At 42.0% G+C, this 57,671-nt stretch carries 37 protein-coding genes (2 of these 37 running past the window's edge); 26 read left to right on the top strand and 11 right to left on the bottom strand.

Going from position 1 to position 57,671, the window contains the following annotated elements:
- The 13 genes from DEO27_RS11950 to DEO27_RS11890 all read left to right on the top strand — a co-directional run.
- On the top strand, window positions 1–170 hold the end of the coding sequence (locus tag DEO27_RS11950) for an amidohydrolase (RefSeq protein WP_112565932.1). 1,174 nt of this gene lie to the left of the window's left edge; only the last 170 of its 1,344 coding nucleotides appear in the window; its start codon lies beyond the left edge, outside the window; it ends in the stop codon at window positions 168–170.
- Between the two features lie 49 nt (window positions 171–219).
- Window positions 220–1,479: an amidohydrolase gene (locus tag DEO27_RS11945; protein WP_112566917.1), complete on the top strand. Its 1,260-nt coding sequence runs from the start codon at window positions 220–222 to the stop codon at window positions 1,477–1,479.
- 298 nt (window positions 1,480–1,777) lie between these two features.
- On the top strand, window positions 1,778–3,793 hold the full coding sequence (locus tag DEO27_RS11940; RefSeq protein WP_112565935.1) for an enterotoxin: 2,016 nt from the start codon (window positions 1,778–1,780) through the stop codon (window positions 3,791–3,793).
- Window positions 3,794–3,897: 104 nt separating this feature from the next.
- Window positions 3,898–4,983 carry a substrate-binding domain-containing protein gene (locus DEO27_RS11935; protein WP_112565938.1) on the top strand — a complete coding sequence of 362 codons (1,086 nt, stop codon included), beginning with the start codon at window positions 3,898–3,900 and terminating at the stop codon, window positions 4,981–4,983.
- Between the two features lie 334 nt (window positions 4,984–5,317).
- Window positions 5,318–6,424 carry a phosphotransferase enzyme family protein gene (locus tag DEO27_RS11930; RefSeq protein WP_112565941.1) on the top strand — a complete coding sequence of 369 codons (1,107 nt, stop codon included), beginning with the start codon at window positions 5,318–5,320 and terminating at the stop codon, window positions 6,422–6,424.
- Between the two features lie 17 nt (window positions 6,425–6,441).
- Entirely contained in the window at window positions 6,442–7,092 is a 651-nt protein-coding gene (locus DEO27_RS11925) for a carbohydrate-binding family 9-like protein (protein WP_112565944.1), read from the top strand.
- Between the two features lie 367 nt (window positions 7,093–7,459).
- A complete protein-coding gene (locus DEO27_RS11920) occupies window positions 7,460–8,050 on the top strand; it encodes an RNA polymerase sigma-70 factor (protein WP_112565947.1) in 591 nt (196 codons plus the stop codon).
- A gap of 157 nt (window positions 8,051–8,207) precedes the next feature.
- Window positions 8,208–9,377 (top strand): FecR family protein, encoded by a 1,170-nt coding sequence (locus tag DEO27_RS11915; RefSeq protein ID WP_112565950.1) that lies wholly within the window; start codon window positions 8,208–8,210, stop codon window positions 9,375–9,377.
- 197 nt (window positions 9,378–9,574) lie between these two features.
- A complete protein-coding gene (locus DEO27_RS11910; RefSeq protein ID WP_223818229.1) occupies window positions 9,575–12,925 on the top strand; it encodes a TonB-dependent receptor in 3,351 nt (1,116 codons plus the stop codon).
- 46 nt (window positions 12,926–12,971) lie between these two features.
- Window positions 12,972–14,807, top strand: a complete 1,836-nt coding sequence (locus DEO27_RS11905) for a RagB/SusD family nutrient uptake outer membrane protein (RefSeq protein WP_112566920.1) — start codon at window positions 12,972–12,974, stop codon at window positions 14,805–14,807.
- Between the two features lie 64 nt (window positions 14,808–14,871).
- Window positions 14,872–16,206 carry an IPT/TIG domain-containing protein gene (locus tag DEO27_RS11900; protein ID WP_223818228.1) on the top strand — a complete coding sequence of 445 codons (1,335 nt, stop codon included), beginning with the start codon at window positions 14,872–14,874 and terminating at the stop codon, window positions 16,204–16,206.
- Window positions 16,207–16,417: 211 nt separating this feature from the next.
- Complete coding sequence (locus tag DEO27_RS11895) at window positions 16,418–17,971, top strand: DUF1565 domain-containing protein (RefSeq protein ID WP_112565956.1); 1,554 nt, start codon at window positions 16,418–16,420, stop codon at window positions 17,969–17,971.
- Between the two features lie 54 nt (window positions 17,972–18,025).
- Window positions 18,026–19,060, top strand: a complete 1,035-nt coding sequence (locus tag DEO27_RS11890) for a LacI family DNA-binding transcriptional regulator (protein ID WP_112565959.1) — start codon at window positions 18,026–18,028, stop codon at window positions 19,058–19,060.
- A 10-nt stretch (window positions 19,061–19,070) separates the two neighbouring features.
- Here DEO27_RS11890 and DEO27_RS11885 read toward each other — a convergent pair whose 3' ends face one another.
- Together DEO27_RS11885 and DEO27_RS11880 are read right to left on the bottom strand one after the other, a co-directional pair.
- Window positions 19,071–20,483: an alpha-L-fucosidase gene (locus DEO27_RS11885; protein WP_112566926.1), complete on the bottom strand. Its 1,413-nt coding sequence runs from the start codon at window positions 20,481–20,483 to the stop codon at window positions 19,071–19,073.
- Window positions 20,484–20,626: 143 nt separating this feature from the next.
- A complete protein-coding gene (locus tag DEO27_RS11880) occupies window positions 20,627–22,759 on the bottom strand; it encodes an alpha-N-acetylglucosaminidase (protein ID WP_112565962.1) in 2,133 nt (710 codons plus the stop codon).
- A gap of 282 nt (window positions 22,760–23,041) precedes the next feature.
- On the opposite strand from DEO27_RS11880, the gene DEO27_RS11875 reads away from it, so the two are divergent.
- The gene (locus tag DEO27_RS11875) at window positions 23,042–25,381 is read left to right on the top strand and encodes a beta-galactosidase (RefSeq protein WP_112565965.1); all 2,340 of its coding nucleotides are present in this window, start codon (window positions 23,042–23,044) and stop codon (window positions 25,379–25,381) included.
- 40 nt (window positions 25,382–25,421) lie between these two features.
- Here the strand turns inward: DEO27_RS11875 and DEO27_RS11870 are convergent, their stop codons facing one another.
- Entirely contained in the window at window positions 25,422–27,857 is a 2,436-nt protein-coding gene (locus tag DEO27_RS11870) for a TonB-dependent receptor (RefSeq protein WP_146749946.1), read from the bottom strand.
- Between the two features lie 199 nt (window positions 27,858–28,056).
- On the opposite strand from DEO27_RS11870, the gene DEO27_RS11865 reads away from it, so the two are divergent.
- The 3 genes from DEO27_RS11865 (at window position 28,057) to DEO27_RS11855 (ending at window position 31,028) form a co-directional block, all read left to right on the top strand.
- Window positions 28,057–29,175, top strand: a complete 1,119-nt coding sequence (locus DEO27_RS11865) for a sensor histidine kinase (protein ID WP_112565971.1) — start codon at window positions 28,057–28,059, stop codon at window positions 29,173–29,175.
- Window positions 29,147–29,851 (top strand): LytR/AlgR family response regulator transcription factor, encoded by a 705-nt coding sequence (locus DEO27_RS11860; protein WP_112565974.1) that lies wholly within the window; start codon window positions 29,147–29,149, stop codon window positions 29,849–29,851. The genes DEO27_RS11865 and DEO27_RS11860 overlap by 29 nt, the downstream gene beginning before the upstream one ends.
- A 241-nt stretch (window positions 29,852–30,092) precedes the next feature.
- Window positions 30,093–31,028, top strand: a complete 936-nt coding sequence (locus DEO27_RS11855; protein WP_112565977.1) for a DedA family protein/thiosulfate sulfurtransferase GlpE — start codon at window positions 30,093–30,095, stop codon at window positions 31,026–31,028.
- Between the two features lies 1 nt (window position 31,029).
- Here DEO27_RS11855 and DEO27_RS11850 read toward each other — a convergent pair whose 3' ends face one another.
- Together DEO27_RS11850 and DEO27_RS11845 are read right to left on the bottom strand one after the other, a co-directional pair.
- Window positions 31,030–31,773 carry a LytR/AlgR family response regulator transcription factor gene (locus DEO27_RS11850; RefSeq protein WP_112565980.1) on the bottom strand — a complete coding sequence of 248 codons (744 nt, stop codon included), beginning with the start codon at window positions 31,771–31,773 and terminating at the stop codon, window positions 31,030–31,032.
- Window positions 31,763–32,812, bottom strand: a complete 1,050-nt coding sequence (locus DEO27_RS11845) for a sensor histidine kinase (protein ID WP_112565982.1) — start codon at window positions 32,810–32,812, stop codon at window positions 31,763–31,765. Before DEO27_RS11845 ends, DEO27_RS11850 begins: the two co-directional genes overlap by 11 nt.
- Before the next feature lie 561 nt (window positions 32,813–33,373).
- Here DEO27_RS11845 and DEO27_RS31405 point away from each other — a divergent pair.
- From DEO27_RS31405 to DEO27_RS11835, 3 genes are all read left to right on the top strand, one after another.
- Window positions 33,374–33,535, top strand: a complete 162-nt coding sequence (locus DEO27_RS31405; RefSeq protein ID WP_190295389.1) for a hypothetical protein — start codon at window positions 33,374–33,376, stop codon at window positions 33,533–33,535.
- A 553-nt stretch (window positions 33,536–34,088) separates the two neighbouring features.
- Window positions 34,089–37,226 carry a SusC/RagA family TonB-linked outer membrane protein gene (locus tag DEO27_RS11840; protein ID WP_112565988.1) on the top strand — a complete coding sequence of 1,046 codons (3,138 nt, stop codon included), beginning with the start codon at window positions 34,089–34,091 and terminating at the stop codon, window positions 37,224–37,226.
- 11 nt (window positions 37,227–37,237) lie between these two features.
- Window positions 37,238–38,791, top strand: a complete 1,554-nt coding sequence (locus DEO27_RS11835; protein WP_112565991.1) for a RagB/SusD family nutrient uptake outer membrane protein — start codon at window positions 37,238–37,240, stop codon at window positions 38,789–38,791.
- Window positions 38,792–39,235: 444 nt separating this feature from the next.
- On the opposite strand, the gene DEO27_RS11830 is transcribed toward DEO27_RS11835, so the two are convergent.
- A complete protein-coding gene (locus DEO27_RS11830; protein ID WP_112565994.1) occupies window positions 39,236–40,717 on the bottom strand; it encodes an RICIN domain-containing protein in 1,482 nt (493 codons plus the stop codon).
- A 747-nt stretch (window positions 40,718–41,464) separates the two neighbouring features.
- On the opposite strand from DEO27_RS11830, the gene DEO27_RS11825 reads away from it, so the two are divergent.
- Window positions 41,465–45,577 carry a two-component regulator propeller domain-containing protein gene (locus tag DEO27_RS11825; protein WP_190295388.1) on the top strand — a complete coding sequence of 1,371 codons (4,113 nt, stop codon included), beginning with the start codon at window positions 41,465–41,467 and terminating at the stop codon, window positions 45,575–45,577.
- Between the two features lie 134 nt (window positions 45,578–45,711).
- On the opposite strand, the gene DEO27_RS11820 is transcribed toward DEO27_RS11825, so the two are convergent.
- Genes DEO27_RS11820 through DEO27_RS11800 form a run of 5 tightly spaced genes read right to left on the bottom strand, consistent with a single transcriptional unit; the run spans window position 45,712 to window position 49,962 of the window.
- The gene (locus DEO27_RS11820; protein WP_112566000.1) at window positions 45,712–46,722 is read right to left on the bottom strand and encodes a hemin-degrading factor; all 1,011 of its coding nucleotides are present in this window, start codon (window positions 46,720–46,722) and stop codon (window positions 45,712–45,714) included.
- 2 nt (window positions 46,723–46,724) lie between these two features.
- Window positions 46,725–47,543, bottom strand: a complete 819-nt coding sequence (locus tag DEO27_RS11815; protein WP_112566003.1) for a heme ABC transporter ATP-binding protein — start codon at window positions 47,541–47,543, stop codon at window positions 46,725–46,727.
- 4 nt (window positions 47,544–47,547) lie between these two features.
- Window positions 47,548–48,588, bottom strand: coding sequence for a FecCD family ABC transporter permease (locus DEO27_RS11810; protein WP_112566006.1), 1,041 nt, complete (start codon window positions 48,586–48,588; stop codon window positions 47,548–47,550).
- Window positions 48,585–49,433 (bottom strand): hemin ABC transporter substrate-binding protein, encoded by an 849-nt coding sequence (locus DEO27_RS11805; protein WP_112566009.1) that lies wholly within the window; start codon window positions 49,431–49,433, stop codon window positions 48,585–48,587. Before DEO27_RS11805 ends, DEO27_RS11810 begins: the two co-directional genes overlap by 4 nt.
- 22 nt (window positions 49,434–49,455) lie before the next feature.
- On the bottom strand, window positions 49,456–49,962 hold the full coding sequence (locus DEO27_RS11800; protein WP_112566012.1) for an HmuY family protein: 507 nt from the start codon (window positions 49,960–49,962) through the stop codon (window positions 49,456–49,458).
- Between the two features lie 407 nt (window positions 49,963–50,369).
- On the opposite strand from DEO27_RS11800, the gene DEO27_RS11795 reads away from it, so the two are divergent.
- The 5 genes from DEO27_RS11795 to DEO27_RS11775 all read left to right on the top strand — a co-directional run.
- A complete protein-coding gene (locus tag DEO27_RS11795) occupies window positions 50,370–50,951 on the top strand; it encodes an RNA polymerase sigma-70 factor (protein WP_112566015.1) in 582 nt (193 codons plus the stop codon).
- A 184-nt stretch (window positions 50,952–51,135) separates the two neighbouring features.
- Window positions 51,136–52,182, top strand: a complete 1,047-nt coding sequence (locus DEO27_RS11790) for a FecR family protein (RefSeq protein WP_112566018.1) — start codon at window positions 51,136–51,138, stop codon at window positions 52,180–52,182.
- 253 nt (window positions 52,183–52,435) lie between these two features.
- Window positions 52,436–55,723, top strand: a complete 3,288-nt coding sequence (locus DEO27_RS11785; protein WP_112566929.1) for a SusC/RagA family TonB-linked outer membrane protein — start codon at window positions 52,436–52,438, stop codon at window positions 55,721–55,723.
- Window positions 55,724–55,735: 12 nt separating this feature from the next.
- Window positions 55,736–57,373, top strand: a complete 1,638-nt coding sequence (locus DEO27_RS11780) for a RagB/SusD family nutrient uptake outer membrane protein (RefSeq protein ID WP_112566021.1) — start codon at window positions 55,736–55,738, stop codon at window positions 57,371–57,373.
- Window positions 57,374–57,441: 68 nt separating this feature from the next.
- Window positions 57,442–57,671, top strand: the 5' end (the start) of a protein-coding gene (locus tag DEO27_RS11775) for a glycoside hydrolase family 127 protein (RefSeq protein ID WP_112566024.1). It continues 1,747 nt past the right edge of the window; the window shows 230 of its 1,977 coding nt (coding positions 1–230); the start codon lies at window positions 57,442–57,444; the stop codon falls past the right edge of the window.

Below are 57,671 nucleotides of genomic sequence, written 5' to 3'. Positions count from 1 at the left end.
GCCTTGCAACAACCGGCCCATTGCCATTGGATGATAAAGGGCAGCAACAATGGCCTAAAGCAGGTAATGCTGCCGATTTTGTACTCGTTGATGCCAGTTGCTCAGCAGAGGCCGTCTCAAGGCTTTCCCCTGTAAAGTCCCTGGTTTACCAGGGAAACATTGTTTTCTAAAACAGGGATTGTCAACGGAATAAGTGTTAATATCAAAATTGTATTAAAAATGGTAAAAGCAAAATATGCCCTGCCTGTAACCGGCAGCTATATTTTAAAAAATATTCGCCTGGAAACCGGGTTTATTACAGACGAAAACGGCGCGAAAGAAACACGTACAGAACTATTCTGCATTGAAGTTAGCGAAGGGAAGATCACAAAGATATTTACCAATAACGCATCACTCCCGGGTGCTATAGATGCAAAAGGCTATCTGATGTTGCCTGCATTTAGTGATATGCATGTCCATTTGGACAAAACCCTATATGGCCTCCCATGGCAGGCCCACTCTCCAAAGAAAAGAAGTATTTTGGACATGATTGCCTACGAACAGGAGATTATTCCCGAGCTTCTTAAAACATCGACCGAGCGGGCCGGGCTTTTAATCGATCTGATGCAGGGCTATGGCACAACCTTTGCCCGCACACATTTCAATGTAGATACAACCTCCGGGCTCCGCTCTTTGGAAAATCTGCAAAAGGCATTGGATAACAAAAAAGGAAGCTTTAGCGCCGAACTGGTGGCCTTTCCGCAGCATGGATGTTTTTATACAGATTCGGCCCCTTTGCTAAAAGAGGCCGCACAATTGGATAGCGTCGCTTTTATCGGCGGAGTTGATCCGTTTGGAATAGACCGGAACATTGAAAAAGTATTGGACTTAACAGTACAGTTGGCGCTGGACAACAATAAAGGGATCGACATTCACCTGCACGATGGGGGCAAGGAAGGTCTTCGCACAATAGAGTACCTTGCCGAACAGGCGCTTAAAAACCAATCATTACAGGGGCGTACCTATGTTAGTCATGCTTTTGTGCTTGCCTCACTTCCGTTAAATGAGTTAGAACGTGTTGCGGAAAAATTAGCGGCGGCTAAGGTTGGTATCGTATCCTCTATTCCGTTTGGCAGACTGGTGATGCCTGTTCCCGCGCTGATGAAACATGGTGTAAACGTATTGGCGGGCAGCGACAATATACAGGATCACTGGAGTACATTCGGGACGGGTAATATGCTTCAAAAAGCCAACCTGATTGCTGATCTATATGGCTGGCGAACTGAATCCGACCTCTCAAGGACGTTGCGTTTTGCCACGCACAATGTTTTGCCCCTGGACAATGATGGAAATATGCAATGGTCAAAAGTAAATAACAGTGCCGAATTTGTGCTGGTTGATGCAAGCTGCTCGGCTGAAGCTGTATCACGGGTATCGCCTACCATGGCTTTTGCGCATGAGGCCAGATTGTATTGGAAAGAAACCGAAAAGGACGTTTAATAAACGGCTTAAGAGGACCCAGGTAGTAGCTTTTATAGATATAACCTGGTTTAATAATCTACCCCTGGCTGTTTTCTTCTGTTTCTTATCTATTAGCCGGTAAATCGATATGGTCAAAATTAAAACTTAAAAATGGTGCAAACGATTGTTTTAGCCAGCAAATCCATATTCACCTCAAATTTGACATCTATGAACAAACAATAGTTGCCAGGCAGTTTTTAATTACAAGCTATCCATTATTTTTGTGTGCGCACACACATTGATTGTTCAACTGCTTTTCCTTGTAATTTTATTAATAATGCTAAAAAAACTATTGTTTTTAATTTGCCTTAGTGTAGCAGGTACTGCTAAGGCTCAAGATATTTTTCTTGCAGGTGTAAAACCGGGTAAAGCCATCGCAATTGCAAATAATGGGTCTGTTATTTTAAAAAACAACTGCCTGTTTGTAAGGTGGCATACCGGCAAAAAGGCAGTTGCAATTGATGCATTTGTGGCAGGCCTTAAGCGGGTAGACTTAAAGGGCGCACCTATGTTCGAAATGGATTTAAAGGATGGTGTTGTGATTAATTCTGCTGATTTTGAATTGAGTAGCGCTTTGAAAGTTATTAATATAAAAGGAAATAACGAAAAGGTAAAACTTGTTCAAAGGGAAGACGGAAAAGAAATTTCCGCGGCCTTTTTGAACGTGAAATATGGTATCCGGGTAAAATGGTCTGCTATACTAAAAGATAACTCTAATTATATTAGACAGGTTTTTACATTCAGTAGTGTTGCCGATTCTTTGAGGATCACGAAACTAAAACTCGTAAAGCTCCCTGAAAAAACAGGAGTTACTACCTCGGGGATTGTTGATGGATCGCCAATAATATCAAAAGACTTCTTTTTTGCGCTTGAAAGTCCCATAAGTAAATACGAAGTAAAGAATGGTTGGGCCGATAGTTATATTGAATCGCAAGAGCCGGCGCGGGAGTTGATTTCATCAACTGTATGGGGTGTGGCCCCCGAAGGACAACTGCGAAGGGGATTTCTCTATTACCTGGAACGTGAACGGGCGGTGCCATACAGACAAATGCTTCATTATAACTCATGGTATGATTTATCATGGAATGATCGTAAGCTTAATGACACGGGCTGCCTTGATCGCATTCAAACTTTTGCAGATAGCCTTACCATAAAACGGCATATAGCTTTAAACTCATTTTTGTTTGATGATGGCTGGGATGATAATCAAACACTGTGGCAAATAAATAAAACGAATTTCCCTGTAGGTTTTAACAATATCAAAACTCTGGCTAAAAAGTATAACGCGTCGCTGGGCGTGTGGATGTCGCCCTGGGGCGGGTATGAGCAGCCTAAAGAACAGAGACTTCAATATGGGCGGAAGCAAAACCCTCCATTTGAAACAAATTCGCATGGGTTTTCTCTTTCGGGTGCTGTTTATTCAAAGCGTTTTAAAGATGCCGCGGCTAACTTTGTTAACAAATACGGTGTGTCGATGTTTAAATTCGATGGCGTTGGTGCCGGGGATAAGTTGACGGGGGCTACGGCTGATTACCAAACGGATATGGAATCGCTGCTCAAGATGGTGTCAAGCTTAAGGGAGGTAAAACCCGATCTTTATTTTAGCCTGACCATGGGTACCTGGCCGTCGCCTTTCTGGCTTCAATACGGTGACGCATTATGGAGAAACGGCTGGGATACAAATACTACGGGCGAAGGAAATAATAGGCAGCAATGGCTTAATTACCGTGATGGCGAAGTGTATGATAACATTGTACAGCGAGCGCCCCTTTATCCTTTAAGCTCCTTGATGTATCATGGGATTTGTATAGCCGATAATGGCGCACCAGCCAAATTTGAAATGAATGATAAAGATATCTCTGACGAGATCTGGTCGTTTTTTGGGTCTGGAACGAGTTTGCAGGAGTTATACATCAATCCCCATAAATTAAAGGCGGCTAACTGGAACTGCCTGGCCGCAGCTATAAAATGGGCTCGGGAAAATGCTGATATCATGCCCGATACACATTGGGTAGGTGGAGCGCCATCAAAAGGTGATGTTTATGGTTTCGCTTCATGGTCGCCTAAAAAGGCTATCCTCACCTTAAGAAATCCATCAAATACGGCTAAGAAATTTGTTATTGATATGCGTAAAGTTTTTGAATTGCCGCCAAATAGCAAAGCTGGTTACACGTTTTATAACGCTAAATCTGAAACTAAGCAATTGACTAACCCTTTATTTACGGGGGATGTTTATACCGTTACGCTTGAGCCTTTTGAAGTGTTGGTGTTTAATGCAAAACCAGCCCTTTGATTCTCTTCGTTTGATTTTGCCGGATAGGGCAAATTCAGGGTTGCGGCTGACGTAATGAAGTAAACTATTTTAATTTTGCTATCTTTTCCGGAAGAAGGGCCAATATGAAGAACAAAATTGTACGTATTAAGGATATCGCTGAGAAGGCAAAGGTTTCAACAGGCACAGTTGACAGGGTGCTGCATAAACGTGGACGGGTATCAAAAAAAGTAGAAGAGAGGATATTGAAGATCCTGGACGAGATGGATTACGAGCCCAACCTTATGGCAAGAGCCTTAGGTTCAAATAAAACCTATCAGATTGCCGCCTTGATACCTGATCACAAAAGTGATTCGTACTGGTACGCCCCCAAAGCAGGAATTGAAAAAGCTGAAAGAGATTTAAAGCAGTACGGCATTATAATTCAGCAATATGTATTTAATCCCTATGATGTTGAGTCATTTAAAACCTGTGCCACGCAATTAACAGACGATAGTCCGGACGGTATAATTTTATCTCCTATATTTTATAGAGAAACGCTGCCATTTTTTGAGAAATGGAAAAAGGCCAAAATTCCCTTTGTGTTATTTAATACGCAAATCGCAGAATGTGATCCGTTGTGCTATATAGGCCAGGACTCTTATCAGAGTGGTTTTTTGGCAGGTAAGCTTATTCATTATGGTCAGCCAGAGGCTTGCTCAGTTTTAATTGCCCATATTGATGAAGAGATTAGTAATGCAGCGCATCTCCTGAAAAAAGAACAGGGTTTTCGTAATTATTTTTCACAAAATAACCTGGAACATCAATATAAAATCCTGCGGATAGAGTTGAACAGGGCAAATGCGGCGTTATTTATACAGCAGTTGGATAACATCATTGATAGCACGCCAGACATAGCCAGCGTTTTTGTAACAACATCCAAAGCTCATGAAATTGCTAAATATTTCGAGCAGCGACGTATAAAGCATATCAAGATAATAGGGTATGACCTGCTTCCTCCAAATTTATATTTTCTTAATAAAGACAGCATTAATTTTTTGATCAACCAAAACCCGAAAGGGCAGGGATACTGGGGGATATATCAATTGACAGATCATCTTGTATTCAAAAAAGAAGTTCCTATCATCAAGTATCTGCCATTGGATATAATTACCAAAGAAAACGTAAACTACTACCTTGACGATGAAGACACAGTTTATTTAGATATTTAAATAACGGACCAGTTGTCAACCGGTTAAAATAGGTTCATCTATAAATACTAAATCGTATTCTTTTAAAATGATTATCAGGGAAGTTTAGGTGTCGATTGAGATAGTACCATTGACAATAAAAAATAATAAGCGCATTAAAAATGTGTGCGGACACACTTTTAATTTTATATTTGTGATAATTGGATTTTAAATTCATATGTGTTCGCATACATAATAGTAAATACATCAGCTTCCTGTTGATGAAAATGGATAGGTAATGTGTGATCAAACCAATATAACAGGCCAACTAAGTGATAAAGAATTTTACGAAGTAAAAGCGAACTAAAAACTTTATATGTCATATAACATATCCAAAATAGTAGCTAATTTTTGTATTCAGGGAAATATTGAAACTATTGTCCCATTTGGCTCAGGCCATATTAATGATACATTTCGCATAAAGGTAACGGAGCCGCAACTGTCAGGTTATCTGCTTCAGCGCATTAATCATCACGTATTTAAAAATGTGCCCGAATTGATGAATAATATACGGATGGTAACCGATCACCTCAGAATGAAATTGACTGACATTTCAGGCTCCGATCCGGCTAATGAAGTGCTTTCAATAGCTCGGGCGAAAAATGATGAACTATTTTTTCGTGATGCAGACGGTAACTACTGGCGGATGTATCAGTTTTTAAGAGATACTAAAAGTTACGACCAGGTGCTTACTGAGAAACAAGCTTATGAAGGCGGTTTGGCATTTGGAAAATTTCAACTCTTGTTGGCCGATTTGGACGCCAATTTGCTTTTTGAAACCATACCGGGTTTTCACAACATCACTATGCGGCTTGATAGCCTAAATAAGGTTGTTCTGGCCGATGTTAAAAACCGGGTTAAAGATGTATTACCTGAAATAACATTTGTAGTTGAGCGCGTTGGCAGGATGACCTCCATTTTGAATTTAGGGGCTGAAGGGAAATTACCATTACGAATTATACATAATGATACAAAATTCAATAATGTATTGCTTGATTTAAATGACCATGCACAGTGTGTGATAGACCTTGATACCGTAATGCCAGGCTATGTGGCCTATGATTTTGGCGATGCTATCCGGACTATAATAAATACGGGTTCTGAGGATGAAGGGGACCTTTCGAAAATTAACCTGAATATTCCGTTATTTAAAGCTTATGCTGAAGGGTATTTTAAAAGCGCTTGTCACTTTTTATCAGATATAGAAGTTGAAACGCTGGTGATGGGGGTATTACTGATCCCTTATATGCAAGGCGTACGTTTTCTTACCGATTATATAGAAGGCGATGTATATTATAAAACGCGCTTTGCAGCACATAATTTGCAGCGCGCCAGGGCTCAGTTTCAGTTGCTCAAAAAGCTGGAAGAGCAATATGCTACCCTCGGGCAAATCATTCAGAACGTTTCAAAAAATCACAGATAGTTACAATCCATACAAAAATGAAAGAATTAACAGTGCCATTTTTAGGGCTCATAAGCCAGGCAAGTCCTATCGCGCATGTATCGTATTTATTAGATAACCATGAAAAAAACCATATAGGAATGACGCCCTGGCCGGGTAATGGTTATAAACCGGACGTGCATTTTGCCATTGCATTTAGTAACGATAGTATTTTTATAAAATACTATGTAAGTGAAACGTCTGTAAGAGCAACCTACATGAAGCCGAATGAACCGGTTCATAAAGATAGTTGCGTTGAGTTTTTTGTATCCTTTGATGAGGGGAAAGGTTATTATAGTTTTGATTTTAACTGCGCAGGTACGTGTATGTTGAGTTATGGTACAAACAGGACAAATCGCAAACTGTTACCAGAGGCTGCAATCAGAACTATAAGGCATCATACCAATTTAAAACTGGTTGATGATAATAGAACGGGTGGTATAGGCTGGGACCTCACGCTGATGATACCCCTGGAGGTTTTCTGCAATCATTCTATTAAGTCGCTAAATGGTAAGCAATGCCGGGTTAATTTCTATAAATGCGGTGATGAACTACCCGAACCTCATTTTCTGGCCTGGAATAATATCAAATCCGAGGATTGCAACTTTCACTTACCGGAGTTTTTTGGAAAAATGATTTTTGAAAATTGATTGTTATATCGCATTGACTTTGCTGCAAATTGGATAACTAAAAATTGCCAAAGTTTTCTTGTGCCCTTAAAAATCAACTTACGTTTTTAATTAAATTATTTCCGCGCCGAATTTTATTTGCTGCTCGTTTTTATTTAACAGTTTTTTTGACTTTATTTACTAACGTTTGTTACTCAAAATTGCAAATCAGAGGCTCCAGCCAAAATATCATTTAAATCGGGTACGCTCCTAAATAATGATAATTGGTAAAAGGACTTTATTAATAATAAGGGGATCCGTGTAGTAACTGATTAACAATTTGGATAATGAATACAAGATTTTAAGATAAGAATACCCTCTTTGATTTGGCAATTAGTTATAATGCGGAATGAGTAGCCCGGAAGTTCAGCTATTGTCTGATGACAGACTTGCTGCGTTGATTCGAGAAAATGATCTTGTTGCCTTTGAACACATTTATAATAAATATTGGTCAAAGCTATATCTTTCGGCATACAACATACTCCGGGACCGCCAGGTATCTGAAGACATTACCCAGGAGGTTTTGGTAAACCTATGGATGAAGAGGGCCAACCTTCAGGTAACTACTTCTTTAAACGCTTATTTATATACCGCAGTTCGTTACCAGGTTTTCAATGTGCTGCGCTCGGGCAAGGTAAAGGCAGATCTGTTTAGCAGGCTGGAAGAACTTTTCAGTAACAATGGGGGTGAAGAGATCTTGTCGGAAAAAGAGATTAACCGTTTACTGGAACAGGGTGTTGCCGAATTACCCGAAAAATGCAGGCAAATATTTTTGATGAGCCGTAAAGAGCATTTATCTACTAAAGAGATTGCCGAACGCCTGGGTATTTCCCCTAAAACTGTCGAAAATCAATTAACCATAGCGCTTAACCGTTTGCGTAAAACATTGGGCGACTTTGTTTGCATGGCGCTGATCATGTTTTGTGGCCGGTGGTTTTGATATTTTTTGGCCCATTTTCAGGCCAGGTATAATCCTTCTACTGAATGCTCTTCTCTGAGCCCCCGAGTATTTGATGAATTGTTAAGCGGTAAAAAATATTAAAAATTTCTTTGGGGGTGTTGCATGTATTAAGGTACATAGATATAACAACAAACCTATGGACAAAGAATTATTACTGAATTTAATAAACAAATACCTTTCGAACCAGGCCACTGCCGGGGAAGAAAAGCTTTTATTAGACTATTACGACACGCTTCAAAAAAACGAACTGAAATGGGACGAGTTTTTAATGGGCGATGAAGACACCGTTAAAACAGAACTTTACGGTAAAGTATTACAGGAAATAAAAACACGCGAATCTGTATCAAAGAAGCCTGTTATACTAAGAATGCGCTGGTTTGTAGCGGCTTCTGTGGCGCTGTTCCTTGCTGCTTCAGCTATACTGGTTGTTTACTTAAAACGTAATGGCGCCCCTTCAAATAATAACCAGCAGGTAGCCGCTAAGCATATTATCGCTCCCGGCGGCAATAAAGCTACCTTAACTTTATCTAACGGATCAAAAATTACGCTTGATGACCTTGCAACAGGTCAACTGACCAAACAATCGGGCGTAACTATTACCAAAACCGGTAATGGCAAGTTGGTTTATACTATCGCGAATGATTCATCTAAGTCGCCCCAAGGTGCTCTGCAGTATAATACCATTGAAACACCTAAGGGCGGGCAATACCAGGTTAATTTACCAGATGGTTCAAAGGTTTGGTTAAACGCGGCATCTTCTCTTCGCTATCCAACAAATTTCAGTGGTGCTGTACGTAGGGTTGAGCTAACCGGCGAGGCCTATTTTGAAGTTGCGAAGAATCCCGCCAAACCATTTAAGGTTGTGAGCAACTCGCAGGAAGTAGAAGTTTTAGGCACGCATTTTAACATCAGTACTTATCCCGATGACGCTTCGGTAAAAACTACCTTGTTAGAAGGCTCTGTCAAAGTGCTATCCACTAAATTAAACCAATCAAAACTGCTTAAGCCTGGCGAGCAATCCAATATCACAGACAATTCAATCCATGTTCAGGCAGTTGATACGGATGACGTGGTAGCCTGGAAAAACGGCTATTTTATGTTTGTTGACGAGGACTTGAAAAGCATCATGAGCAAACTTTCCCGCTGGTATAACATCGATGTAGAATATACCGGTAGCGTTGATAATTTAAGATTTGGCGGGATGGTATCGCGTTCAAAAGATCTGGCTCAGGCATTGAAGATCATAGAACAAACCGGAAGCGTAAAAATTAAGATCGAAGGAAGGAGGGTTATCATTATGCCGTGATATTTTACTCCCGCATTAAGGTAACCTAAAAGTAAGCCGGAAGTGGTGGAACACTTCCGACTAAGCGTTAGGGCTTACCATGAAACTAAATTCGTAGTCCAATTTACACCTTAAACCCAAACAAGTTCAAATGTATGAAATGTTATGAAATAACATTATATGGGGTCCCCTGTATAAAAAATAAAGCTTTGTTGATTATGAAACTATCCATCATCTTATTGGTGGCAACCATACTTCAGGCAAGTGCTTCTGGTTACGCGCAAAAAATTACATTATCAGAAAAAAATACACCGTTAGAGAAGGTTCTCAAAAAAATAGGGGAACAAAGCGGATATGATTTTTTCTATAATTCAAAAGTAATTAAGGAGGCTAACCCGGTAAGTATCAATGTGCTGAATACTGACTTAGAAGAAGTGTTAAAACTGACATTTAAGGGGCAGCCGTTCATTTATAATATTGACGACAAAACGATCATCATCAAGCCCAAGCCTTTTGATATTCAGCCGCAAGCAATACCTGTTATAAAAATATCGGGGGTTGTAACCGACTCGAAGGGAGTTACTTTGCCCGGTGCCAGTGTGCGGATCAAAGGTTCTGACAAAGGTGTAATAACCGATAGTGACGGCCGGTTTACCATTGAAGCCAATGACAAAAGCGTACTTGTTATATCATTCGCGGGTTTCGTCTCTAAAGAGATTACTGTCACCGGGGCAACATCGTATTTGACGGTTCAGTTACTTGACGATACCAAGGGCATAAATGAAGTAGTAGTTGTAGGCTATGGCAAGCAAAAAAAGGTATCCATAACCGGTGCTGTTACTACGGTAAACGTAGCCGATATAACAACCCCAAACCGCTCCTTATCCAACGCGCTGGCCGGTAAGGTAGCCGGCGTTATATCCATGCAGCGCAGCGGTGAGCCGGGTTATGATAACGCCTCGTTTACCATCAGGGGCATTGGTACGTTTACAGGTAATGCAAATCCGCTTATTATTATAGATGGTGTACAGCGCGATGATGTGAATAGTACCTATGGAGGGGCTTATAATAACATCGATCCGGAAGATATTCAAAGTATCTCTCTGTTGAAGGACGCCTCGTCAACGGCAGTATACGGAGCCAAGGGTGCCAACGGTGTTTTGATCATCACTACTAAAAGAGGTGTTGTCGGCAAGCCTAAGATCTCTTTAAAAACAGAAACCTCGATGTCTGGCCTTACCAAAACGCCAAAAATGCTTGATGCAGTATCGTGGATGAGGCTGCATAACGAGGCAACAACAAATGATGGTAACCCGGCCGCATATTCCGAAGAAACTATTCAAAAAACAGCAAGCGGTTTAGACCCGTATCTGTATCCCAACGTAAACTGGATAAAATCTGTTTATAAAGATTGGGCGCCGGGCTACAACACTAACCTTAACGTAAGCGGTGGTGCACCATCGGTAAGGTACTATGTTTCAGCTTCTTTTTACGATCAGGAGGGAAGCTACAAGGTAACCAAACAAAATGGCTATAACCCTAACCTTAACTTTAAAAGATATGATTTCAGATCGAACCTGGATATCGATCTGAGCAAATCCACTTTATTAACAATGAACCTGGATGCCTTGCTGGTAAGCAGCCGTTACCCGGGTTTATCTGCCGGAAGTATCTGGTACGAATCGTATTTAACACCACCTAACGCCTTTCCAATACGATACCCGGGTGGCCAGTGGGCTGGTCCGTTTAATAACGGCGGCTCAAACCCGGTAAACGATATTCAAAACTCTGGTTATCACAATGAATTTCGGCCAACTGTTCAGTCGGTGTTTTCCATTAACCAGAAACTGGATGCCATAACCAATGGATTAAGTGCCATGGCAAGATTTTCATTTGATTCGTACAGCGAAAATGATAACCGCAGAACCGGCGTCAATGACCTTTACCTGGCTACTTCAAGAGATGCTGATGGCAATTTAGTACTGAGCCAGTCAAGGTACGGGAATCAGTTTTTAGGCTATTCGCAATCGTCATCTGCCGAAAAAACGATGTATCTCGAAACAAATATCAACTACGATCAATCATTCGGGAAGCACCATTTTGGAGGCTTGTTTTTGTATAACATGCGCTCGAGGGTACAGAGCTCGGCCGGCGACGTTGTTAGCTCCATTCCCTACAATAACCAGGGCTTTGCAGGTAGGGCTACTTATGCCTATGCCGATAGGTATTTATTTGAGGTTAACGCAGGTTACACAGGCTCAGAAAACTTTGAAGCCGGCAAAAAGTTTGGCTTTTTTCCTTCAGTTTCGGGCGGCTGGGTAATTTCAAGGGAACCTTTCTTTAAAAACCTTACCAGTACATTTAACCTGCTTAAAGTAAGAGGATCGCACGGTATGGTTGGTAACGACCAGATTGGTTCTAATTATGGTATAACAAGATTCCCCTATATCGGCCAATACGGCGCGGGTGGTTCGGTAGGCTTAGGTCTTAACGGAATTGTATTCAACGGTATAACCGAAAGCGTAATAGGAGTCGAAAACCTCACCTGGGAAAAAGCAACCAAAGACAACATCGGTTTAGAAATAGGTTTGTTTAATAAGTTAAACATCACTATTGATGCTTATAAAGAACGCAGGACTAATATCCTGGTTAAACGTAGTTCGCTATCAGGTATTTTGGGTGTTAGTGGCGCTGTATTTGCAAATCTCGGCGAAATGAATAACCGGGGTATTGAGGGCAATGTTGAATACAACGACAATTTTGGCAAAGTATCCCTTCGTTTGTACGGTAACTTAACTTACAACAACAATAAAGTTATTCAGCAGGACGAGCCTAAACAATTGTATTCGTACCAGCAGTCTACCGGCCGTAAATATGGCGACAACCTCATGTATATTGCCGAAGGATTATTTACGTCGCAGGAAGATGTAGATAAAAGCCCTTCACAATTTGGCGCGGTATTAAAGCCGGGTGACATTAAATACAAAGATGTAAACGGCGATGGTGTAATAAACAGCTTTGACAGGGTGTACACCGGTAAATCAGATATTCCGACGATATTATATGGCGCAGGATTTACGGTTGGCTATCATAATTTTGATCTCTCGCTCTTCTTCCAGGGTACTTCGAATGTTGTGATCATGGCTAACGGATCGGCTATAACAGGCTCGGGTGCAACCGGCGCGGGCATTGTGCCATTTACCGGTATGGGTACCTATCCATCTGGTATGCTGGCCAACCTGGAAAGCAGATGGACAGTTGAAAACCCAAGCCAAAATGTAGATTATCCGCGCCTGGGTATTTCAAACCAAAACAGCAATAACTACCAGCCAAGCACATGGTGGCTTAAAGATGGATCTTTTGTACGCTTAAAACAGGCAACATTAGGATATACACTTAAACCATTGGTTTTTACAAAAGCGGGCATCAGCTCTGTTTACCTGTACTTAACCGGGCAAAATTTGCTAACCTTCTCCAAATTTAAACTTTGGGACCCTGAACTTGGCTCAAACGGAGCCGGTTATCCGCCGGTAAGAATACTTGCGTTGGGATTAAGGGCCGCGTTTTAGAAATAAGGGAATTGAAATGATTTCAAAAGTATTTAAAGCTTTTCCGATGAAAAAAAATATACTAATTATGGCAATTGGGTTATGGGCCCTGAGCGCCGGTTTATCTTCATGTAATTACCTCAATAAAAAGCCCGATAACCTGTTAACCTCTGATTTGATCTGGAGTACCCGGGCCAATGCCGAATCATACCTGTACAATATATACGGTTACATACTTCAAACCGATGGTGGCAATTATAGCGCAATGGGTGCAAGTGATGAGTCGTCGGTATCCATTCCGGGCACAAACGTAAGGCAAATGGTTGCAGGAAACTGGAGCTCTGTTAACGCTTACTTTGATTACTGGGACAACTATTATACAGGTATCCGTTCGTCATTTATTTTTGAAGATAATATTGACAAAGTACCTGCCAGTCAGTTAAGTGTAACCTTAAAAAATCAATATAAGGCAGAAGCCCGCTTTTTGCGCGGATGGTTTTACTGGCAGTTAATGAAGCAGTATGGTCCGGTTGTAAAGCTTACGGGCGCATTAAGTTTAAATGACGACTTTAATAAATATCCAAGAGCGTCATTTGATGAATTAAAAGGTTATATTAATCAGTTGATGGATCAGGCAGCTTCAACTTTGCCCGACCAATGGCCATCAACCAGTAATTATGGCCGACCTACAAAAGGCACTTGTTTGGCTGTAAAGGCGCAACTTGCTTTGTTGGCTGCCAGTCCGTTATGGAATGGCAATCCCGCATTGGCTTCTTTAAAAAACCAGGATGGTACAGCCCTGGCACCGGCAACCTATGATGCCAATAAATGGAAAGAGGCGGCTGACGCGGCAAAGGCGGTAATTGACCTTAACGCTTACAAGCTGTTTACCAATCTTGACAATGGCGGCACCCAATTTGACCCTTATCTATCTGTACGCGATCTATTCCTGACCAACTGGAATAGCGAGATCATTTTTTCACGAAATTCATGGAGTTACTGGGGATATACCAAATGCGTATCGCCCGGACCTGGAGGTTATAGCATTTACAATGCTACACAAAACGTAGTTGACGCGTTTGCTATGAAAAATGGCCGAACGATTGACGACCCTCAATCGGGTTATACACCAACCAATTTTGCGCAAAGCGATGGCAATAATTACTGGGAGCAGAAGAAAGGCCAATGGAATATGTATGCCAATCGCGAACCGCGTTTTTATGCCTACATCCTGTATAACGGCCGCCCGGTATTACCGGCACCTACAATTGATGATAAAAATTATTATTCATCGGCCGCCAATATTGATGGCACAGGAAGGGTGGAGTTTTATTACAATGGCAAATCAGGACCGAAGGCAACCGGCGCAAGCAACAATATCACCGGATATAATGTATTGAAAAATGTGAGCCCTGCTGATAATATCAGGCAGGATCAGGCTACTTACCGTCCTTTTATCCTCATCAGGTATGCCGAAATACTGTTGAATTACGTGGAAGCCCTGAATGAATATGATCCGGGTAACCCGAATATAGTTACCTATCTCAATCAGATCAGGACGCGGGCTGGTTTACCGGGTATTGAAACCGTTTACCCCGGAGCGGTGGGAAACAAAGATCTGATGCGGAAATACATTTTAAGAGAAAGACAAGTAGAACTGTGTTTTGAAAGCGACCGCTATTTTACCCTGGTAAGAAGATTATTGCTGGGATCTGATGAAAATCAAACTATTTACGGTTTGAATGTGAACACGGACGATCAGGGGCAGGGATTTTTATTTGCAGGTTTTTATAACAAAACACTGTTCCAGAAAAGGGTGTGGAACAATAAGATGTACTTGTTCCCAATTTCGCAATATCAATTAGATCGTGACAGGGCCTTGGTGCAAAATCCAGGCTGGTAGTGCGCATGCTGAAGCAGCAGTAGAGATTTATGGAAAAACAGATAATTAACAATTGATTATTCCAATGAAAATATTCATAAAAATAATGTCAAAAGGTATGAACATATACTTTTTGGCTGGGGCGGTTTTTATCATGATAGCTTTTGCAGGTTGTAAAAAGGATAAAGTCCCAACGCATGATGCTAACGCTCCGATTGGTATCACTTCATTTATACCGGCTCAAGGTGGCGGTGGCACCGAGGTGTTGATTAACGGAACTAATTTTTCGACCGATACCTCGCAGATTTCGGTTACCCTAAACGGGTTAAAGCTTAAGATTATTGGTGCCAATACCAAACAAATGATTGTTGTAGTACCTAAAAAAGCAGGATCAGGACCTATAATGGTAACCATTGGAAAAGGTTCGGCAACAAGCGCCGGTGATTTTACATATCAGTATACCAGGACTGTTACCACACTGGCAGGATCGGGTATAGCAGGCTTTGCCAACGGCAAGGGTACAGATGCCATGTTTAACCTGAGCGGCCAAAGCTGGTACAGGAGTATGGGGATAGCTGTTGATGATAATCTTAATGTTTACGTTGCCGACCCCGGAAACCATTGTATCAGAAAAATTGATACCGCCGGAAACGTGACTACGCTTGCCGGTAACCCCAATGTTGCAGGTTATGCTGACGGAAAGGGTACCGCTGCGAATTTTAATTTACCATACTCGGTGGCTACAGATGCCCAGGGCAATGTGTACTCTGTCGATCCGGTAAATTGGGATATCAGGAAAATTACTCCGGATGGCACTGCTACCACATGGGCCTGGGCAAACCAGGAGCCATGGAGTGTAGGTGTTGACAAAACTACGGGTTATGTTTACTATGGCAGCTGCTCCAATCCAGGAAACATTTACCAGGTATCGGCTCAGTTTACATCAACGCAAGTTGTAGGTGGGCTGTATTATCCCGCAGGTATCGCTTTTGATAAAACCGGTAATTTATATGTATCCATGAACGGCGACCAGGTGGTTAAGAAGTTCACCGCAGGTACATGGCAGGGCAGCATTGTTGCCGGGCAAACAGGTAGCTTAGGATACGTTAACGGAACAAGTACGGCGGCCAGGTTCGCCTATCCGTGGGGGATCGCGGTTGATAATAATAGCAATATATACGTGGCAGGCAACGGTACTGTATCTGGTAATACGGATAATCCGGATCAAAGTATCCGCTACATCCAGGCTGGTAATTTTGATGTAAGCACATTCGCCGGAAGTGGCTCAGCCGGATATTCTGACGCGATTGGTGGCTCCGCGCTATTTAGTGCGCCAACCGGCGTTGCTGTTGATAAAAACGGCACCGTGTATGTATTGGATAAAAATAACAACAGGATCAGGAAGATAGTTTCGGAATAAAAAGGAGGCTTCTCATGGAGCGTCGCCAAATTGCGTCAAGCATCATTAATTATCAGATAATCTTTAAAAGCGGTCTTTCATTTACCGTGGATACCGCGAATGACAGTTTATTGTTTAGTTAGTTTATATAGCGCCCCGTAGCAGATATATATGCTACGGGCCTATATTCTTAGCCACAGGCATGGCTCTTTTAAATCTTAAATTAATTGTAATGAAATTTTATATCACTGTTTGGCTTTTATGTTTTTTCGCCATAAGTACGATGGCCACTTGTAAAAAGAATGCCGATAGGCATAATAAACCATTATCAGACAGCGCTCATGCTTACTACGTTGCTGTTGATGGATCTGACAATAATAAAGGTTCCATCAATGCGCCTTTTCAAACCATTAATGCTGCGTTAAGTCATGCCATACCTGGCGACGTTATCATGGTTAGGGGCGGCAGGTATTATGACAAAGTAGTATTCCCTAAACCGGGAATAAAGAATAAAACAATTACGTTAAAAGCATATCCGGGAGAGAAGCCTGTGCTTGACGGTAGCAAAATAATAGTTACAGGCTGGGCGGCGTTAGTTACGCTACGCAATGTGGCCTATATCACTTTGGATGGTTTTGAGATTTGTAATTTGACCAGTTCTGCACACGGTGTTGATCCGGAGGGGATTGCTATCGACAGTAACTCGCATGATATCACCATTAAAAACTGCGATATCCATAATATAAAAAACAATGCTTCATTGGCCGATTGGCGCAGCGGACACGCCATCTTGGTAATAGGTAACGGAACCGCAGCAATTACCAACCTGGTTATTACCGGCTGTGAGGTACATGATACCCAAACCGGAACGAGTGAAAATGTAACCCTTGCAGGTAATGTAGATGGCTTTATCTTCAGCCATAATAAAGTTTACGACACGGAAAATATAGGTGTAATTGTAGCGGGCGGCGATAATCTTAATCCTAAAGGAGCGCTTGCCACCAACTATGCCCGTAACGGCGTAATAAGCGATAACGAATTTCACGATAACACCATGACCAAAACTCCCGAAACATGGGGGGCCGACAGGTATGGCGCTATTTCTATTTATGTATGTGGTGGCGCCAACACTATCATCGAAAGAAACATAGTATATAACAGCGATAGGGGAATAGGCCTGGTAAGTGAAAGTAACATATATGCCACCAAAACTACCATTGTACGAAACAACTTTGTATATAACTGTTATCGCACGGGCATATACATGGGCGATTATTTAAACTATACAACCGGTGGTACTAAAGATTGTTATGTTGTTAATAATACCCTGTATCAAAACGACCGTGTTTTAGGTGCCTTTGGTGAGATAGAAGGGGAGATAAGGCTTACCGAACATTGCGATAATAACGTGATCAAAAACAATATTGTATTTGCCCGACCAGTTGATGTATTTATTCATAAGTATACCACCACTGGCAGCAACAACATTATCGATAACAATTTATATTACACCACAGGCACACCACAATGGATCTGGAACAGTACCAACGGTGCGCCGCTTACCTCTTTTGATGCCTGGAAAGCCACCAGCGATAACGATGCTAATTCAACCAATGGTCTCGACCCTCTTCTGTTGAGCACGGCAAAGCCTGATTTACGCATACAATCATCTTCGCCTGCAAAAAATTCGGGAGTGGTTATTTCTGTTGATATAAACGGTAAAACGGATATCGATGAGAAGGCGCGTATTGTTAACAGGCAAATAAGTAAAGGTGCCTTTCAGTAAGACATTCATCAATATTAAATAAATAGTATTAATTGTTTTAAACCCAATTGCAAAATGGAAAAGATTCCCACAATTAAAGACATAGCCAAACGCTTAAAAATAAGTGCTTCAACGGTGTCCCGGGCATTACATGGACATCCAAGCATCGGTCTGGTGACTACGATGCGGGTTAACAAAATCGCAAGTGAATTAAATTATATACCTAATAAAGCTGCCATATCTTTTAAGCAAGGAAAAACATGCACTATTGGTGTTATACTTCCCGATTTTTCTGAAGCTTTTTTTGCTTCGGCCCTTAGTGCAATTGAAGATTATGCCAGCAAAAAAAGCTACAACGTTTTTATAGGGCAATCATTAGAAAACCCCGAAAAAGAGCGAAGTATCCTGGAAACGATGAAAAATCATCGTTTAGATGGTATTATCATCTCCCTAAGTAAAAACACCAAAAACTTTGAAATATTTGAACAATTAAAAAAGTATAATATTCCAGTTGTGTTTTTCGACCGGATTCCCGGTTTGAATGATATTCATTATTCGGCCTGTAACCTCCAGCCGGGAATGCAGCAGGCTGTTGATTGTTTAATAGAAAAAGGACATCGTAACATTGGGCTAATTAACGGGCCTTCACCGTTGGAGGCCAGTAAAGAGCGCCTGGATAGCTATAAAACGGCGCTTGGTAAACATGGAATTGTGATCAATGATGACCTGATTGTTTCTTCAGATCTGTCTTCGACACAAAACCAATACGCTATGCGACGGCTGCTATCTTTAACCACTAAGCCCACGGCAGTTATCGCTTTTAACGATTACGTTGCCCGCGATGCGATGGCTATAGTTAAAAGCAATAATATGATTGTTAATCACGATATCAGTTTCATCAGTTTCGCAAATTTACCCATCTGGAGTTTTATAGACAACCCACCACTGGCCTCTATCGAACAGTTCCCGAAAGAGCAGGGGATAAAAGCGGCCGAGATCCTTTTTGAACTGATTGACAGCCAGCTTGAGGAAGTACCATCAGCCCCAGTTTTTCATCGGGCTTTATTTGATGCCAGTATGGTATCTTACCGGGTAAATTCTGTAGCCTAACGATAGTTTCCTAATATTTCAATACAAAAGCACTACTATATTTTAAAGTGGTGCTCTTTTGTAACCCCTTGGGTATTTGAATGCTTAGTAGCCCGTTTTTGTAATTCCATTTTAGTTTTTGAACACTGCCCAGTAAACATACTTTTTTAAGTGTTTCTATGTTGTTTACCGGGAAAGTAATATTGGCAGGGAAGTTTACCGTTTCTGTTTCAGATAGCCAGAATGCGTATAACGATTTTGTGGTTTTTGATTTAGTAAAATAGATATTGCCTGCTGAGTAAGGAGCTACCGGTTCTGAACCATAAATGCCCTCTCCGTTAATTTTTATCCAATCGGCAATATCTTGTAATCGCTGATAGGCAACCGGGTTCCAATCGCCATCAGGTCCCGGTGCAATATTGAGCAGCAGATTGCCTCCCCGCGATACTATTTTTATAAGGGTTTGAACTAATTGCAGGCTGGTTTTAAATTCATCATTAGGCACATAGCTCCAATATTTACCAATAGTCATACAGGTTTCCCAAGGGTAGGGCAGTGGCTTATCGGGTACCTCTTGTTCAGGGGTGGTATAGTTTTCAAACTCACCGGCAACCGTGCGATCAACCATGATAAGGCCAGGCTGATGATCGCGGCTCATTTTTGCTATTTTAGCCATATCAAGGTCCTGGTTATAATGTTGCGGATCGTTATCGTTTTCATCTAAAGGCCTTACCCAGCCCCCATCCAGCCATAAAATATCAATCTTGCCATACCCGGTCATCAATTCTTCAATTTGGTTATAGGTAAAATCTTTAAATTTTTGCCAGCGTTCGGAGTAGCGTTGCGGGCTGTAATTAACGTTGTGATCTTTAGGCGGATAATAGGGCCACCAATAGTTTTGATTGTGCCAATCGGGTTTGGAAAAATATGCCCCAACCATAAAATTTTCATTACGAAAAGCGTTGAATATTTCTTTAGTTACATTGCTTCGTATATTCTTTGAAAAGGGTGTTTTAGGATCTGTAATTTTATAATCGGTTTGTTTGGTATCAAACATGCTAAAGCCATCATGATGTTTGGTTGTAAATACTACATAACTCATTCCGGCGGCTTTAGCTGCCCTCACCCATTTTTCAGGGTTGAAGTTAAGTGGGTTAAACGTAGTTTGTAGGTTTTCGTAGGCTTTTTTGTAGGTAAAATAATCATCACTGTATGGGCCGGTTCGTTTAACCTCATCATCAGGACAAATTGTCCAGCTTTCAGCAACTCCCCATTGGCTGTACGTACCCCAATGCATAAATAAACCAAATTTTCGGTCTTGCCATTGGGCAAGCTTTTGCCTCACCAGCGAATCTTTGGGCACCTGGTAAGTGTGCTCGTTTTGCGCAAATAAAACCTGGCTATATAAAAGGAGACAAATACCAGGCAGGAGTTTCCGTAACATGATAATATAAATTATTGATGATGAATAGGCTTCGTTAAAAAAAATCGATTGCAGATGTTGGGTATCCAGCAAAATTTAGCATGAGGTTATTCCCGGATATTTTATCCGTTTGAATGATTTCTGTATAAGCTGCTAAGATCATTTTACATGGCTAAAATTTCGTTAACTACTTCCTGTAGAGACCTTGCCGGTTTTTCAGGAGCAAACTTCAGATTATCATCGACCCATTTGTGCTCCCATGTAAAGAAATCGGGCTCGGGATTATTTTGACCTTGCAGGTTTCCTCTTAGGTAGTTAAAATAAATTTCCCATCGCGGCAGGTAATAATTATCTATCAGGCCGGCCCACTCTTTGTAAGCATATTCATGCAGGTTATCCTCTGCGCGATTGTTTTCGCCCCAATAAGTTATCTGCATCAGAATGTTTTTCAGGTTATTCGTCTTTTCTCCCGGCGTATTACCGCTATTTATGGCTTGTTTAAGGTAGGTGTTGAGCCTGAAGTACTTGTCCGTATTCAATAATTCATCTGTTAATTTGATCATGCTGAGGAACTTCGTGCTTTTTTCATTGAAAGCCTGCAAATCTTTGTTGTTATAGGCAGTTACCAGGTCATTAAAAACAAGCGTTCCTTTATTGGCCAGTACCTGCCTAACCATATTGATCAGGTCTATTTTATAAGTGGCGGAGCTGCCCAACACCGGTAATGCTTTGGCAAATTCTTTTACAGCTTTTTCAAATTGTACGGTATCATAATCGCGCGTTAGTGTGCCCCAGCTTGATATCGATTTAACCTTCAGCGCAGGCCTTGCACAGAAGATAGATTCGCCAGCCCCTTCCTGGTACCCCGGGCGACTGTGGTATACGGTTTGTAAAAAGCCCTGCCATGCGTTACTGGTGTGTTCATTTTGCTTGCCATACCTATATTCCGCGTAATCATTGATCCAGTTTTTAGTATCTACATGAGCCTTACGCCAGCCTAATTCAAGCATTAAGTCATAATCGGGAGGATTGTTATTGATACCTTCGGGCATGATGCCTACCCCTTTAAGGTACTTGCTATAATCGCTGTTCCTGGCGCTGTCTACCTCATCAGCAAAGCGTTGCAGTTTTCCGTAAAGACCAGGGCGTTCACCAAAGTTATTTACGCTGCACCAAATAAACGGACTACCATCATAAGCCTTACGTTTTTTCCAGTTGTTGGTGAACTCGCCAAAAAGTTCCTGTACCAGTATTTTTGATTTATCAAGCCCATCAAGCATGGCTTGTTTGGGGTTATCCTGCCAGCCTTGTAACACCCAGGTTGAGCCCGGGTAATATTTTTGCATGGATGCCTGTATGGCAGCCCCTGCTTTCTTTAGGTCAACGCCATCTGTTTTACCTCCCTCATGAAAAGGATCGCCGGCAAAAAAGCGAATATTCTTACCATATAATGCCTGCATTTCGGTGTAATAAATTCCTGCTATGCGGCTAAATTCAGGATCGGTAGGGTCAAGTATATCCGGCCTTTTAAAGGCTCCCCAGGTTAACTGATCGATGATGTGGGCTTTACTTTTACTTTTTAATGAGCTTGGTACCATGCCATAAAAGCCCTGCAACACAGGCTCTATGCCTAATTCGTGCATCCGCTTCATCATTTTTTGCTGAATCAGCTTCCGGTTGTCAATCTGGCTTTGGGGCATAGGACCTCCCCAACCTTCAATATTACCCATCAGCCACCATGCGGTATATGCCGGGCCTACTATAAAATCGTTGATCTCTTTTTCATTATAACCTACCTTTCTCAGCGTGTTTTGCCACACTGCTTCCATACCGTCAACGGCAAGCATCGTATTAACTCCATTTAATGCCATCCAATCAATTTCCCGTTCCCAATCTGCCCAGGTGTAAAAACTCATGGTGTAATTGTAGGTACAGTAATTTAACGCGTAGCGGTATACCGCTGCCGCCTCTATGGTTGTCTTTTTGTTAACTACGGGCAGTGGAAGTACCGGTGTCAGGTTATCGCCCATGTGCGACATGGAACGATGACAATAGTATTTTAAATACCAGTTTACACCAACGGCAGCGGCATTACTGCCCGAGGCTGATATAACCAGTTTGTTATTTATGGTTTGCAGTTTAAATACTCCGGGGCTGTTGCTTTTTAGTGGTTTGAAAATCACATGATCGCTCAACCAGGGTGCACGCCTTTTTACCAATGCTTTTACAGGATCAAACTGTTGGGCAAAAAGCTGTAATGGGAGTAATAAAACAAGCAGGTAAGTTAATTTCCGCATAAAAATTCTTGATTTTTCTGTTTAATATTTCCGAAACTAATTAAAAATTAATGGAAAGATAGTTCACTGTACATTGCATTGCAGCCTAAAAAATTACGCAAACGGTTGCGTTGCCCGCAACAACCGTTTGCGTAATTTTTAGCTGTTTTTCGGGAATATTATTTCATTACAATTGTAACTCCGGGAGGTATCATGTCCGTTTTTTCGTTGATGCCTCGTTTGTTAAAACCACAAAAAGACGACTGCTTTTTTATTTGAGTAATACAGTTCAAAATTGAATTAATGAAAAATAATATCATCAGATTATTCCTTTGTATATGCTTACTGAGTTCCAGCATGGCTATGGGGCAGCAGCAAATAAATGAACCTTTTAAAATCGGCACCGAGTCATTTATGCTAAACGGAAAACCATTTGTTATTCGTTGCGGCGAAATGCATTTTGCACGTATCCCCAGGGCCTACTGGCGGCACCGGTTAAAAATGGCTAAAGCGGTTGGTTTAAATACCGTTTGTGCTTATCTATTTTGGAATTTTCATGAAACATCGCCGGGGAAATTTACGTGGGAGGGACAGGCAGACGCAGCTGAGTTTTGCAAAATAGCCCAGGAAGAGGGGCTGTATGTACTGTTGCGTCCGGGGCCATACGCATGCGCCGAATGGGAATTTGGCGGCTTACCATGGTGGTTGCTGAAAAAGAAAGATATTAAGTTACGTACGCAGGATCCGTATTATATGGAGCGTTGCCGCTTGTATTTAAAAGAAGTTGGCCGTGTTTTAGCTCCGCTGCAAATTACAAACGGCGGCCCCATTATCATGACACAGGTTGAAAATGAATATGGCAGCTACGGATCTGATAAAGAATACATGCTAAAAACACGAGACTATTTAAAAGAGGCGGGTTTTATTGTTCCGCTGTTTAGCTGTGATGGCACGGTTCAATTAAAAAACGATGTACAAAAGGATATTTTTGCTGTAGTTAACTTCGGCAATAACCCAGAGGCTGCCTTTAAAGCACTGCGTGAAGTACAACCTACCGGCCCGTTAATGTGCGGCGAATATTATCCGGGCTGGTTTGATAGTTGGGGCGCGCCTCATCATACCGGCTCAAATGACCATCTTATCAAAGAGTTGGGGTGGATGCTTGACCGTAACGCTTCCTTCAGTATTTATATGATCCACGGTGGTACGTCCTTTGGTTTATGGGCAGGAGCCAACTGTCAGCCGTACACGCCCGAAACCTCCAGCTATGATTACGATGCGCCAATAAGCGAAAATGGAAACGCTACGCCTAAGTTTGATGAACTTCGTAACACGCTGAAAAAATATCTTCAACCGGGTGAGGTGTTGACAGATGTACCGGCTCCAATACCTGTACAAAAAATAGCACCTTTTAATCTTACCGCGGTTGCACCTATAATGCCACAATTAAGCAAACCCGTGCTTAGCGATACTACCTTGTTCATGGAAGACCTGAACCAGGGCTACGGAATGATGCTTTATGAAACAAACTTACCGGCCGGTGCTAAAAGGAAACTCGATTTTACTGAGGTGCATGATTATGCGGAAGTGTTTATAGGAAATAAACTCATCGGGGTATTAAACCGGATGAAGAATGAACATGTAATCAATATTCCCGAGCTATCTAAACCAGCAAAACTTCGCGTGCTTGTTGAGGCTATGGGGCGGGTTAATTATGGCTATTACCTGCCTGATCGTAAAGGATTACAAGGGGAAGTTTACAGTATAACCGGAGAAGAAAAGGTTATGCTGAAAGGTTGGAAACATTATTCAATTCCGTTAGGGGAGGGCAATCCTCAATTTAAATACAGCGCCATAAATACAATTCCTAAACTTAACGGGCCTGGCTTTTACAAAGGACACTTTAAAACAAACAGTAAAAGTGATTTTTATCTGGATATGCGTTGGTTTAAAAAAGGAGTGGCCTGGATAAATGGGCATTGCCTTGGTCGTTACTGGAATATAGGGCCAACGCAAACTATGTATGTGCCTGGTGTATGGTTGAATAACGGAAAGAATGAGGTTGTTGTACTGGACTTGCACCGCCCGGCGGCTGCACGCCTGCAAGGCCTGGATAAGCCCATTCTTGACAGCCTTACAACCAGTGAAATCATCAGTAGTAACCATCGCAAGGCGGCCCAAAAGTTTGGAAATAACCAGAATAGCCTGATATACACAGGCGCAATGGAAAATACCGGGAAATGGCAAACGTTTACATTTTCTCCCAAAAATGGACGATATCTTGCCCTTGAAGCGATAAATAATTTTACGGGAGACCAGTTTGCAGCTTTAGCAGAAGTAGAGTTGCTGGATGAGCATGGCGACCAACTTCCCCGTAATTCGTGGAAAGTTGTTTATGTTGATAGTGAGGAACTAAAGGGCAACGATGGTAAATCTGAAAACCTGTTTGATTTACAATATACCAGTATCTGGCACAGCCAATGGAAGGACCTCGCTCCAAAATATCCCCACCAAGTAGTTATTGATCTGGGAAGCAAAACAACCATTGGCAGTATTAAAATGTTACCACGCCAAGATATGGAAACCGGGAGGATTAAAGAGTTCAAAGTTTACCTGGCAAATCAACTATTTAATGGTCTGTAATATTGTTTTTCCAGGCGATTGATCCGACGCATTATTGGTATCAATTTTCGGCTCGTCGTTGTTCTTCTTCCGATCCGGATTTATGCCGGGCACCGGAAAGTTTGTCGTTCCCAAAACGGTAACTGAAGCTCAGCAATACCGACCTTGTATAAAAGCGGTTAAAAGTATACTGGTAAAGGTTTAAATAACGATCCGTACTGCTTCGCTTGTCGCTGTTTAGCACATTAATACCATTGATAGTTATAGCGGCCTTGCTATGAAATAACTTTTGTTTCATAGCAAGGTTTAGTGTCGTATACCCGCCATAGGTCGACCCTATAAAGCGGCGTTTTGATTCATATTCCCAATCCGCCTCCATAGATAGTTTATCGGTGCAACGAAAGGTATTATTGGATACTATATCAACCGTGTTTATCCCGGGATCGTTTAAACTGAAACCACTTACATTGCCGGTAAATGAATTTTTATATACTGTGACCGAGGTATTGGTAGTTAACCATTTCAACAGATCTTTATTATAACTCATGCTAAGGTTGTAGGAATGGGCTCCTTGTACATTAGTTGGAATTCGTGTCATGGTTGTTTTATTCTGATCGAGATAAGGTAAAGTCCGTACGTAATTACTCGTTGTTTCATATGCGGCCGTCAGGAATAAGGTGTTTTGATACGCCCAGGTTATCTCCTGGTGCCAACTTTGTTCTGGCTGCAGAAATGGGTTCCCCTGAAAATAAAGCAGTGAAGATAGGGGGCGTCGAAAGGGAACAAGTTCATGATAATCCGGTCTGTTTGTTCTCCGGCCGAACTGAAAATTAAGTATACTTTGATCTCCAAGTTTATAGTTCGCAAAAAGCGTCGGGAACAGCTGAACATAGTTCCTGTTTATAGAGATATCGGCGAGCAGCTGATGGCCTTTCATTACAGTTTGTTCGGCCCGCAAACCGCCCTGTAGTGAGAGTTTGCCGTACTCGCCGTTAAAGTTGATATACGCGGCGTTGATATTTTCCCAATTGGTGCTATAGTCACTTTTTTGCGGATCAATCACATTATAGCCGTCTGCCTGTTGGTAATAGTTGTTCTCATTATTGGTTTTTACATAGCTGGATTTAAAACCGGTCTCTATCCGCGCGTGATTTATTAATGGTAAAACGTAATCTGCCTTTGCGCCAACAATATAAAGCCGCCTTGATTCATCAAGTAAGATATTTTCCTGGCTTTGAAAATCTCCATTAGAGTTGAACATTGTAGTTGCAGTCTGTTGCAAGGGCTTATAAATGAAACTTGAATAATCTATACCTGCAGACCACTGTTTACCAAGTGTATCCAACTTTTTTTGCAATTGAAAGCCAGCCATATAGTTAAATGGTTTATCCCTGTTCAATGCATTAAATGCTTCGCTTCCAGTTTTGGTTTGATCATGGTTGAATATATCAGTTGAGGAAGTGATAGCCTCACTTGTTCTTCGGGTAGAAATATTACTAAGCAATGTTAATGTGGCGCCTTTACGCAGGTATAGATCCAGACCCGCGGCGGCATTATATGCGGTTCCGGCAGTTACTCTATTTGTAGCAGAAATGTTTTCCGTTAGCAGAGCATTTTCCTGCAATATGTTGTTGATGGCGTTACCCTTCAATAGCGTTTTGTTGTCGAAATAACTGCCATTTATATAATAGCTGTACTTTTTCGTTCTATAACTAACGCTTAAGCCGCTATTGTAACGATTATAGGTGCCGGCCCCAAAGCCGCCGTTGAAATTTCCATTCAGTCCACTTTGGGTATTTTTCTTATGTACAATATTAATGATCCCGGCTGTTCCCGCCGCGTCATATTTGGCTGATGGATTAGTCATGATTTCTATTTTTTGAATATCGTTTGAAGACATCCCAGTCAGCAGGTTGCTCAGATCTTCGGCAGAAAGGTAAGTGCTTCTACCGTCGAGCATGATATTGATCCCTGAATGACCGTTTAATGTGATCTGTCCGTCAGGGGTAACCTGAACTCCGGGTAGCTTTTTTATCAATTCCAATACGTTAGTACCAGTATTAGCGATATTTCTATCGACATTGATAACAGTTTTGTCAATAAGCTTTTGGATGTGTGGTGTAGGTGCTTCGATAGTTACTTCCCCAAGCATATTCGATGCCGGAACCAATTTGATCTCGCCTATATCGATAGTGGTGTCTTTCTTATTGATTGACAAATCAGGTATAAATGCTTTTCTAAAACCTACAAAACTCAGGTTTAACAGATATCTGCCTTCCGGAACCTGGTTGAAGTGAAATTTACCAGTCTGATCACTCGTTGTTGCCGTGTATAGCACAGAATCTGACATTCTCAAAAGCCTGATTATTACCGATGGCAGTGGTAGTTTATGTTCATCTGTTATTGTTCCCTGAATTTTTCCCTGAGCGTTTGTTTCTGCGGTAAGCAGAAAGGAAAGCCATGCTGTTATTATTGTAATGAGATTTAATGATTTCATTGCCGGGGTTTTGAGCAATGATAATCTCCGGGATGACGCAAAACAGACGATACAGATAGACAACTGTATTTTGAAGACGGAAAATGCAAAAACGCCTACAGCCCTTTAGTTTCATCAAAACAACCTGTTCATGGGACGAAATTCCCTTTATGTCGATAGTTGTGTTTTGAAGCAAGGAAATAGTTATAATTGTTTGTAAATGAGCTTTCCTGATAATTTGTTGAATTTTCATAAGCGGCACCGCTGGCCAAGCCATATTTTATATTGGCTTGTTTATTTGCTGGTGTCTGTTAGCTCGAGCAAATATTACAACGGCGGGCAAGCATCATCACTGTTTGAATTTATCAGCGACGGATTATATATTTCGACAGAAATGATGGCTGCTTATGGTATTGCCTATTTGGTGATACCGCAGTTTATTAAAAAAAGATATCTTATTGCTGCATTTGGATTTGTTGTAATAAGTTATGCGGCGTGTGCACTTGCACGGATTTTCATAGTAAAGATATGCGAGCCACTTGCCGGTATCCGCCCTAAAGCATCCGAAACTTACCACGAAATATTTACCGATATCCCCAAGCTGCTGTTTGTGTATTTTTTTCAGATCATGGCCGCTGCTTTTGTTTTCGTTTTCTTTAAGCTGTTGAAGGACAAGCTGGAAATACAGAAAAAAACACTGCTACTTGAAAAGGAAAAAGCAGAAACAGAATTGAAACTGCTTAAAAATCAGCTTAATCCTCATTTTTTATTCAATACACTTAATAATATTTATTCGCTTTCGCTGATTTCGTCGCCGGCAACTTCGCCATCTATAGCAGGCCTTGCAGATATTCTTGATCACATACTTTATCGTTGTGACGGGCAATTTGTATCATTAAAGGCAGAAGTACGACTGATCAGTAACTATATTGAACTTGAGAAATTAAGATACGATGAGCGCCTGACCGTAAATTTCAAGTCTGATATCAGGCAGGAAGTTGAAATAGCTCCGCTCATTCTGCTTTCTCTTGTCGAAAATGCTTTTAAACACGGCGCCAGTAATGACATGGATAAGCCGCAGATTGATATAACGCTAAGTGCCAACGAAAATGTCTTTGATTTCAGAGTATCCAACACCATCGGATTTGAGAGCGCTATCCGGAATAATAGTTACCCCGGAAAAATAGGATTGAGCAACTTGCGAAAACAACTTGATCTTATTTATGGCAAAGATTACAGTTTAGATATCATACAAGATGAAAAACTATTCACGGTCCGGTTAACGATCCATCATATTAATGCAGTCAAAAATGAAAAAGATCCGTTGCCTGTTGGTTGATGATGAACCGTTGGCCATTACCTTATTGCAAAACCATATTACCAGGTTTGATTTTCTGGAGGTAACGGCTACCTGTCCGAATGCTTTGAAAGCATTCGAAACATTGAAAAGTAAGGATGTTGATCTGATGTTTCTTGATGTTCGTATGCCAGTCATAGATGGAATTGAATTTCTTAAAATGCTCCGTAATCCGCCCCGCGTAATAATAACCACAGCATATCGTGATTATGCCATCGACGGATATGACCTTGACATTGTAGACTACCTGCTTAAACCAATTACTTTCGAACGTTTTTTTAAAGCCATTGAACGTTATCTGCGATATGCGAGCCAACCGGCCCAACCTTTAGTTTCTTCAGATGCTGCGCCAGAAAACATAGTCTTGAAATCGGGTTATCGCAATGTAAAGGTCAACGTTGCAGATATCCTGTATATGGAAAGTGTAAAAGATTATGTAAAAGTATATACCTTGGATGCCACAATTGTTACTAAATATAAAATCAGTGATATGGAATCAGACCTCGCATCTAAAAACTTTCTGCGGATACATAGGTCTTTTATCGTAAATCAGCAGCATATAACCGCTTTTTCTGCCAGTGATGTAGAGTTAGGCAAAAAAGAATTGCCCATTGGCGAAAGTTATAAGGAGCATGTTATCCGAATTTTGAAAAAATAGCATTAACATTCCTTCGTCGCGATAATCCGCTTCTTTAATTTATGATTTTACGTATAAACCCCATGGCCGGTATATTCTTTATTCAGGCTTTGCGTTGTGAAATTTTCCCATCGGTAAGGAGAAACTGTCAGCGAAAGTTAAATCAGCGGCAGATTCGTGTTTTTGACGTCAAATAATAATTAATTAACAGAATCTGACAGGCCAATAAAATTATGTGTTTTATCTTAGCTGCTGCTGAAGTATGAACACATTAGTTGAACTGGTACAAACATATGGGCTCTGGGTAGTTTTCCTGATCACACTTTTACAGAGTGTAGGATTGCCCTTACCTGCTTTTACCGTAATGATTGTAACTGCTGCTGTAACGCCTGCAACCCCGGAGAACGTTATATCTCTAACTTTGGTTGGATCACTCGGGACACTAATAGGCGACTTTGTCTTATTTTTTGCCGGAAAAAGATACGGAACAGGCATCCTCGGGAAATTATGTAAAATTTCCATATCACCAGACTCTTGTGTCCGTAGTACCGGCGATCTTTTTGACCGTTATGGTGCGCCTGCGTTAACAATAGTGAAATTCATTCCCGGCTTGTCTACACTTGCGCCGGTTGTTGCCGGCGTTTATGCAATGCGGGTAGCGGTATTCGCCTTTTTTTCATCTGTTGCGGCGCTTATTTATCTTAGCGCAGCCGTGGCCTTGGGCGCTATCTTTCGTCACCAAATCGACAGTGTGATCTCAGCATTAAGTCGCTACGGAAAGTTGGGTGGCTTATTTGTTCTTGTTTTATTTGGTTTGTATCTTTTGTTCAAATGGTTGCAGCGCTATCGCCTTATCAGGCAGTTTGAAGCAGATAGGTTAACGGTGAACGATTTGATAGAATTAATAGACGGCAACTCAAATCCAGTGATACTTGATGCACGCCCGGTAGATCAGCGCGTAAAAAACGGTTTTATTCCGGGCTCAATCCCCGTAGATGAAAACAGTCTTAGTGATATAGCTGACCGGTATGCCAGCCATCAGGAGATTGTGATTTATTGCTCGTGCCCAAATGAAATTACTGCCGCCAGGTATGCAGAGAAATTACGAAAAATAGGGCTTAAACGTATCCGGCCTTTATTAGGAGGTATTGATGCCTGGGCCGAATCTGGTCAGGAGGTTACATTTATTCAGCCATAAGTCAGAGTACCCACTGTTTCAAAAACTGGCTAAAGTTGTCTTTGAATTGGTCGCTAACGTAAATAGTTTCGGCGCCAATTTGTACAGAGGTTTTAGTAGCCGATTTTATCGCTGCTTTTGATACAATGAATGAACGGTGCAAACGCAGAAAAAGCTCTGCCGGGAGCTTTTCCTCCAGCTTTTTTAACGACATAAGGGTTAGTATAGGCTTTTCTTCGTTTTTAAGATATAGCTTGACATAGTCTTTCAAGCCCTCGATGTAAAGGATATCATCAATATCCACTTTATGCAATTGATGCTCTACTTTAAGGTATAAAAACTGGGGAGCAGCAGTTACAGCGGCTATTGGTTGCTGGGCGCCATTTAACATCACGAAATACTCATACGCTTTGGTAGCCGCCCGCGAAAAATCCACAAAGTTGAATGGTTTTAACAGGTAATCAATCGCGTCAACCCGGAAACCATCCAGCGCGTAATGATCATAGGCCGTAGTAAAAATAACACGCAGGTTTTTTCTCCTGTCCGATTGTTCAATGATTCGGGCCAGTTCTACACCGCTCAAATCGCCCATCCTGATGTCCAGGAATATCAATTGCAGGTCCTGGTTTTCGTGAACGTACTTTAACGCGTCAATAGCGTTATTAAATCTGCCCATAAGGTTCAGGAAAGGCGTTTGATTAATATAGTTGGTGATAAGATTAAGTGCCGCGGGTTCGTCGTCTACTGCTATACAATTAATTTGCATTGGTATTCAGTGTTAAAATGGTCAGGTATTCGTTGGTATTGGCATCGTCATTCACAACCAGGTTGTATTTTCCTGGGTAGAGTAGATCAAGTCTTCGTTTTGTATTAGCGATCCCAATACCATACTCTTCATCGAGTTCTTTGTTAGTGTTTTTATAGATCGAATTACGTACCATGAATTTTAGTGTCCCGCCTGCTTCGCTTATATTCACAAAAATATAACTGGCCTGGCGTGCGCTTATGCCGTGTTTAAAGGCATTTTCTATAAAAGGTAAAAATAACATGGGCGCTACATTTATATCGCGTAGCTTATCCGGCACTGTAAAACTTACTTCCACACTGCTGTCTATCCGTGTGCGCATCAGGCTAATATAGTCCTCAATAAATTTTACTTCTTTTTTTAGCGTGGTTACATCCTGCTTGGTTTCGTAAATTACATAGCGCATCATATGCGATAGCGTGTATAACGATTCTTTTGCCGATGCCGGGTCGGTGTCAGTTAAGGCGTAAATAGTATGCAGGGTATTGAAAAAGAAATGAGGATTGATCTGTGCTTTGAGGAAAGATAGTTCGGCACTGATGCGTTCTTTTTCCGAAACCTGGATAGCCAGCTCATGCGATTGCAGTTTTTTTGCCACCGTAGTAACATTGCTAAAACCGAGTACTATAAGGCACATTAAAATAGTCCAGGCACTGCGCATATGATGATCGGGCACGTAGGGGTGAAACATCTTCGCCATGGCCGCATCAATATGCAACGAGTCCTGCATCCAACCGTTGTACTTTACCATCAGAATGATCAAAGCTATTACACTAATAATGTAAAAGCCAAGCCGTCTTTTAGTTAAAAGTTTAGGGGATAGTACTGCTGTGTTAATGATATAGACAACTGCATACCCCAGGTTTTCGGCAACCTGTTTTATCCAGTATGAAGATGGCATATTAACCGGCCACGTAAGCGGAAACAGGATCCAGATAATAAGGGCCGTGGCTGCAAACAAATGTACCGGGAAAACAGCTTTTCTTAACTTAACAAACACGCTATATAGATTTACCTGATAAAAATAGAAAAATAACCATGCCCCGATTCCCCTTCAATACTGTTTTGTATATGAAAGAGACGCTTTGCGGGTAGTGAAAATTAATCAAAAAGAATGTTTTATTACCGGATACAAAACCGGTATCGATAATTGGGTTAAAAAAATAGACGGTTTGCTTAAAATAATCGACTATAGGTATAAGGTAATTTACCCGTAATAGGCCCAATTCGTCGAGAATATTGGGCAAATCGTCTATAAAAAAAATATCGCATGAATTAATTGCTTTTTTTTGGAGGCGAGGGTCACCCTTACTTTACCAGCATCAAAGCTATTACCGATATAATTGCTTTAAAGATCGTCGGGCTGTTTGAGACACATCCCAGCGCCGGCCAACATGAGATTGGTCGATTTAGTTGATTACCGAAAGGTAAATAGCGCCCCGGGGTGAGATACGGGGCGCTTCATTCATAAATGTGTTGACCCGGACTGTTCAGGAGGATGTTTAATAATACTACGAAAGCTGCTCAAAACAACAAATCGAAAACAACTATCATCATTAAGTTGGCAGAACTTTTTCTTGCCGGAAAGTGCAGTGCTGCCCAGTTGTTAAAAGTTGAAACCTGGTACCAGGGTTTTGATAACGACTATGACCATGTAAGCGGATTAGATGAGCCTGAATTATCAAAATTGGAAGATAAGATATATAGGGGGATTAAGTTTTAAAAATATCTCCGTAACCGATGCATTGGCTCCGCTGCAAACATCATGTTGTGCCATATGAAATAGCATCTGCAAATCTGCCCTGATACAATATTGTCAAAATTTCCTTTCTACTAACAATTCTTCTCCTGAAATCCCAAAAGCAAGCAATTTTGGGGCACATGCTTTCGCTCAGCGTCGATTAAATGTGTTTTGTACAAATATTCCTTGTTTGTCCCTCCTTTTTTGCTGTTTAGCCCCTTTTGTTTTCTGGGTTTTTCAAAGACTTTGCCCTCCTGAATGGTCATGCAGAAACATGGCTATCTCTATTAACCAATTACCCCATTAATTAAACCATCATGAAGAAAAATCTCAAAGCAGGGAGGCTCTTGTGCGAGAGCAGTTGCCGCTATCCTCCTAATTAAAAGCATTACAACTCCAACGCCGGGATATTTCCTGGCTTATGCAATTGTCAGTTATTGGATTCTTTAAAAATCGAGCTAAAACCCGTCGGGATCAACGCTATCTGTAACTGCCTTTGTCAATCAAACCCAAATTCAATTTTAATAACCCAATTATGAAAAAAAAATTACTTATTCCTAATTATTGGTACTCCAGGAGGTTCCGAACAGTAGCACTGGCACTATTTATATTGCCGGTGGGTGTTGACGCTTCGGCCAGCAAATTGTTTACACGCGATAACGGCACGATAGTTAGTCACCCCGTCGCCTACAAAGCCGCAATTATTGTAAAAGGTTCTGTTGTGGATGCTTCAAATGGTCAGCCGCTGGTAGGCGTGTCTGTTAGTGTAAAGGGAACCAATAAAGGTGCCTTAACAGATATAAAAGGAAACTTCCAACTGCTAAATGTACCGGAAAATGCAGTACTTGTTATAACTTATATCTCCTATGAGAAAGTTGAGATTGCGGTTAACGGAAAGACGGATATCGCAGTAAAACTCCTCCCGTCGATGAAAACCCTGAACGACGTTGTAGTGGTTGGTTACGGTACGCAGAAGAAAGAAAACCTGACCGGCTCCGTAGGTATCGTAAATACCCAGGATCTGGAAAGCAGGCCCTTGACAAATACCAGCCAGGCACTACAGGGTACAGTTTCCGGTGTATTCGCGCTGCAAAGCTCTGGGAAGCCGGGAGATGATAATACCGTCATCGATATCCGTGGTGTTGGAACGTTTGGAGATAATTCTCCGTTGGTATTGGTCGACGGTTTTCCGGGAACCATAGGGGATGTAAACCCTAATGATGTTCAATCAATTTCAGTATTGAAAGACGCCGCTTCGTCGGCCATTTATGGTAGCCGTGCGGCAAATGGCGTTATCTTAATTACAACAAAGCGCGGGTCAGCAGGTAAAGTTCGTGTTAACTATAGCGGATATGCGGGTATTCAGAGCCCTACGAGGTTGCCCAAGGTGTTAAATTCAGTTCAGTATACAACACTTTACAATGAGGCGGCTATAAATACCGGTTCGGCTCCGTTATATGCCGATTCTACAATTCAAAAATACGCGGCCCACAATAACCCGATGTATCCGGATATTAATTATTTTGACGTGTATTACGGTAACGCTTACATGCAAAACCATCGTGTAAGTGCAACCGGGGGAAGCGATAATGTCAATTATTCCTTTATGCTTGGGCATTTGGATCAGGATGGGATCCTGGTTGCTACCAATTATAAGAAAACCGACTTTCGTCTTAATCTCGATAGTTACCACCTAAAAGATAAAAAGTTGCGTGTTTCAGGCAATATATCCGGCAACGTAGGTATTAAAAATGAACCAACCGACCTATGGAACGCGGAATGGTATGCAACTTTAGCTCCGATACACCCGCTTAAAGATGCAGCTGGGAACTGGGTATCTGTTAATGGCGAGCGTAACTATTACGGGGAAATTAAAGAAGGCAGCACTAACCTTACAAAACGCTATAATTTTAATGGCCAGGCAGAAGCTGAGTACAAAATTTTGCCGGGGTTAAGCGCGCAGCTTACTTATGGCTACAATGTAACCTCGACCAATGGTAATGCATTTCATGCTAACGTGACTCTGCAAAACCAAAACGGAACTGTTACGCAGTTGCCCTCAGATCTGACTGCAACAAGCGAGATTGACGGTCACTCCTTGCTTACCGGTTTGTTGAAATATAACAAGACAATCAACCGCCATTCATTTAACTTTTTAGCCGGCTATAGCGAAGAGGAGTTTACCTACGACTGGCAAAGTGGCTATCGCTCGCATTTTGTGAATAATACGCAACGTGTATTGAACCTTGGGGATGCTGCTACACAAACCAACAACGCGGGCAGCTATGATCTTGGTCTGCGTTCATATTTTGGTCGTTTTAACTATGCTTACGACGAGAAGTATTTGTTTGAGGCCAATATCAGGAGGGATGGCTCTTCCAGGTTTGCACAAGGTAAACAATGGGGAACCTTTCCTTCGTTTTCGGCCGCCTGGGTACTATCTAAAGAAGACTTTATGAAAGGCCTGAGCTGGCTTGATTTTGCAAAGGTTCGTGCTTCCTGGGGTAGGTTAGGTAACCAAAATATCAGTAACTACTACAACGGCAGCGATATCCTTAGCTCTGGCCAGAATTATTCGTTCGGCGGCGCGCTTTACTCTGGTGTTGCCATTACCGCGATGACCAATAAAGACCTGACCTGGGAAACTGCCCAACAACTGGACCTGGGGCTCGACATATCATTTCATAACAACATCGAGATCACTGCCGACTATTTTGATAAAAGGACTAAAAACCTGTTGTTGACCCAGCCAATTCCGCTCACAATCGCGCAATCGGCACCGACGGCTAATGCCGGTGAGGTGCAAAATAAGGGTTTCGAATTGGGCATTTCTTATAAAAAAGCATTTGATAACGGAATTAAATTAAGGACTTCCTTAAATGTTTCCCATATCGTAAACAAGATCATCAGTATGAACGTGCCGGAGCAGTTTACCTCTCCAAAAGCAATTGTAGTTGGATCTGCCATCAACTCTTTCTACGGTTATCAGATGACGGGTATTTATCAGATCTCTGATTTTACATGGCAAAACAACAGCGATGCATCAATACCTTTTGCGAACCGCACCTATACGCTTAAACCAGGTGTAGTTAAAGTAAGTGACTATAATGCCCAGCCAGGCGATATTAAATACGCGGATTTGAATGGTGACGGTATAGTAGATCAAAACCATGACCGCAAGATCATAGGGAAACAGTTTCCAAGTGTAACCTATGCGTTTAACTTCAATGTAGCCTGGAAAGGTTTTGACCTGGGCGCGTTTTTACAGGGCGTACAAGGGATGCAGGGTTATACCTATTACGAAATAGCTTCACCATTTAGCGGTTTTGCCAATTTAGGTACCTGGTGGTTAAACAGGTGGACACCACAAAATCCATCCAATACTTATCCCCGCTTAACATTGGACGGTGTTAGGAATAACATCCACTCTTCTTTCTACGTGGAAAATGCATCTTACCTGAGGATCAAGAACATTGAATTGGGGTATACTTTAAGTCCGGCGGTAATCAGGAGGCTTGGTATAGGCTCCTTCAGAATCTATGCTAATGTGCAGAATGCTTTCACTTTTACCAAATTTAAAGGATTTGACCCAGAGCAAACCACAGATCAAACCAGGGCCGAAGCATATCCACAGGTTCGTGTCATGACCGCGGGCGTAAATGTTAATTTCTAATTGATATCATCATGAAAACTATATATAAATTCTTAACCGTATTAGCTGTAATTAATTTTGTCAGCTGCAAGAAAGACCTTCTTGATAAAACACCCAAAGATCGCTTGTCGCCCTCCACCTTCTACCAGAATGAAACCCAGGTAAAGATGGCTTTGGTTGGCATTTACAATGCGATACAACCTAACGCAACGCCGGCGCAATTTTTTCAGTTTGATTTTGAATCGGATAATGCCTATTGCCAGGATGCCTGGCAAGGCTCAAAGGAAGTAGGAGAGTGGCAAACAACCACAAACAGCTGGGCACCTTACGCTAAATGGACCCAGGATTATACCATTATTTCCCGTGCTAATGAGTTTTTGCAGGATGTAGCTGCTGCCAGTATTGATGCCACGGTAAAAAGCCAGATGTCGGCAGAGGCGAAGTTTTTGCGTGGGTATGCTTATGCAGATCTCATTGCTTATTTTGGTGATGTGCCACTGATTATACAGGTTCAAACACTTTCAGAAGCTTATGTTTCCAGAACGGCTAAGGCAACAGTATTAACTCAGATTGTAACCGACCTGACAGATGCCGCCGCCGTGCTACCGACTTCCTATTCGGGTACAGACGTTGGTCGTGCAACTAAAGGCGCTGCTTTGGCCTATAAAGCAAAAGTGCTTTTATACAACGAAAAATGGGCTGATGCCGCTCAAGCTGCACAGGATGTGATCAATCTTAAAGCCTACAGTTTGTATTCTAATTATAGTTTGTTGTTTGACGAGGCTCATGAAAACAACAGCGAGGTGATTTTTGATATTCAGTATATACCAACCACCCAGCCTCAGCCGTGGCCGTCATCAGCCTTGTCTTTAAGTGTTTGGCCAACGCCAAACGTTACTGCCGATTTGATTGATTCATACTACATGACCAATGGGTTGCCAATAACTAATTCGGCATCCGGCTATAATGCTCAAAATCCATACCTTAACCGCGACCCGAGGTTGGCTGCTTCAGTAGTGTTACCGGGCTCTCAGTGGGGTTCAACTACTTACATTCCGGCTAATGATGTGGTTCCATCCGGCGCCCGTCCGCGTAAATATGCGGCAATAGGAATTGCAGATCCTAATAATTGTTCGCTCAATACCATCCTGATGCGTTATGCTGATGTATTACTTATCCGTGCCGAGGCTTTAATTGAATCGGGGAGTACAGCTGCAGAAGTTTATACGCTGATTGACCAGGTGCGTGCAAGGGTAAACATGCCAACGGTAGAGAGTGTTGAGGGGGCGGGCTTAAGCCAATCGCAATTGCGGGCGGTGTTACGTCATGAACGCAGGGTTGAGTTTTTTATGGAAGGTACCCGTTATGCCGATATGTTACGATGGAAAGATCAATCCCTGGTACATGATGCGTATGGTTACGATAAATCATCGCTCAGCAACCCGGCAAGCGCATCTACCTGGCAATTTAAACAGGCAAAACTGGAGACCAGGACGTTCAACGCTGCCAAAGGATGGCTATGGCCAATTCCTCAGGCTGATATAGATATCAATAAGAAACTGTTGCCGAACAATCCCGGATATTAATTTCGCTTGATTTTACATCATTATTGATTTAAATCCTTTTTAAAGAATAACCCTCGATATGCAGTGTTTATCGAGGGTTTTCTTTTTTGGACTGTTAGCCGACCTTTTATTAGCTTTTAGAGTTAGTCGTTGTTACTAAGTGGTATCGGTGTGTTCTTGCAATATATTGATAAGCTGTGTTTTAAGTTTGATAGCACTACGGGTAAGAAAGTTGTTAATTCTCGCTTGTATCGCTTCAACTTAGCATCGCTACTGCTTCTGCATCAATTTATATAAGCATAAAGAAGATCAGTTTCTATCTTTTTCACAGCGTGCATTATTGATCCGCTTATTCATTTGGAATTAAAAAAGGCTGCCCTTTTGAGACAGCCTTTGCTATTTTGTTTTAGGGGTATCAGGTCAAATTAGAGCGGGATGTAACCATTAACAGTTAATGTGAAGGTTTTATTGAGCGATTAGCTTCCATTGCTGGTTGTAGCTCGATCCCTGGTACCATTGCTGCATTGAGGTACCGTTGGTGGTTTGTCCGCCTGTATCCAGGCATTTACCGGTAGTAAGGTTTATTACCCTGTAATAACCATCGCCTGTTGAAACTAATGACCATCGCTGGTTAGTGCTGGTACTTACAGTATATTGCAATACGTTTGAGCCGTCGGTTGTATTGCTGCCTACGTCAAGGCATTCTTTTCCTGTAACGCAGCTCAGGGTGTAATAGCCGGCGGTATAACTGATGTTCCATTTCTGGTTGTTGCTCGTTCCGTCGGCCCATTGGCTAACGGCTGCACCATCTGTAGTATTGCCCAAATTATCAAGCATCAGGCCCGAAGCGCGATTTTGAAGCTTATACCGCCCATCAGCAACAGGGCCTAACCATACCGGTGATGCCGAAAGTTTCCATGACCATCTGAACATATTTGCAGTGCCCGGGCTAACCTCTACAAGGTTATTATTGGCCTGGTACCAACGATAGGTATCAATATCATTTACTCCTGACCACGCTATTGTACCCATAGAATTGTCACGGGCATAGGCAAGCGAGCCGGTCAGGAAAGCCTGGTCAACGTACACGCCGGTATCCCATTGCCACCAGAAGCTCATATTCCTGAATGTTTCTATACCGACTTCTGTAACTATGGTGCGTGATGCATAAGAGCCCGTTCTGGCCGACATAATGCTATAGTAGCTTGACCAAACGTTATACGAGCCCCAGAACCACCAATAGCAGTGCAGGCCAAGGTACTGATTAGCCAACCTTGAATCGGCACCAACGGCGGTTACATCTGCCGCATAGCCGGTACCATCCAGGATACATTTACCGTCTGCCGGGCTATACGTGGTCAGGAAACCTGCATATAAGTTATTCAAATCGGTACTTGAATAATCAACAGGCTCGTTAATAGGTTCATACAATACCGATGTGTTGTTTTTGTATACGTTATTTACGGTTGTCCACATGGTATGCCACTGGGCTGTATCCGGCACATGGTGAACACCAACAGGCCAGTAGCACAGTATAACCTTGCAACCGTTTGCTACTACGGCATTGATGGCGGCCTGATAAACCGGCCAGTAAGTTGAACTTGAGGCTGTCCATGGGTTTATCGGCATCCTGATGGTAGTTCCACCGCTTGTTTTAACGGCACTGGATATACTGGTGGCCAGGGCGGCAGCTTGTGTGGATGTAAGTGAAGCTGTCATGCCGCTGGGTAATACAACTCGTCCGTCTCCCTCGTTTCCGTTGGGGTCGGCCCAGTTTATACCCCTAAAACCATTGGTGCTGGTGGTTGAAAGCGCCAATGACCGCATATTTTTTGCTGATGAATTCAGCGAGTTTCCGGCTTGGGTAGCGATTTGATCTTTTTTAGAACAGGCAGAAAGATATAAAAGACTGCCAATGAGTAAAAGTGTTTTAGAGTTGTTTCTCATAATTTTATAATGAATGTTTAATGATTGATAGGAATGATTAACAAACGCGATTAACGCGGTGGAGGCCGTCCCCGTGTTAACACGAGGCCGATTATGCAAACACCTGACTGTATGACAATCGGCGGCACCTGTGATAGAAATCCCAATATTTTTGTGGCAGACATATTTCAAAATCGGGTACCCTTGCCAATAATTAATTACCGGTCATCGACAAATGCCTTGGTCAATAACCTAAATCGCCATTTGAAAAATGGCTGTAAGCAATAATGGAAAAGGGTAATCCTTGTTTATATGGTTTAAGCTAAATCTCACTTAAAAACCAGAAACAGAGAAGGGGGAAAGCCGCCATATTGCGGGGATAAAGTGGCATTAAAATGCGATTTCAATAGATAACCCAAGACATCGCGATGTTTTTATTATTTTTTTGAGTGAAAAGCAAGCGAAATAGTTTTGAAAATTATTGTAATAAATACAATTAATAATTTAGATTTGAGTGCCTTATAAACTTAATATTTCTTAGTAGTACGAGAGATTGGGCTATAAATTTATTGATCTGATGAAACCGATCTGTTTAAGTTAAATAAATGTTATTTTATTGATTTGAACGTAAGGCAATATATCAGGTTTAAATTAAGCTTTCAATTTTGAGTGGACAATTTGCAGGGTTTTTAGCAAGCTAACGATCCTCTTCCGGCTTCTCTGAAATGTTCCCTGCTTGGCTTTATGAGTGTATTTAGTACAGTAATTATGATGCGTGGAGCTGTCTTGTTTATATTTTTTATTAGTCTTTTAGGTATAAATCGCCTGAACGGGCAAACCCCGGCAAGCTTTACCGGCAACGACATCAGAAGTTTTGCGCTGAAATCATACACTACGCACGATGGCCTTCCATCCGAAAACGTGACAAGCGCCTTGAAAGACAGTCGAGGGTACATGTGGATCGGCACAGATAATGGTCTTTGCCGGTTTGATGGATATACTTTTCAAAATTTAGTTAATATTCCGGGAAACACAGCCAGCATAAGTTCAAACTACATTAATGCCCTTGCCGAAGACAAAAACGGAAAAATATGGGTTGGCACGATGGATGGCCTGAATGTTTTTGATCCGAATACGGAAAAATTTGAACGGTTTTACCACAGCGATAAGGCCAGTCAATCCTTAAGTAACAATAAGATATTTTCAATTTTATGTGATAAAGAAGGTGTTATTTGGATTGGTACAGATGATGGCTTTGATCAATTTGTGGCCGGTTCCCGTTCATTTATTACTTATAAGCCTAACGCGCATAGTAAGTTTGCAATAAAAGGGAAGTCGGTAAACGCCATTGTTGAGGATAACAAGAACAATCTGTGGCTGGGAAACTGGAATGGCGGGTTGAACAAATTTGATAAAGTAAATAAACGCTTTACCAACTATCTGCAAGCCGAGTCGGTGCATGCAAAAAGCCCCAATGATATATGGAGCCTTTTTTACGATAAAAAAACGGATTGTATTTGGGTAGGTACTTACTGGAGCGGTCTTTTTTGCTTTGAGCCTAACAGTCTACATTATATGAGGTTTTCAAGCCATGATAATATCAATATCGGTGCTTTTTGTATTGAGTCGGCCAATGATTCATCCTTAGTGGTCGGCAGTAACGCGGGATTCTATTTCGTAAATAAAGAAAACGGGCAATGGCATAAAATCGGAGATGCAAATAGCATCGCAGATAGCTACGTGTACAACGATGGTGCAGGTATTATGTGGCTTTGCGGAAAGGATGCTTTAACTAAAGTTGATTTCACGCAATATAAATTCCACTTTATCCCGTTGTCAATTACACCACGCGAGGCCAAAAGTATGTTGCTGCAGGGTGATATACTTTGGTTGGCAACAAATGACGGTCTTTACCAATTCGATTTAAAAGAGAAAAAGTCCAGGTTATTTCGCCATAGCGCCGATCCGGCAAGTATCAGCAGCAATCAGATCGGGAAAATTTATTTAGACCACGAAGGTGTGTTGTGGGCCGCTACAGAAAATGGCTTCGACAAGTTTGACAGCAGGAGTAACAATTTTATCCATCATTTTCATCATTCGGCTTTAAGTAATTTCTTTAATGAGGATGTTTTTAGGGATATTCTTGAAGTTAATCCACACGAGTATTGGCTGGCTACAGACGCAGGCCTAAAGATATACAATGAAGAAAAAAAGCAATTTAAACATTTTTATAACGACGATAGAAATCCTAATTCAATAGCGAGTAATCATATCTACAACCTTTTAAAAGATCATAAGGGGAATGTGTGGATTGGAACAAGCGGGAACGGCGTAGATCGTTTTGATCCCAAAACCGGGATCTTCCATCACTATACTTATAATGATAAGCTTACGGGCTGCCTGAGCAATAATATCGTGCATTGCGTTTTTGAGGACAGTAAGCAGAATATCTGGATCTGTACTGCAGACGGTTTAGATGAATATATCCCGGCAAGTGATTCATTCATTGTTTATTCACGCAAAAATGGCTTTGCAAGCAACGTTTTTAATAATCTTATTGCAGATGGCCTGGGGGATCTTTGGATCAACTCTGCTACCGGGATCTCAAAATTTACCCCCGGCACTTTAGCTGTTACTAATTTTGATGAAGGTGACGGCGTATTTTCTCATTCGCTTATCTACCAGTCTTCAGACGGGCAAATGTATTTAGGAGGAAATTCTGGCGTGGTTGTTTTCGACCCTTCAAAAATTAAATGGAACAATAAAATCCCCCGCATCTATTTTAGCGACTTCCAGGTTTTTAATAAATCGGTGATACCGGGTGCGAATTCGCCGTTGACAAAACCGGTTAGCCTGGCAGATACCGTTGTGCTTGATTATGATCAAAATGTATTTTCAATTGAATTTGTAACACTTAATTATACCCATTCAGAGAAAAACCTATACAAGTACAAGCTGGACGGTTTTGATGAAAAATGGAATTTTAACAACAACCAGCGCAAGGTTACTTATACCAACCTCAATCCGGGAACGTATACATTTAAAGTTATTGCAAGTAATAATGATGGCATCTGGAACACGCATCCTAAATCCCTCGTCATCATTATTTCTCCACCATGGTACCGCACCTGGTGGGCATATTCACTTTATGCCATATTTGTTGGCGGATTGATCTATCTGTATCTTTTATACAGGGATCATCAGGCTAAATTGAAATATGAAATCCAGATAGCGCATTACGAAAGTGAAAAGGAAAAGGAGTTGAGCGAACGGAAGCTTGCATTCTTTACTAATATTTCTCACGAATTCCGAACGCCGCTGACATTGATCATCAATCCGATCAAAGAAATATTATATGCTCCGGGCAAGAGTGTAGATACATCGAATTTGACCATTGTTTACAGAAATGCGCGCCGGTTATTAGGCCTGGTAGATCAGCTTCTTCTTTTTAAGAAAGCCGAATCAGAATCTGATCAGCTAAGGATTAGCAGTGTTAACCTGATTGATCTGTGCAGGGAAGTGTATTTATGTTTTGTACACGAGGCAAAAAGGAAGAAAATCCAACTGGAATTCACGGCATCTACCGATTGCTTGAATATCTACATGGATAGGGAAAAGACAGAAATCGTGTTGTTCAACTTACTTTCCAACGCGATGAAATTCACGCCTAATCGGGGAAAAATTAGCGTGCGTGTTGAGGGAACTGAAGACACAGTTATAATGTTTGTTGAAGATACCGGTTGCGGGATCCCGGCCGAAGTGGGAGATAAGCTTTTTAGCCGTTTTTACCAGGTGTCAGATCTGGCCGCTACATCAACCGGAGGATTTGGTCTCGGGCTCTATCTTGTCAAAAATTTTGTAGAGCGCCAAGCCGGAACAGTTTCGTATCAAAGTGAGATTGGAAAGGGAACTTCTTTTACAATCACTCTACAAAAAGGAAAATCTCATTTTAAAGACCTTGTTGTTGTGGAGCAATCAACAAGCACTTCTGAATTTTTGAAAGAGCTGATTGACGCTGAAACTACTGCCAACGATATCGTATCGACAGAAAACCCGGGAGAGGAGCAGCCATTATCTGAACTTAAAACCTTGTTAATTATCGATGATCATGAGGATATGAGAGAATATCTCCGACAGCTGTTTAAGCTGGATTACCATGTACTTGCAGCTTCAAACGGGGAGGAAGGGCTAAAAATAATTAACGACCAATGGCCGGATATTGTAATATGCGATGTAATGATGCAGGGTATGACAGGTATAGAAGTTTGTACTGCCATTAAGGAAAACATGACCACCTCACATGTGCCCGTGGTCCTTTTAACGGCAAGTGCATCAAATGAAATTAAACTAAAAGGTATTGAAGGCGGTGCTGATGATTACATCGGTAAACCTTTTGATAAAGATATTCTGAAAGCGAGGGTTAGCGGGCTGCTCAAGAGCAGGAATACCCTTCAGCAATATTTTTATAACGAGATTACGCTGAACAATAACCCGCATTGTGTATCCATAGAATATAAGGCGTTTCTGGATTCCTGCATTAAGATTGTTGAAGAGCATATAACTGATCCGGACTTTAACCTTCAATCCCTGGCTGCCGAATTAAGCATGTCCTATTCCAGTATTTATAAAAAGATTAAAATGATTTCCGGGCAGCCCGCCAACAGCTTCATAAGGTCCATCAGGCTGCGAAAAGCGGCTCAGCTGTTTGTGCATACCGATTTAAATATCCTGGAAACTGCCTACGCCGTTGGAATAAAGGATATCAAATACTTCCGTGAACAGTTTAAGAAACTGTTTGATTCCAAACCATCCGAGTATATCAAAAAATACAGAAAGAATTTTAAGAATTCGATAGTAGGGCAGATGGCTGATAGAAGATAGTTTAGCGTGTGGTTGTCTCGTTCAATTTGTTATTAAAATAGCCTAACGCTATGTGCCAATACTCGTTTTCCGGCGAGGCGTGTCTCTTAAAGGCTCGCCGGAAAACAAGTCATCGTTGATGAGATCTGCCGCTATTACAGGGCCAATACTTCGCGCCACTCGTTTAATTCGGGTAGTCCTGGTTTACGTTTTCCGAATACCTGAACGATCATTTCACCTTCATTATCGAAAAGCTCCAGGGAATTAATATCTCCATCGCTCGATGGTTTAATCACGTGCCATACCGATGCAATGGCGTCCATTCGTAAGTGCAGGTTAAACTCCGGATCGAGCACGTTAAACCACACGTCCATTTCTACAATGCGTGTAACCGTACCGGTATGAATTTGGATGCAGCCATGATTGCCAACAAATACCATGATCGGTACCTGTTTTGCAGCGCAGCTCTGCATTACGGTTTTAAAATCATCAACATTAATCTGTTTTGCAAATCCTGCCGGGGCAAGCCGCAAAGCCTGTGTACGGTTAAGGTTAAAACGTTTCAATAAACCAAAAAACTCATGGGTATCTTGCAAGGCTGTCCAGGCTTGTTGAAATGCTGTTACATCAACTTCATCATCAGTAATATTAGGTTTAGCTGCCGGTTCTGTTGGCAGTAACGCTACTGGTTGCTGATCCTCTTTACGGAAGCGGGTAACAAGTTCATGGTATGTTTCAACGTTACTTTTATCTGTGAGATAGATCTTATGTATGGCAACACCGTTAGCGTCAAAAAACTGGAGGCTTTTAAGGTTATTGTCTTCAACGGCAAAACCCAATTTCCACTGGCTCATGAATAAACGCAGATCGATATCCGGACCTAAAACCAAGCCGGCATGGGTGCTGAAGGAAACGTTTTCGTAAACGCCTTTGCGTTCGTGCACGCAATATTCATTACGGGTAAGGGCCATCACATAGCCTAAACCGGTTATTTCTTTCAGCAGGTCTTCAAATTTATTTTCAAGAATGGTTACGTTTTCGCCGATACCGGTCATCAGCAATTCGGCTTCGCTTACATTTAGTGCAGTAGCGATATCGCGAATCCTCGTTTTGGGGTTTTCGGCTTTGAATGTAAGATATTGTTCTTTTAGTGATATGGTTTCCATATTTATAGTGTGAAGGGTTTTAAATTTTGTTCGCTCAGGTGATGCGTGATCACTTTGGGCATAATGAGTTGTTTGAGTGTGTTTGGGTTGGTAAAAACATCGGCCTCGGTTTCAAAAACATCGTAGATACTTTTGGTGCTCAGTATGTCGGCGGGTGCGCCATGATACCATTTACGCCCGTTTTTCAGCATCATGATGTTGTCGGCATATTGGGCGGCAAGGTTAATATCATGTAGGATAGCTACCACCATAAAACCTTTTTTCGCCAGCATATGTGCCAGCGATAAGGTTTGCTGCTGATACAGAATATCCATACCAGATACCGGTTCATCAAGTAATAACAGTGCCTCGGGTGTATCCCATATCTGGGCCAGTACACGTGCCAGATGTACCCGCTGCTGTTCGCCGCCGGATAATGACAGGAAGGAGCGGTCGGCCATGTGCGTTGTGCCTGTGACCGTCATTACCTCATTAATTATATCCAGGTCGTGCGTCATCGGCTTGTTGCCGTAGTGCGGATAACGCCCCATCTGTACAATCTCCATCGCCGAAAAATCGAGGTTAACGATGTTTTGCTGATTGAGGATAGCACGCTTTAACGCCAGCTCTTTTGCCGTGTAGCTGTTCAGGGCTTTGCCTGACAGGGAGATCGAACCTGCAGACAGCTTCTTCTCGGCACTCAGCAAACGCATTAAAGATGATTTTCCTGCTCCGTTGGCGCCCAGTATGACCATGATCTCGCCCGGCTGAACCATGAACGAGATATCTTTTACCAGGGTATGTTTCCCCGTTTTATAAGTTACGTTTTCAACTGTAAGCATAATATTATCGGGCAATTTTCTTTTTGTCTTTTATTAAAATATACAGGAAAACCGGGGTGCCTAACAGGGCTGTAATAACACCTATTGGCAGCTCCACCGGTGCAACAACCTTGCGGGCTATCATATCGGCCAAGGTAAGGATCAGAGCGCCCAGCAATGCGGATGCCGGCAATACACGGCGGTTATCCACGCCGAAAATAAGCCTGGTCATGTGCGGTACCAGCAAACCAACAAAGCTGATTATGCCTGATACCGCTACCGAAGCCCCTACGGCCAAAGTGGCCAGTACAACCACCCAGCGTTTTACCCTGCCAACAGGTAATCCCAACTGCTGCGCTTGTGTTTCGCCCAACGCAAATGCATTCAACGTTTTAGCCATAAATGGGAGCAAAATCAGCGGAACAAATACAAAGGGTATGAGACACAAAACAATTTGCCAGGTAGCACCGCCAAGGCTGCCCAGCAACCAAAAAGTAATGTTTCGTAACTGCTGATCATTAGCCATATAGGTAATCAGACCGGTTAAGGCCCCGGCAAGGGCATTCACCGCAATGCCGGCCAGTAGCATGGTAGCTACATTGGGTTTCCCATCATTACGGGAAATCTGGTACACAACAAGCGTAGCAATACCAGCACCTGCAAATGAACCGAAAGCGAGTAAATAATAACCGAGTAAATTGCTTAAACCAGCCAGAAAAGCCGTTTCTGCAGCGATGATCAGTACTGCGAATAGTGATGCCCCGGATGATATGCCGATAAGCCCAGGCTCGGCAAGCGGGTTACGAAAAATGCCCTGGATGGCTGCTCCTGAGATACCCAGGGCTGCGCCGACAAGCAAACCCATAATAACCCTTGGCATACGTACAATGGTTAATACGGTATCGTATTGTTCATCAACAGGTGTGTTCCCGAATAGCCCGGTTTTTTTTACCAATATTAGCAGCACATCCTGAACGGGGATTTTCATAGCGCCCATGCTTAATGACAATGCCGCTGTAAGAAAAACGCCTATGCCTAACAATATATAGATCAGTCCGTTTTTCATTGCAGGTTTTTATTCAGAGTAGCGATAGCCTGATCAAGCCTTACGCTGAAGTTGATCAAAAGCTCGCCGTCCATCTGCACTATTTTTTTGTTTTTACCTGCATTGGTTTGAGCTACCCCCGGCATTTTCAAAACCGCGTCGGCGCCGCCCAGGCTACTTAGTCCGAAATCAAACATTAGTATCACATCCGGGTTAGCTTCAATTAATGATTCGGTAGTATAAGGCTTAAAGTTGTCAAAGCCTTGAGCCGCGTTTTTACCGCCGGCTAATGCAATAATAGCGTCGATATTGGTGTGTTGCCCGGCAACCAGCATTACGCCGGTACCACGGGCGTAAATAAACAATACTTTAGGAGTCCGGGTAGATTGCTTAACCGCGGCGAGCGCTTTATCAACTTTGGCCTGTGTTTGCTTAGCTAAAGCCTCACCTTTAGCAGGAACCTGTAATGCAGCTGCTACCGCTTTAATAAATGCTATAGAGCCGCTTACAGAATAGTCCTGTTTAATATTCACAAGATTTATACCGGCCGATTGCAGCTGGTAGGCAATCTCCTTTGATACACTGCCTTCGGGCGCAAGTACAAGGTCGGGTTTAAATGAGATCAGGCCCTCGGCAGATACCGTGCGGTTTTTGCTCACTTTGGGCAGGGAAGTAATGTATGCCGGGTAAATACTGGTTACATCAACTGCAACAATGCTTTTTCCAAAACCTAAAGCGTCAACTGTTTCTGTTAACGCGCCGCTTAAGGTAATAATGCGTTTAGGAATAGCCGCGTTTGCGCTAAGACCCAAAGTCATCAAAAAGAACAGGGCTATAGTTTTTATGTGGTTGGCAAATAATTTCATAGTAAATTAATAGGGGAGAATTTTAAAGGGCGCTGTAACGGAAAGTGTAGTTACCTGATGCTCCGTCTGGCCCATCCTTATAATAGCTATCAATAACCAGTTTATAATATTTGCCTGCCGCGGTATGGATAAAGATCACCTTGCCCGGAATAGGGGTAATCTGGTGATTATCCATATTATAGGCATACCAACCTTTTCCGCTTCCCCACGGAACAGCCTGATTACCTTTTTTATAACCTGATGACGGTGCTTTATCAACCTTGTCGAAGGTTGTTTCAGAAACAATCTGTCCTTCTCCGGCACTTTGAATAATAACTCCGGTATGCTGAAAAGAAATATCCCACCCGGTTTTGGCCGTATCGGCTTCACTTACTTCTGTTCCTTTTTCAAGGTTAAAATAGACCATTTTATCGGAGGCGTTAAGGTTTTGGATTTTTTTGACCGGGCTGGTTTGGGAAAAAGCATATCCAGCGGGCATTAACAAGCCGGTTAGCAGGAACCTGTAGCTTAATTTTTTAATGTTGATCATGGTTAAATTTTGAATTAGCTGTGAATTGATAACGCAAAGCAAGTATTTAATTAGACTAATTCCAAATAGTAAGTGAAAATTTATGAATTTAACATTTAGCGTTCCGCTCAACTTTTTATAGAATAGGTGAGCAGGTTTATCTGCTCCGACCGATAAAAATTAAAATTTTATTTTTAGTGTTATAAATACAATTAATAATTCTATTTTTACTTTGCGATATAAATTTATCTTATATTGTGCTGGTTATAACCTAAGATAATTATTCTTTTATACCAAAAAGGCGGGTTAGCGATGGCTGAACGCAAATAAGCAACTGCGATAATATCATTTCATTGGCTAATTAAATGTTAATTAAACGATTAAATGATATATCGGTTTCAGTGCTGTAAAAGTTGATTTTATTTGCAATGAAAAAGTTTGGTGATTATACGGATATTCAATTAGTTGAGCTCTTCGGGTTTGGCGATATTGGCGCGTTCGAAGAGATCTATAACCGGTATTGGTTAAAACTTTATGCTGCCGCGTATAAACGTCTTAAAGAGAGGGAAACCGCAAAAGAAATTGTGCAGGATTTTTTTACCAGCTTTTGGATTAACAGGGAGCAGGTGAAAATCCGTACGTCATTACAGGGATATCTTTTTACATCGATAAAATACCTGGTGTTAAACCATAAGCGTGCCGAGGCGGTGAGGAATTCCTATGCTGAGATTTTACTTATGGTAGGCAACAGCTTCGATAATTCGACAGAAGAGAATTATTACTATAAAGAATTACTGGAACGTGTAGAGACAGAAGTAAACCTGTTGCCGCCAAAATGCCGCAACGTGTTTGAGTTGAGCCGCAAGCAGTATAAAACTAATAAGGAGATTGCGGAGCTTATGGGTATTTCTGAAAAAACAGTCGAAAACCACCTTACTAAAGCGCTGAGATATTTAAGGGTGAACCTTAACAGCTTGCTTTTACTTACTTTCCTTTATTTGCGGAAGTAGTTTCGCCAAGATAACAATATCTTTTCCAAAACGAACTTTTTACCTCAAGTAACTTTCTATTGGCCCGACCGCTGTCGCCGGAATTTTTTTTTAAAAAAAATTATAATCACAGTAGGGGTTGAGGCCTGGCTGGGTTACATCTTATTATAAACCATCAATAAATCTTGCCTAAAACAAGCGCTTAATGAAGAAGAATTTACCTGCCGAACTATTGGAGAAATATTTTGCCGGCACCTGCGATGAACAGGAAATGGCCATGATCCATGCGTGGTACACCTCATTTCAGGATGCGCCCGATGATGTATCTGTATTGCCGGAGGCCGAACAACAGTTATTTAAAGCCATGATGTGGGAGAACATCAAATCCAATATCGATGCAGCCGAGAATAAAAACATAATCCCCATACAACCCCAAAAATCCAACCTGAAACAAGTGATTTACTGGTTATCTGGTGTGGCCGCAGTTTTGATAGCTGTGTTTTTTGTGCGGCTTAAAACTTCTCCTGTCGGGGTGCCGCCTAAGATGGTTGAAAATCAGCAGCAGGTATTTACCAATACTGGGAATACGATAAAAGAACTCACCTTATCCGATGGAAGCCGGGTATGGGTAAGCCCAAATTCAACCTTGACGTATTTAAAAACCTTTGAAAAGTTAAGCCGCAAAGTATCCCTGAGTGGTGAAGCATTTTTTGAGGTTACTAAAGATCATAAGCGCCCGTTTTCTATTTATACCGGTAATGTGATCACCAAGGTATGGGGCACCAGTTTCCGGATCCGGGCATATGCAGCCGATAAAACAACCAAAGTTGATGTTGTTACCGGTAAAGTTTCGGTATCAGTTGCAGGTAAAGGAACGGCACAGGTAAGTAATACCAATGCCGTTATAGCCAGCGCTGGTGATGGCGTGATGTTATTACCAAACCAGGAGGCCGTTTATGACAAACCTACCGATAACCTGAAGAAGAACCTGGAAATAAAAGATGTTTCAATAGGGATGTGGAGGAAAACAAGCTTGTCGTTCAACAATACACCTTTAAGGGAGGTATTCAGGATATTAAATAAAAGCTTTAATGTCAATATCAGTTCGACCGAGGAAAGTATTAATACCGATAACCTGAAGGCCGATTTTACAAATGAAAACCTGCCAACCATACTGGAGATCCTGAAAAAGACGCTTAACGTAAGCTACCGTGTAAACGGCAACCAGTTTGTTCTGGAAAGTACCCAATAAACCAATTATCTAAAACACCAATAAAACCCAAACAAACCTATATGGAGAAAAGAACCGATACTTAAAACGCCCCCTCAAACTTTCCTGAAAAAGGAAATAGGAGTGCTGGAGACACTCCTATAAACTTTTAATCCCCGGTGTGCAACGCCTTTTTTTGAGGTGATCCGGGAATCCTTTGTCTCAATTTTTTCAAAAAGAAACACTTAAATGTATGAAGATTTATTTACAAAACCACTTTGACTGGTGTAAAATTATGAGAATCACTTTTAGTCAAATTTTAATACTGCTCGTTTTTACAGGCGTTTCCCTGGCTAATCCCAGCAAGGGGCAAAGCCTGCTTGACAGGCGTGTTGATTATAATATTCAAAATGCAAGCCTTGTAAAAGCAATTCAGCAGCTGGAAAAAGCTACCAGTTTGAAGTTTGTTTACCATCTGAACCTGGTTGAAAAAGAACAGGGTTTGTCGCTTGATGCCAAACAGGAAAAACTGCGCGATGTTCTTGATAAACTACTTACCCCAAGGGGGATTACTTTCGATATCATTGGCGATCAGATTGTTTTGGGTAAAGCAAATCCGGCAAAGCAGGATAACGCTGATGATAAGGAGGATGCACCACTCGCGGTTGCAAAAACAATAACGGGTAAAGTAACCGATGATCATGATCAGCCTCTGCCCGGCGTTACTGTAGCGCTTAAGGGCACTACCGTTGGCGCGCAAACAGATGTAAATGGAAAATATAGCATCAACATCCCTGATTCGGAAACTGAAAGGGCTTTATTGTTATTCTCATTTATCGGTTTTACTTCGCAGGAAATCCCGGCGGGTGGCCGTACGGTAATTAACGTACAATTGAAAGCTACACCAAGTTCATTGAATGAGGTTATAGTAATAGGCTACGGCAGTCAGCGTAAAGGCGACGTAACCAGCTCGGTAGCTACCGTAAAAGCCGAAAACTTTGTAAAAGGCCCGGTATTGGATGCCGGCCAGCTTTTACAGGGCAAAGTGGCAGGTCTTACGGTTTCAGCCCCAAGCGGTGATCCAACATCAGGCTCACAGATTGCATTAAGGGGTAATACTACCTTATTTGGCGCCAATTCAGATCCTTTGGTATTGGTTGACGGCGTTCCCGGAAGTTTAAAAACCGTAGTGCCTGAAGATATTGAAACTATCGACGTATTAAAAGATGGTTCGGCTGCGGCTATTTATGGTGTGCGTGGTACAAACGGCGTTATCATTATTACTACAAAAAGAGCGACAGGCAATTTCACCAATGCCGTTGATTACAGCGGTTACGTAAGTACCCAAACCTTAGCCCGCGAACCTAAACTTTTTACAGCCGCCGATTACCGCCAGCAAATTGCCGCCGGTACAAGGGATAAATCATATGACCAGGGCAGCTCGACCGACTGGCTTAAAGCAATCTCTAATAACCTGCCAATAACTACAGTACACAATTTAACATTACGTGGCGGTACCAGCAAAACCAATTACCTGGCATCGGTTAATTACCGTTCGTTAAATGGTATTTTCCAAAAATCAGATAACAAGACATTTTCGGGCAGGGTTGATATCAATCATTACATGTTTGATGATAAGGTAAAGATCAACTTTGGCTTATTACAGCAAAATAACAGCTTTACCCAAACACAGGATGGCGGTACTTTTAATGGTTATACCTATCGCCAGGCCATATTGCAAAACCCTACCTCGCCAATTAAAAATGCCGATGGCACTTATTTTGAACAGCCAAGCATTTTCAATTATCAAAACCCGGTATCCATGTTGTACAACAGCGATGGCCATACCTCTAATACAACTTCAAAATATAATTCGACTATAACTTACACACCAATTAGCGGCTTGAAGCTTTCGGCACTGGGTTCATACACCCGCTTTAACCAGGTTGCAGGTTATTCAGAAAACAAACAAAATATTTCCAATATCCGCGATCACCTGAATGGTTATGCGGGTGTTGGCCAAACCCAGTCAATTGACAGGTTGTTGGAGCTAACTGCCGAATACCGTAAAACAATAGGCAGCCATAACTTCTCAGTTTTAGGTGGATACAGCTACCAGGATAACGACACGTTCGGCTTTTTTGAGCAGAACCATGATTTCCCTACTGATATTTTCAGCTATAACAACATTGGTCTTGGCCGTGCTGCTGCCGAAGGTTTGGGAGTTGAAAACAGCTCAAGGTCACAAACCAATTTGATCAGCTTTTTTGGCCGTGCTACCTATAATTACAAAGACAGGTATTTGCTATTGGCCAGTGTGCGACGCGAAGAGGCCAGCCAGTTATATGGCACTAAAGAGCCCTGGGGTACATTCCCGGCAGTGCAGGTGGGCTGGCGTTTAACCAAGGAACCTTTTATGCAGTCGCAGCGTATTTTTGATGATTTAAAATTCCGTGCAGGTTACGGTGTTACCGGTAACCAGCCAAGCCAAGGATTTTTGGGAGTGGGATTGTTAGGCTATGGTTATTATGTGTACTCAAACGGGCAATGGATCCAAACGCTTGGCCCGTCACAAAACCCAAATCCGGATTTGAAATGGGAAGAAAAACATGAGGCCGACCTTGGTTTGGATTTCAGCTTACTGAAAGGCATGGTTACAGGTTCAGTCGATCTGTATGATCGTAAAATTAAAGGCTTATTGTATGACTATGCCGTGCCAAGTCCGCCGAACTTATACAATAGTACCAGAGCAAACGTAGGTACCATGCAAAATAAAGGTATCGAGGTTATCGTAAATGTTACCCCAATCCGCTCGGCAAATTTCCAATGGACAAGCAGCTTTAATTTTTCGACCAACTCCAATAAACTGATCAGTTTATCAAATAGTATTTACAAAACTACCAGCGATTACTTTACTACAGGTAGCACCGGTGAGCCTATTCAAACCTTTACTAACATTGTAAGGGTGGGTAAAAATATAGGTGATTTCTATGGCTTTAAAGTTACCGGCGTATCACAGGATGGACAATGGATTTACGAAGATGCAAACGGTAAATCGGTGGCTTATAAAGATTTCACCCACTCGTTTGAGGATAAGAGAGTACTTGGTAACGGCTTGCCAAAATACTATGCAGGATGGAACAATAATATCAGGTATAAAGACTGGGACTTCAGTGTAACCATGCGTGGCGCATTTGATTACCAAATCCTGAACTTTCAGCGCATGTATTATGAAAATACTTCCATTCAATATTATAACCGTCTAAAATCGGCTAAAGACAAGGTTTTTGGTACTGCAGTACTTAATAATACCATGCCGCTTGAGTTTAACAGCTACTACATTGAAAATGGCGATTTCTGGAAAATTGATAATATAAACCTGGGCTACACTTTTAACAACCTTAAGTCTAAATATATCCACGGAATGCGTGTTTATTTATCAACGCTTAATACGTTCGTGATAACCGGGTACAAAGGTATCGACCCGGAAGTTGATAGGAGCGGTCTTGCTCCCGGTAATGATAACCGCGACAAGTATCCAACCACAAGGACATTTACTATAGGTGCAAGCGCAAGCTTTTAATCATTAAACATCATGAAAAAGATATATTATATACTAAGCAGCCTGATTATCATCAGTATAATTGCTTTTACATTTTCTTGTACTAAATTAAAGGACAAAGATTACGTAACCATTGTAGCAAGCGATTTTAAACCCGGCTCAGAAGATCTGGCATCACTCCTGGGGGCAGGCTATATTTACTGGCGCCCGCTTGAACTGGGCCGTAGCGCCAACTCTGTTTTCAGGACTAATGAGATTTCGGCCGACGAGTTGGTAATCCCGGAACGTCCTAACGGATGGGTTGACGGTGGTATTTACCGCCGGATGCACGAGCATAAGTGGACATCCGACGAGGATAACAGCTACCAGATATGGAACAATGCTTACGCAGGTATTACTACCTGTAACCGTGTTATTTACCAGATTGAAAATGGCCTTATCCCTATGACAACAGGTAAGGAAGCCGCTTTGGCTGAGTTAAAAGTGCTTCGTGCCTCATTTTATTATCCGCTTTGCGATTTTTTTGGCGGTGTACCCATCATTACCAAATTCGATCTGCCTTCCGGTTTCTTGCCAACCCAAAGCACCCGGAAAGATGTTTATGATTTCATTGTATCGGAGGTGACTACCAATTTGCCGCAACTTAGTGCCGCTAATGATCAAACCACTTATGGTAAATTTAACCAGTGGGCGGCGCACGCGTTGCTGGCTAAGGTGTACCTTAATGCAGGCGTTTATACCGGTACCCCGGCCTGGGACAAATGTATTACCGAATGTAATGCCATCATTAATTCGGGCGTGGGTTTTGGCCTGGAAGCCAGCCAAAGCACGGTTTTTGCAACAGAGAACCAGCTTTCAAAAGAGATTGTTTTTGCTATCCCTTTTGATGAAAAATATACTGCTGATGGCGCAAACGCTTTTGCCCTGCACATGGAAAGCCTGGAACCTGAAAACCAGGCAACCTATAACTTCCAATATTCGCCATGGGGCGGCATCTGCGCTATACCACAGTTCATCAATACGTTTGACCCGGATGACAGCCGTTTAAAGAACAACTGGATCCAGGGGCAGCAATATACCCTGGCAGGTGTGCCTATTAATGGTTCACTGGGTGCTTACACAGGCAAGCCTTTAAACTATATCAACGTAGTGCCCGGTGTCGATTCAACTGAAGAGGTACACGGCTTTCGCTTAGGAAAGTTTGAGTACAAACAAGGGGCCTTACTGGGCTTGAGTAATGATTTTCCGCTATTCCGCTACGCCGACGTGCTGATGATGAAAGCCGAATGTCTCCTGCGTTCAGGCGATGCAAACGGTGCGGCAGCTTTGGTTACACAGGTTAGGCAGCGCGATTTTGCATCCAACCCGGCAAAAGCAACGGTTACCGGAGCTCAGTTGCAAGCGGGTAGTGTGTATGATTATGGCTTAAGAAATCACATCAATACCTCGCACGAAGGTGGTGCGGATATCCAGTATGGAAGGTTTTTGGATGAGCTGGGCTGGGAGTTTACTACCGAAGGCCGTCGCAGGCAGGATTTGATCCGCTTTGGAGTATTTACCAAAAAATCATGGCTGTCACATTCGCCCAATGGCGATTACCGGGCATTACTGCCCTTACCAAGGCAGGAAGTTGTTAAAAACCCTAACCTGAAACAAAATACAGGCTATTAATCAAATAAATTGAATCAGCGGAAGGTCGCGTGATCTTCTGCTGATTTCTGAACTAATATATCATCAGAATGAAAAGAATACTCATTGCATTATCGTTTTATTGCGGCGCTGCTTACGCGCAAACCAAGGACTATCCCATAAAGCCGGTACCATTTACCGATGTAAAGCTCAGCGATAAGTTTTGGACCCCGCGTATCGAAACTAACCGCACGGTTACTATTCCTGCGTCATTTGCCAGGTGCGAGAATACCGGCAGGGTTAAAAACTTTGAAATGGCAGCAGCTCGCAGCGGTAAATT

Origin of the sequence: Mucilaginibacter rubeus (genome assembly GCF_003286415.2) — a bacterium.
Lineage (GTDB): Bacteria > Bacteroidota > Bacteroidia > Sphingobacteriales > Sphingobacteriaceae > Mucilaginibacter > Mucilaginibacter rubeus_A.
The sequence above is the reverse complement of the archived record's forward strand: the minus strand, read 5'-3'. Positions and strand labels throughout refer to the sequence as shown.

Bases quoted from the DNA above. Each gene is read 5' to 3' on its own strand.
- DEO27_RS11840 (WP_112565988.1), top strand. From the start codon at position 34,089: ATGAAAAAAAAATTACTTATTCCTAATTATTGGTACTCCAGGAGGTTC.
- DEO27_RS11910 (WP_223818229.1), top strand. From the start codon at position 9,575: ATGAAACTATCCATCATCTTATTGGTGGCAACCATACTTCAGGCAAGT.
- DEO27_RS11920 (WP_112565947.1), top strand. From the start codon at position 7,460: ATGAGTAGCCCGGAAGTTCAGCTATTGTCTGATGACAGACTTGCTGCG.
- DEO27_RS11925 (WP_112565944.1), top strand. From the start codon at position 6,442: ATGAAAGAATTAACAGTGCCATTTTTAGGGCTCATAAGCCAGGCAAGT.
- DEO27_RS11860 (WP_112565974.1), top strand. From the start codon at position 29,147: ATGAAAAAGATCCGTTGCCTGTTGGTTGATGATGAACCGTTGGCCATT.
- DEO27_RS11785 (WP_112566929.1), top strand. From the start codon at position 52,436: ATGAGAATCACTTTTAGTCAAATTTTAATACTGCTCGTTTTTACAGGC.
- DEO27_RS11780 (WP_112566021.1), top strand. From the start codon at position 55,736: ATGAAAAAGATATATTATATACTAAGCAGCCTGATTATCATCAGTATA.
- DEO27_RS11940 (WP_112565935.1), top strand. From the start codon at position 1,778: ATGCTAAAAAAACTATTGTTTTTAATTTGCCTTAGTGTAGCAGGTACT.
- DEO27_RS11865 (WP_112565971.1), top strand. From the start codon at position 28,057: ATGAGCTTTCCTGATAATTTGTTGAATTTTCATAAGCGGCACCGCTGG.
- DEO27_RS11835 (WP_112565991.1), top strand. From the start codon at position 37,238: ATGAAAACTATATATAAATTCTTAACCGTATTAGCTGTAATTAATTTT.
- DEO27_RS11915 (WP_112565950.1), top strand. From the start codon at position 8,208: ATGGACAAAGAATTATTACTGAATTTAATAAACAAATACCTTTCGAAC.
- DEO27_RS11800 (WP_112566012.1), bottom strand. From the start codon at position 49,962: ATGATCAACATTAAAAAATTAAGCTACAGGTTCCTGCTAACCGGCTTG.
- DEO27_RS11825 (WP_190295388.1), top strand. From the start codon at position 41,465: ATGATGCGTGGAGCTGTCTTGTTTATATTTTTTATTAGTCTTTTAGGT.
- DEO27_RS11855 (WP_112565977.1), top strand. From the start codon at position 30,093: ATGAACACATTAGTTGAACTGGTACAAACATATGGGCTCTGGGTAGTT.
- DEO27_RS11810 (WP_112566006.1), bottom strand. From the start codon at position 48,588: ATGAAAAACGGACTGATCTATATATTGTTAGGCATAGGCGTTTTTCTT.
- DEO27_RS11885 (WP_112566926.1), bottom strand. From the start codon at position 20,483: ATGTTACGGAAACTCCTGCCTGGTATTTGTCTCCTTTTATATAGCCAG.
- DEO27_RS11905 (WP_112566920.1), top strand. From the start codon at position 12,972: ATGAAAAAAAATATACTAATTATGGCAATTGGGTTATGGGCCCTGAGC.
- DEO27_RS11900 (WP_223818228.1), top strand. From the start codon at position 14,872: ATGAAAATATTCATAAAAATAATGTCAAAAGGTATGAACATATACTTT.
- DEO27_RS11880 (WP_112565962.1), bottom strand. From the start codon at position 22,759: ATGCGGAAATTAACTTACCTGCTTGTTTTATTACTCCCATTACAGCTT.
- DEO27_RS11850 (WP_112565980.1), bottom strand. From the start codon at position 31,773: ATGCAAATTAATTGTATAGCAGTAGACGACGAACCCGCGGCACTTAAT.
- DEO27_RS11790 (WP_112566018.1), top strand. From the start codon at position 51,136: ATGAAGAAGAATTTACCTGCCGAACTATTGGAGAAATATTTTGCCGGC.
- DEO27_RS11815 (WP_112566003.1), bottom strand. From the start codon at position 47,543: ATGCTTACAGTTGAAAACGTAACTTATAAAACGGGGAAACATACCCTG.
- DEO27_RS11820 (WP_112566000.1), bottom strand. From the start codon at position 46,722: ATGGAAACCATATCACTAAAAGAACAATATCTTACATTCAAAGCCGAA.
- DEO27_RS11830 (WP_112565994.1), bottom strand. From the start codon at position 40,717: ATGAGAAACAACTCTAAAACACTTTTACTCATTGGCAGTCTTTTATAT.
- DEO27_RS11930 (WP_112565941.1), top strand. From the start codon at position 5,318: ATGTCATATAACATATCCAAAATAGTAGCTAATTTTTGTATTCAGGGA.
- DEO27_RS11795 (WP_112566015.1), top strand. From the start codon at position 50,370: ATGAAAAAGTTTGGTGATTATACGGATATTCAATTAGTTGAGCTCTTC.
- DEO27_RS11935 (WP_112565938.1), top strand. From the start codon at position 3,898: ATGAAGAACAAAATTGTACGTATTAAGGATATCGCTGAGAAGGCAAAG.
- DEO27_RS11870 (WP_146749946.1), bottom strand. From the start codon at position 27,857: ATGAAATCATTAAATCTCATTACAATAATAACAGCATGGCTTTCCTTT.
- DEO27_RS11805 (WP_112566009.1), bottom strand. From the start codon at position 49,433: ATGAAATTATTTGCCAACCACATAAAAACTATAGCCCTGTTCTTTTTG.
- DEO27_RS11890 (WP_112565959.1), top strand. From the start codon at position 18,026: ATGGAAAAGATTCCCACAATTAAAGACATAGCCAAACGCTTAAAAATA.
- DEO27_RS11945 (WP_112566917.1), top strand. From the start codon at position 220: ATGGTAAAAGCAAAATATGCCCTGCCTGTAACCGGCAGCTATATTTTA.
- DEO27_RS11895 (WP_112565956.1), top strand. From the start codon at position 16,418: ATGAAATTTTATATCACTGTTTGGCTTTTATGTTTTTTCGCCATAAGT.
- DEO27_RS11875 (WP_112565965.1), top strand. From the start codon at position 23,042: ATGAAAAATAATATCATCAGATTATTCCTTTGTATATGCTTACTGAGT.